Consider the following 56,885-nt stretch of genomic DNA (forward strand, 5'->3'; position numbering starts at 1 on the left):
CTTCGGTGGTGGTCATGCCTATTCGCCCTTCCAGACGGGTTCGCGCTTCTGCATGAAGGCCATGACACCTTCGAGGGTGTCGGCGCTGGTGGTGAGACGTGCAAGGGCCTTGTCGGTCAGCTCCCAGGGCAGGTCCTCGGCGGGGACGTTGCCGTCGATGATGCCGCGCGCGACGGTCTTGCTGGCCTGCACGGCGAGCGGAGCGCCCTTCGCGACGTCGGCGGCGAGAGCGAGAGCGGTGTCGAGGACCTCGGCCTGCGGGACGACCCGGTTGACGAGGCCCCAGCGCAGCGCGTCGGCGGACGACATCGGCTTGCCCGTCAGGACGAGTTCCATCGCGACGGCGCGGGGGATGGCCTGGCCGATGCGGAAGACACCACCGGCACCGGCGATCAGGCCGCGGTGCACCTCGGGCAGACCGAATTCGGCGCTCTCGGAGGCAACGACGAGATCGCTCGCGAGGGCGAGTTCGGTGCCACCGCCGAGGGCGGTGCCGTTGACCGCGGCGATGACGGGCTTGGAGATGTGGTGCTTGACGACACCGGCGAAGCCCCAGTGCGCGGTCTCGGGCGGGGTGACGCCGTCCGGTCCCTTGGTGCCGAGGGCCTTGAGGTCGGCGCCGCCGCAGAAGACGGCGTCGCCGGAGCCGGTGAGCACCACGACGCGCACGTCGCGGTCCTCTTCGGCGCGGTCCCAGGCCTCACCGAGTGCCTGGTGCACGTCGGCGTTGATGCTGTTGGCCGCCTTGGGACGGTTGATGGTGACGAGCAGGACGTGCTCGCGCTTCTCGACGAGAACGACGGGTTCGCTCACGACTGGGACTCCTCGGGGGACAGGTGCTCGATGCGGGTGACGGTGAGAGTGCCGCCGTTGTCGGTGACGTGGACGGTCTCGCCGACGATGTCGGCACCGGCGGCGAGGACCGCGGCGCCGGTGGCGTCGGTCTGGCCGGAGACACGCCGGCCGTCGGGGGTGAGGCCGACGAGGAAACCGACCGACGGGTTGCCGTCGCGACCGAATTCGGCCGTGGCGGTGACGATCTGGACCTCGCCGCTGTAATCGGTGGCGGTCTCCGGCGCGGACGGCTCGAGCAGCACGTGCTCGGGGTCGCCGACGTAGCCGTCGGTGTGCGGTGCGCAGCCGAGGACCACGACGTGCTGGTAGGTCAGGTAGCCGCCGTTGCCGTGCACGAGGGCGAGCTCGCCGTCCTGGCGCAGCCGCTTGGCCACCGACACCACCGAGTGCAGCGTGTAGCTGTTGAGCGGGCCGCCGAAGAAGGAGTGGCCGCCGGTCACCGACGGGACGGTGTCGCGGGGGAGGCCGAGCTGCTCGATGAGCAGCTTCGGGACCACGGGGAAGCAGCTGTAGGCGTCGATGATGTCGAAGTCGGCGGGACGCAGGTCGGTCGCCGACAGCGTGCGCCGCAGCGCATCGTCGAGTGCGGCGGAGCGTCCGAAGTCGCCGCGGGCGAGCACGTCCGAGGGCTCGGTCGCGCCGGCGCCGCCCCACACGTAGAGCAGGTGGTCGTCGGGGACGCCGAGTTCGCGGGCCACGGCGAGCGAGGTGACGACCACGGCAGCGGCCTGGTCGACGAACGGCATCGCGTTGACCAGCAGCGGGTACGGATCGGTGACGAGGCGGTTCTTACCGGCGATGGTGCGGATGTCGTCGGCGGTACGGCGCTCGGGGTTCCAGGACGCCGGGTTCTCGGCGGCGAACTCGGAGAAGGCGGCGTACAGCGTCGCCGACCAGTCGAGCGACTTCTCGCGCGAGTGCCCGAGATCGTGGCTGAGCCGGTTCTCGAACAGCGGGTAGACCCGCGTGGGGACGATCATCCCGGCGCGCTGCATCGCCGGGCTGCCGAGGTCCTCGTTGCTGATCGGCGCGGGGCCGCCCGGGGCGGTGGTCCATCCGAGCGTGACCGGATCCGTTCCGGCCTTGTACGAGTTGGTCGCCGAGGCCTGCGCCTCGCCGCCGACGAGCAGCGCGACGGTGCTGGTGCCCGCGGCGATGTCGTGGCCGATGCGATCGAGCAGGGCCGCCGGCCAATGGCCGCCGATCGGCGTGGTCGACGTGTGCTCGGGCGTCGCGCCGAGACGTTCGGCGAGCAGGCCCGGCAGGTCGTCGTAGTTCCAGCTCGCGGTCTTGATCGCGTGGATGGTGTCGATCCGCGTGGCGAGATCGGCGCCGGAGTCGGCGATCGCGGCGAGGGTGGCCTCGTGGATGAGGTCGAGCGGTTCACGCGGGTCGGCGGGCGCACCGGCACGGCCGGAGCGCAGGTCGCCGACGCCGATCACGACGGGAACCCGAGTGGGGTCGGTCATGGCGTTCCTTCGGTCTGCTCTGGGGGAGGAGGACGCCGTCAGCTTAATACGGACGATTTCAGTCTGTAAATCGAGGAGTGGTCTGGCACACTTTCCCGACGTGACCGAAGCACCCGCACCGCGCCGCCGCGGACGCCCCCGCGACGCCGACCTCGAGGACCGCGTGTTCGACGCCGTGCTCGAGGTGTACTCCGAGACGAGCTGGCGTGGCTTCACGCTCGACGCGGTCGGACGACGCGCGCGGGTGGGGCGCGCCGCCCTCTACCGCCGGTGGTCGAGCAAGGACGACCTGCTGGTCCAGGCCCTCGAAGCGCGCAGCCCGCTGCCCGTGCCGATCGACACCGGCGCGCTCCGATCCGATCTCGTCGAACTCGCCCGGCAGCTGTTGCGCGGTTACCGGACCACCCCCGGCCTGGTGAGCCTGCGCGTCGCGCTCGACGCCCGCGCCAACCCCGAACTGCTCGCCCGGCTGATCCACACCCTCAACCGCAGCCGCGTGCTCGCGGCGCGCACGATCGTGCACCGCGCCGTCGAGCGCGGCGAACTCCCCGCCGACACCTCGGCGACGCTGCTGCTCGAGATGGTCACCGGCACCGTGCTCAGTCATGCCCTGTTCGCGTTGGCCACCCCGGACCAGAGCGTCGACGACGACTACGCCGAACTCGTCGTCGACGCGACCATCCGCGCGCTGCGCCGTCCCGAGTCGTGACCGGCACGCCCTCCCGTGACCGAATCGCGATCGAATGCTGCCTGGTAACAGTGTGATTCCGGCCGTCTGCGCCGGTCGTCCGGGCTAGCCTGGAATGCGAATACTCGCAGGGGGGGCGCCAATGGGAGGCTGACGATGGATGTGCAGGCGGTAGCGGAGATCACGCGGCTCAAATACCGTTATGCGCGAGCGCTCGACACGAAGGACTGGGACGAGCTGGCGAACACCCTCACCCCCGACGCACACGCCGTCTACGGGGAGCATCTCGTTTTCGACTCACGCGACGCCTTCATTGGTTTCCTCGAGAACACGCTGGGAACGCGCTTGATCACGGAGCACACCTGTTCCCATCCCGAGATCGACATCGCCGACGACGGCCGCAGCGCCACCGGGGTGTGGTTGCTGTCCGACACCGTGATCATCCCCGAGGACGGGATGATGCTGCGCGGCTCGGCCTACTATCACGATCGGTACAGCCTCGGTGACGACGGATGCTGGCGGATCAGCCGCACCGGATATCAACGCAACTGGGAGACGGTCACATGCATGGGCGACTCGCCTTCGGTCCGGTTGACGACCAATCGATGGGCACTGCTGCAGCAACCGAAAGCGTCCTGAGCGGGGACGACGAGATGGTCTCGGAGGGTTCCGGCGATTTTCCCCGTCCGGGGGCGCTGCCCTATCTGACGGTGCCGCGGGCCCACGAGGCGATCGAGTGGTACACCCGGGTCTTCGGAGCGTCGCTGACCGCCGAGCCGGTCGTCATGGACGACGGTCGCGTCGGGCACGCCGAACTGCGGTTCCCCAGCGGAATGATCTATCTCGCAGACGAATTCCCCGAACTCGGACTCACGGCGCCGCAGGAGGGGGCGGTCTCGGTGAGCCTGATGCTCGAGGTGGCCGACACCGACACGGTGCTCACCCGCGCCCGTCTGGCCGGCGGTTCGGTCGAGAGGTGGATCAACGAGGCCCACGGTCATCGCAACGCCACCCTGCTCGACCCCTTCGGGCATCGCTGGATGCTCGTCGGCCCGCTGACCGGCAAGCTGCCGCCACCTCGGGAGTGAGCTCCCGGATCGGTACCATGCGGCGATGAGTGAGATCGCGCGTCGCAGTGAGTTTCCCGATACCCGCGGCTGGATCCGGGCCCTGCCCACCCTCACGGCGTCCGCGCCGCCGTTCGCACCGGCCGCGACGCCGCAGGAGACCTTCCTCCGCTGGCTCACCGAGGCGACCGAGGCCGGCGTCGCCGAGCCGCACGCCGCGACCCTGTCGACCGTCGACCCGTCCGGAACGCCCGACGCGCGCATGCTGCTGATCAAGGACGTCACCGACGACGGCTGGTGGTTCTCCGGCGACGACCGTTCCCCGAAGGGCCGCCAGCTCGACGCGACACCGGCCGCCGCGCTCACCGTGTACTGGCGCGAACTCGGCCGGCAGGTACGCGTGCGCGGGCCCGTCCTGGCCGGCCCACCCGAGGTGTGTGCCCGCGACTTCCGGGAACGGTCGGTCTTCGCCCGTGCCGTCGCCTCCACGGGACACCAGAGCGAGGCCCTCACCGATTCCGCCGAGTACGACGACCTCGTACGGGAACGCCTGACCGCGCTCGAACACGATCCGGACCTCGTCTCACCGCACTGGACGGCGTGGTGCGTCGCCGCCGAGGCCGTGGAGTTCTGGCAGGCGGATCCCGGCCGGCGGCACCTGCGGTATCGCTACCGGCGTGCGGGGGACCGGTGGGTCACCGAGGAACTTCATCCATGACGTGTCGCGTGGCAGGGACGAGTCGCCCGCGACCGGTAGGCTCCCGCCCGTGAACGAGTCCTTCATCCGCACACGCGTCGCCAACGGAGTCGGCGAAGTGCAACTCGACCGTCCCGGTGCGCTCAACGCGCTCGACCGGTCGATGATCCGCGACATCCGCTCGTCGCTTCTCGCCTGGCGCGACGACCCGGCCGTCACGGCCGTGCTCGTCACCAGTGCCTCCGACCGCGCGTTCTGCGCCGGTGGCGACGTCAAGCCGGTGCGCGAGCTGGCCCTCGAGGGGCGCTTCGACACCGTCCGCGAGTACTTCGCCGACGAGTACCGCCTCGACGAGCTGGTCGCCACCTACCCGAAGCCGTATCTCGCGGTCCTCGACGGCGTCACGATGGGGGGTGGCCTCGGTATCTCGGTGCACGGCGCGGTGCGCGTCACCACCGAGAAGACCACGATGGCCATGCCCGAGACGGCCATCGGGTTCGTTCCCGACATCGGGTCGAGCCACTTCCTCCCGCGCCTGCGCGGCACCACCGCGCGGTGCGATGCGGTGGGGATGTATCTCGGACTCACCGGCGCCCGCATCGATGCGGGCGACGCGCTGGCCGTCGGCCTGGCCACGCACTACGTGCCCAGCGCCCGCATCGACGACTTCGCCGACCGCATCCGCGCCGGGCAGTGGCGCGACGCCCTCGACGAGTTCGTCGAACCGGCCCCCGAATCCTCCCTGGCGCAGCGTTTCCCCGACATCGAGACGGTGTTCGGCGACGGCACGGTGCTCGACATGGCGACCCGCCTCGACAGCCTCGCCGACATCGACGCCGAGTGGGCCGAGCAGACCCGCACGGCCCTGCGGTCGTTGTCGCCGACGAGCGTGTGGGCCACGGCCGAACTGATGCGACGCGGTGCCGAGAGCACGCTCGAGGAATGCTTCGCCCACGAACTCGACGTCGCCGTGCGCGTCGCCGCGACGCCGGACTTCATCGAAGGTGTGCGCGCCGTGCTCGTCGACAAGACCCGCGACCCGCAGTGGTCGCCCGCGACGCTCGAGGACGTCGATCCGGCGGCGATCGCCGCACTGTTCGGCGACGGATAACCCGCGACCTACCGCCTCTACCGGGAGTGACGCTGCGGTACCTGCAGGTCGACGACGATGGGCTGCCCACCGAGGGTCGCGTGGATCTCGGGTTTCTCCAGCCCACCGGCGAGCAGGTACTCGCCGAGCAGGGTGAGCAGTTCGTCGTCGTCCGCCATCGGGTCGCCGTGCGAGCCGATGCCGCGCGAGTCGCGGGAGGTCAGTTCGTTCTGTGCGAGTCGCGCGGCGATACGCACCGATGCCACGCCCATCGAAGTGCGCCGCGACGGGACCGGGCCCGGTGTGGTGATCGTGCCGAGGCTCTCGGTGGCCGTCGTGGTGGTGGCGGGCCCACTCGCGGAGCCGTTCGTGCCGGTGCTGCTCACCAGGGTCGTTCCTTCCTCGGAATTGCCGGCGCCCACCCCGCCGGCCGGGTCACCTTCGAGCGATGCATCCCCCATGCTCGTGCGGTGTGTTCCGGGATCCGGCGTACTCGTCAGCGGGGTACTGCTCGGAAGAGGAGTGCTCGGCAGCGGGTAGACGAAGGTGCCCGAGCGCTTCGCGCGTCCGGATCGCCTGCCCGAATCCGCCGTCCCACCGGACGACAGGTCCTCACCGGCCGTGGCCGGTACGTCGTCGTTCATCGACACAACTCCTGATTCCACCCGAATACGTCGGATCGACGGAAGGGAAAGTATCAGTAAAATCCGCTGGACGCACTACCTGTCCGGCGTCGTCGGGACGCTCAGTCGGTCGCGGCGACCAACGGTTCGAGAGTCAGCTCCGGCAGCTCCTTGAGGATGTACTGCAGCCGCCACTTGTCGCTGACGAGAGCGAGGAGCACGCCGTCCGACCGGGTGAACACCTCGACGCCGCGCTGGCGGTTCAGCTCGTCGGCCGAGGCCGCATCGGTGCGACGCGCGAGCGAGTAGCCGAGATGCTCGATCTTCGGGTCGACGTTGTACTCGGCCTTCATCCGCGCCGCGACCACCTCGAACTGCATCGGACCCACGGCCGCCATCACCGGCGACGCGTCGCCGCGGACGTCGTTGCGGAGGATCTGCACGACGCCCTCGGAGTCGAGCTGGTCCACGGCCTTGCGGAACTGCTTGTACTTCGAGGCGCTCTCGGCCCGCAGGATCGCGAAGTGCTCGGGCGCGAACGACGGAATGGGCGGGAACTCCACCTTCTTGTCGACATAGAGGGTGTGGCCCGGTGCCAGCGCGGTCGCGTTGACCAGGCCGACGACGTCGCCGGGATAGGCGTTCTCCACCGTGGAGCGTTCGCGGCCGAAGACCGTCAGCGCGTATTTGGTGGCGAAGGGCTTGCCGGTCTGCGCGTGCGTGACCACCATGCCGCGCTCGAACACACCCGAGACGACTCGCATGAACGCGAGCCGGTCGCGGTGGGCGGTGTCCATGCCGGCCTGCACCTTGAACACGACGGCGCTGAACGGATCGTCGACCTCGCGAGCGGTCTCGTCGATCGCGAGGCGGGCCCGCGGCGGTGGTGCGAGCGTGATCAGGGTGTCGAGGATCTGCCGCACACCGAAGTTGAGCATCGCCGACGCGAAGATCACCGGGGAGGTCTGCCCGGCGAGGAACAGCTCCTGATCGTGGTCCTGGCCGTTGGCCGACAGCAGTTCGGATTCCTCGGCGGCTTCGACCCAGGTGTCGCCCTCGAGGGCGAGCGCCTCGTCGGGGGACAGATGCTCCTCGGGTGCGATCTTGGCGCCGCCGGCCGTGCGGGTGAACTTGATGTACTCGGCCGCGTCTCCGTCCTCGCCGCGGCGCAGCAGACCGCGGAAGTCGCCCGCGATACCCACGGGCCAGAACAGGGGAGTCGGCGTCAGGCCGATGCGCTCGTCGATCTCGTCGAGCAGTTCCAGCGGCGTCCGGCCGGGGCGGTCCCACTTGTTGATGACGGTGACCACGGGGATGCCCCGGTGGCGGCACACCTGGAACAGCTTCAGGGTCTGCGGCTCGAGACCCTTCGCCGCGTCGATGAGCATGACGGCGGCGTCGACGGCGGTGAGGACGCGGTAGGTGTCCTCCGAGAAGTCGGAGTGACCGGGGGTGTCGACGAGATTGACGACGTTGACGACCTCGTCGTCGGTGCCCGCGACGTCCGAGCGGGTGTAGTTGAACTGCAGAGCGGTGGAGCTGACGGAGATGCCGCGGGCCTTCTCCATCTCCATCCAGTCGGAGACCGTCGACTTGCGGCCGGCCTTGCCGTGGACCGCGCCGGCCTCGGAAATGACCTTCGCGTGCAGGGCGAGCGCCTCGGTGAGCGTCGACTTACCGGCGTCGGGGTGGGAGATGACGGCGAAGGTGCGTCTGCGCTCGGCTTCGGCTCTGACCTCCTTCGCGGACGCAGGCTTCGAGGCGCCGGTGGATTGACTGTCGGCCGAAGCGTGCGGGGTGCTCAACGGGAAAAACCTCTCGAAGGGGGCAGGGAGTAGGGGCGCTATCGCCGCCAACTCGTCCATGTTACTCGGCGATTCGGTGTCGATTTCCGCCAGATTCGATCACGTTTCCCCGAGGCCGCGCCATCCCGACCCCTCGAAGGCGCACGCTGATGTGCAACTACCGGATCTTGATCGAGGTCGTGCACCACCGGACGAGGAGCGGGTCGTGAGCAGGTTCACCGAGGAGATGTACGCGACGGCGGAGTCGGACACCGGGGCTCTGATCACCGGCGAACCGGATACGCCGCTGCGGCAGAGCTGGGGACGGATCCACCGTCAGGCCCGCCGCATGGCCGGCGCACTGGCTGCGGCGGGTATCGGACCCGGCGACGCGGTGGGCGTCCTCGCAGGCCAACCGGTGGACATCGCACCGGTCTGCCAGGCCGTGTGGATGCGCGGCGGAAGCGTGACGATGCTGCACCAGCCCACCCCGCGCACCGACCTGCAGATGTGGTCGCACGACACCGAGGTGGTGCTGCAGATGATCGACGCCCGGGCCGTCGTGCTCGGCGCACCCTTCGAGATCGCGGAGCCGCTGTTGCGCGAACGCGGCATCTCCGTCGTCACCGTGGAGCGGATGCGGGAGGGGAAGCCCGTCGATCCCGTCGACACGGCGGAGTCCGACATCGTGCTGCAGCAACTGACGTCCGGGTCCACCGGCTCGCCGAAGGCGGTGCGGATCACGCACGGCAACTTCTACGCCAACGCGACGGCGATGATGGACCGCGTCAAGTTCTCGCTCGACGACGACGTCATGATCAGCTGGCTGCCGCTGTTCCACGACATGGGCATGGTGGCCTTCCTCAGCGTCCCCATGCAGGTGGGCGCCGAGGTCGTGTCGGTCACGCCGCTGGACTTCCTGCGCTCGCCGATCCTGTGGGCGGAGCTGATCAGCAAGTACCACGGAACGCTCACCGCAGCACCGAATTTCGCGTACTCCTTGTTGGCCCGGAAGTTGTCGCAGGCGCCGGACGGCGCGCTCGACCTGTCGTCGATGCGCTGGATGTGGAACGGCGCCGAGCCGGTCGATCCCGACACGATGGAGGCCCTCGCGGAGGCCGGGGAGCGCTTCGGTCTCGACCCGTCCGCCCTCGCGCCCTCCTACGGGATGGCCGAGACCACGCTCGCGGTGTCGGTCCCCGATCCGGGACGCGGGATGGTGCTCGACGTGGTGGACCCCGACCTGCTCGAGGCCGGCGGGATGGCCGTGCCGACCAACCGCACCCACGCGCGCCGCATGCCCACCCTCGGCCGTCTCGTGGCCGGTCTCGAGGGCCGGGTCGTCGGCCGTGACGGACAGGTGCTGCCGCCCCGCGGCGTGGGCATCATCCAGTTGCGCGGCGAGGCCGTCACGCACGGCTATCTCACCGTGGACGGGCCCGTACCCGCGCAGGACGCCGACGGCTGGCTCGACACCGGCGACGCGGGTTACTTCACCGAGGAAGGGCTCGTCGTGGTGTGCGGCCGGGTGAAGGACGTCATCATCATGGGCGGCCGCAACATCTATCCCACCGACATCGAACGAGCGGCGGGGACCGTCGACGGCGTGCGTCCCGGCAACGCCGTCGCCATCCGGCTCGACGCGGGGGACAAGCGGGAATCGTTCGCGGTGGCGGTGGAGACCAAACTCTTCGACCATCCGGACGAGGTGCGCCGCATCGAACACGACGTCGTGCACGCGGTGGTCGCCGAGGTGGGCGTGCGGCCCCGCACGGTCGCGGTGCTCGGCCCCGGCAGCATCCCGAAGACCTCCTCGGGCAAGCTGCGTCGCGGCACCTCGCTGGCGTTGCTGACGCGAGCCTGACCTCACGCACGCCTCCTCGGCGGAGGCGGGTGGTCAGTGGATGCGGTTCTGGGCGCCTTCGAGACCGAGCTTCAGCAGCAGTTCGACGGCGTCGGCGCCTTCCTCGCACCACACGTCGAGTTCCTTGCGTTCGGTGGCCGAGAACGGCTTGAGCACGAAGTCGGCGGGATCCTGGCGGCCGGGCGGGCGGCCGATGCCCATCCGGACCCGCAGGTAGTCCTTGGTGCCGAGCGCCGACGAGGTGGACCGCAGGCCGTTGTGCCCGTTCTCACCACCGCCAAGCTTGAGCCGGATCGTCCCGAAGTCCAGGTCGAGTTCATCGTGCACGACGATCACGTTCGCGGGATCGACCGAGAAGAACTTGGCAAGGGAGGCGACCGGGCCGCCGGACAGGTTCATGTAGGTGCGCGGCTTCGCGATGATCACCTGCCGCCCGTCGAGCCGGGCCTGCACGATGTCGGCGTTGCTGCGCTTGTGCGCGGAGAACTTGCCGCCGACGCGTCCGGCCAGCACGTCGACCACCATGAATCCGATGTTGTGCCGGGTGTTCTCGTACTTCGGGCCGGGGTTGCCGAGACCGACCACGAGCGCGGCGTCGTCGCCCACGAACTGATCCTTCCGTGCATTCGAACGACGTGCGGCGCGCCACCCCGAAGGGATGACGCGCCGCACGAGTGACTTCACAGGGAGCCGGTGATGGCTCAGGCCTCCTCGGAGGTCTCTTCGGCGGTCTCTTCGCCCTCGGCGCCTTCCATGGCGTCGGCGGAGGGAGCCTCGACGATGTTCACGAGCAGCAGCTCGGGATCGTCCTGCAGGGTCGCGCCGGCGGGCAGCTCGACGCCACCGGCCAGGATCTGGGTGCCGGCCTCGGCGCCCTCGATCGAGACGGTGATCTCCTCGGGGATGTTCAGGGCGTCGGCCTCGAGCTTGATGGTGTTGACCTCGTTGACCACCAGCGTGCCGGAGCCGGCCTCACCGGCGAGGACGACGGGCACCTCGACGGTGACCTTCTCGCCCTTCTTCACGACGAGCAGGTCGGCGTGCTCGATGTAGCGGCGGATGGGGTGGACGACGACCGACTTGGTCAGCGCGAGCTGGTCCTCGCCGTCGATGTCGAGGGTGAGGATGGCGTTGGTGCCGTGGTTACGCAGCACGGCTGCGAACTCGAGGTCGGGGAGGGCGAGGTGCCGGGGCTCGGTGCCGTGGCCGTAGAGGACGGCGGGGACCTGGCCGGCGCGACGGGCGCGGCGTGCGGCACCCTTGCCGAACTCGGTGCGGACGCTGGCTACGAGACGATTCTCGTCGGACATGATGTGACGGCTCCTACGCTGGTGGCACTTCGTGGTCGGGTGTTCTCGAACGAACGGATCCGACACGTGCGACCGGGGAGCACATTGCTTCCGTCGCAGCCGCGTCGATCACGGTGATCCAGCGATATTGCGGTTCACCCTCGCCGAGACAACTCGAACCACTTTACCGGACGACGTCGAGCGGGGACAAACAGCCCTGTCGTCGGCCCGCGCGAGCTTCACGAGCGGGCGATGTCGTGCACCGAGGCGAGGAACCTGTCGACGTCGGCGGGGGAGACGAAGTAGTGGGGCGACGCCCGCACCACCGACTGCAGGTCGCGCGAGGTCATGTCCAGCAACGTCGAGCTGCGGTTGCTGACCGTGACCGTCACCGACCGCTCGGCCAGGGCGTCGCGGACCTCCTGCGGGTCGCGGCCGTCCACGGTGAACGAGACGATGCCGCTGCGCTGCTCGCCGAGATCGGTGACGGTCACGCCGTCGATGCCGGCGAGCCCGTCGCGCACGTGCCCGGCCCGGTAGGCCACCGCCTCGGACACGGCGTCGACACCCAGGTCGAGGAGGTAGTCCACGGCAGCGCCGAGCCCGAGCCTGGCCGCCACCCCGGCCTCCCACATCTCGAAGCGGGTGGCGTCCGGGGCGAGTTCGTAGCTGTCGGCCGAGGTCCACGAGGCACTGTGCAGGTCGAGCACGGCCGGTTCGAGTTCGGTCACCAGTCGTGGGCGCACGTAGAGGAACCCGGTGCCGCGCGGACCGCGGAGCCACTTGCGCCCGGTGCCCGACAGCGCGTCGACGTCGAGTTCGGGCACGCTCACCGGCAGCTGCCCCACCGACTGGCACGCGTCGAGCAGCACGAGCGCCCCGACCGCGTGCGCGGCGTCGGCGATCTCCCGGACGGGGTTGACCAGCCCGCCGTTGGTGGGGGCGTGCACGACGGACACGAGCCGCACCCGTTCGTCGAGCATCCCCTCGAGTGCCTCGACGTCGATGCGACCGGACGGATCGGACGGAACGACCTCGACGGTGGCGCCGGTCGCCCGCGCGCGCTGCAGCGCGGCGATCGCGTTCGCGGCGTATTCGGCCTGCGAGATCAGGATGCGGTCGCCGGGTCGCAGCGGCACGGCGTAGAAGAAGGACGTCCATGCCCGCGAGGCCCCGTCGGACAGTGCGACGGAGGTCTCCGGCACGTCGAACAGGCGACCGAGCGAGGTCTTCACGGCCGTCAGGTCGTCGAGCCGCTCGTCGGCCGCCACGTACCCGCCGACCTCGGCCTCTCGGCGCAGGTGCGCGAGCATCGTCTCGAGCACCGGCGTCGGCGGCAGCGACGAGCCGGCGCTGTCGAGGAAGACCCGGTCGAAGCATCCCGGTGTGTCGCGTCGGGCCGCCTGAAGGTCCAGCACGGACCCCTCACCTCCTCGGTCGTCCGTATCGTCGGGGTCGAGCCTGCCCGGTGGAGTGGGTTCGCGCACGCACCGGTGCGTTATCCGCGCGTCGTGTCCCCGACCGGGTTAGTCTCGACCGCAGACCTGGCGCACCGGCCGAGGGGGTGGACGAATGGCAATGGCAGTCGATGCCGCAGCCTTCCGTGCCCGTAAGGAAATCGGCTCCCGAGCAGCAGCGGAGGACCACGTCCGCAGCAGGGCGTTCCGGCTGGGAATCCCCAGGTTGATCGGGGTCGAACTCGAATGGCTCACCGCGCGGGCCGACGGCACCGAATCGCGTCCCGAACTCACGACGCTCGTCGAGGCCCTCGGGCCGCACGCGCCGCGCGCGGTGGCCCCGTCGTCGTCCGCCCGTCCGCTGCCGTCGGGCAGCGCGGTCAGCGTCGAGCCGGGTGGTCAGGTCGAACTGTCGAGCGTGCCGTGCATCTCGGCACGGCAGGTGTGCGATCGGCTCACGGCCGACCTCCGCATGCTCCGTGCGTTGCTGGCCCGCCGGTCGGTGATCATGCTCGACCGCGCCGCTGATGAGGTGCGGCCTCCCCACCGTCTGCTGCGCACCCCGCGCTACGGGGCGATGGAACTCCGCTACGACCGGATCGGCCCGATGGGCCGGTTGATGATGAACAGCACTGCGTCCGTTCAGGTTTCCGTCGACGCGGGACGCGACGAGCGGGAGATCGTGCAGCGCTGGGAGTTGCTCCACGCCATCGGCCCGGCGATGATCGCGGCCTTCGCGTGCTCGCCCCGGCTGCGAGGTGCTCCGGAGGGCGACTGGGCATCGCAGCGGATGCGCACGTGGCTCGAACTCGATCCCGCCCTCGGCCACGTCGACCATCCCGCCGACTACCCCGCATGGGTGCTCGACGCACCGCTGACCTGCGTGCGTTCGGAAATGCCCGAATGGTACGCACCGCCCGGCGCCACCTTCGCGGCGTGGCTCGCGGGCGAGCTCGACGCCGACATCCGCCGCCGACCCACCGTCGACGACCTCGACTACCACATGACGACGCTGTTCCCGCCCGTTCGTCCGTGCGGGCATCTCGAGGTGCGCTATCTCGACGCGCAGCCGGCCGAGTCGTGGCAGGTGCCCGTCGCGGCTCTCGAGGCGTTGCTGTCGGCGCCCGAGGTCTCCGCGGAGGCGTGCGCGATCGCCGCGCCGGTGCGCGACCAGTGGGCCGAGGCGGCCCGCGTCGGCCTCGTCTCACTCGAATTACGTGCTGCCGCAGCAGGTCTGCTCTCGCTCGCGGCGGAGTCCTCCCGCGACATGCGGTTCACCGCGGCGCTCGACGCGGCCGCAGCACGGTGCCTGCGCGGATTGGCGCCGGGTGAGGAGGTGCGGTGACACCTGCTCGTGTTGCGCTCAGGCGTCACCTCGAGCGGGCGCGTGCCCGCACCGAGGTGCTCACCTCCGTGCCGGAACAGGATCTCACCGCACAACATTCGCCGCTGATGAGCCCGCTGGTGTGGGATCTCGCGCACATCGCCAACCAGGAGGAGCGCTGGCTCGTGCGGGTCGCGGGCAGGCGCCCTGCGGTCCGCGGCGACATCGACGATCTCTACGACGCGTTCCGGCATCCCCGCGCGACCCGCACGGGGCTGCCGCTGCTCGACCCCGAGGCCGCCCGCGGCTACGCGCGTGCCGTCCGTGATCTCACCTGGGACGTGCTCGAGCACAGTGCATTCGACGACGAGCTGACCCGCGAGGGTTTCGTCTTCGCGATGGTCGCGCAGCACGAACAGCAGCACGACGAGACGATGCTCGCGACACACCAACTGCGACAGGGTCCGCCGCTGCTCGACGCGCCGGAAGCGCCGCGCACCGGAACCGTCCGCGACACCGAACGCGTCCGGATCCCCGCCGGCGCATTCGAGATGGGGACGTCCACCGATCCGTGGGCCCTCGACAACGAACGCCCGGCGCATGTCGTGGAGGTGCCGGAGTTCGAACTCGACGCCGTGCCCGTCACCAACCGTCGGTACCTCGAGTTCATCGAGGACGGTGGCTACGAGCGGCCCGAACTGTGGAGCGAGGTGGGCCGGCAGCACCGCCTCGACGCCGGTCTCGAGGCCCCGCAGTTCTGGAGTCGCGACGAAACCGGATGGAGCCGAACGGCCTTCGGTCGTACCGCGCCGCTGAACCCGGACGAGCCGGTCGTGCACGTGTGCTTCCACGAGGCCGAGGCGTTCGCCCGCTGGGTCGGTGGGCGTCTTCCGACCGAGGCCGAATGGGAGAAGGCGGCGCGCTGGGATCCGGCCACCGGACGCAGCCGCCGATTCCCCTGGGGCGACGAGGATCCCGGTCCCGGACACGCCAATCTCGGTCAGCGTCATCTCGGTCCCGCCGTGGTCGGCGCGTATCCGGAGGGGGCGTCGCCGCTCGGGGTGCATCAGCTGATCGGCGACGTGTGGGAGTGGACGTCCACGCCGTTCACCGGCTATCCGGGCTTCCGTGCGTTCCCCTACCGCGAGTACTCGGAGGTCTTCTTCGGCGACGGACACCGGGTGCTGCGCGGAGGATCGTTCGGGACCGACGAGGTCGCGTGCCGCGGAACCTTCCGCAACTGGGACCTGCCCGTCCGTCGTCAGATCTTCGCCGGGTTCCGCGTCGCATACGGGACGGGCGATGTGTAGACACCTGGCGTACATCGGGCCGGAGACGAACGTCGCCGCACTGCTGTCCACCGGAACCAATTCGCTGCTCCGCCAGTCGTGGTCGCCCACCGACATGCGTGGGGGAGGCACGATCAACGCCGACGGTTTCGGTGTCGGATGGTGGAGTGCCGAGGGCACCTTCGGGCGTTACCGGTCGGCGTTGCCGATCTGGTCCGATCCCTTCCTCGGTGAGGGTCTGACGTCGATACGGTCGCGCACCGTCGTCGCCGCGACCCGCTCGGCCACCGAGGGGATGCCCGTCGAACGGTCGGCAGCCGCGCCCTTCTCCGACGACCGGTGGGCGTTCAGTCTCAACGGTGTCGTCCGGGGCTGGCCGGGATCACTCGTCACCCTCGCCGCCGCACTGCCCGTCGCCGAACTGCTGCGGCTCGAATCGCCGACCGACGCCGCCACGCTGTGGCTCCTGCTGCAGTCGCGGCTGCGCTCGGCCGACCCCGAACCGGCGCTGATCTCACTCGTCCACGACGTGCTCGAACTCGCACCGGACTCGCGGCTGAACATGTTGCTGTGCAACGAGTCCGGGATCTGGGCGACCGCCTGGTACCACTCGCTGTGGACGTTCGTCGACGAGCAGGTCGCGATCGTGGCATCCGAACCGTTCGACGACGACAGCCGCTGGAAACCCGTACCCGACCGGCATCTCGTCGCCGCGATGCCGGGCAAACTCATCGTCTCACCACTGGAGGTCGGCTCACCGTGATCGTCGACGTGCACCTGCGCCCCGAGGACCTCGACGCCAAACTGCGCGAGGACGCACGGCGCGGACTCACGTCCGATCCCAAGTACCTGTTGCCGACCTGGCTGTACGACGCGCGGGGCAGCGAACTGTTCGACGAGATCACGCGACTGCCCGAGTACTATCCGACGCGCACCGAATTCGCACTGCTGCGACAGCACGCCGCCGACTTCGCCGACGCCGCCCGCCCCGAGATGCTCGTCGAACTCGGCTCCGGGTCGTCCGAGAAGACGCACGTGCTGCTCGACGCCCTCGAGCCGTATCTCCACACCTACGTACCGCAGGACGTCTCCGAACCGGCGTTGCGGTCGGCCGTCGCCCGCTTGGCGGCGGAGTATCCGAACCTGACGGTGCACGGGGTGGTCGGCGACTTCACCGATTCGCTCGCGCATCTCCCTGCCGGCGGGAAGCGCGCGATCGCGTTCCTCGGCGGCACGATCGGCAACCTCGTCCCGAGCGAACGCGCACAGTTCCTCGCCGGGACCGCCGCGATCCTCCACCCCGGCGAGTGGCTGCTGCTCGGGGCGGGGCTCGTCATCGACCGCGACACCCTGATCGCCGCCTACGACGACGCGGCCGGCGTGACGGCGGAGTTCGACCGGAACGTCCTGCGGGTGCTCAACGCCCGGCTCGGCGCCGACTTCGATCCCGCCCGGTTCGTACACCGCGCCGTCTGGGACCCGGAGAACGAGTGGATCGAGATGCGCCTCGAGGCGACCGAGGCGATGGACGTGACGATCCCGGGCCTCGATCTGCAGATCTCCTTCGCGGAGGGTGAGCAGATCCGGACCGAGATCTCCGCGAAGTTCCGTCTCGTCGGTATCTCGCAGGAACTCGCCGATGCGGGATTCGTCGTCCGGCACGAATGGGTGGATCCGGACGGACGGTTCGTCCTGCTCGCCGCCTCCCGGGAGTAGTCCTCGAAAGGCGGCCGACGAGCCGATTCGACTTCCGCCGCGCCCACACGGGACGCTGGAGGACATGGCGTCCTCCCGTCCCGTCCTGACGACCCCGGTCCTGTTGCTCATGGCCGTGGCGACGGGTCTGTGCGTGGGTGGCAACTACTTCAACCAGCCGCTGCTCGACTCCATCGCCGAAGCACTGGACACCTCCCGATCGGCCGCCGCCTCCACCGTGACGGTCGCGCAGGTCGCCTACGCTCTCGGCCTGCTGTTCCTCGTGCCGCTCGGCGACATGTTCCCGCAGCGGCGGCTGGCGGTGATGCTCATGCTGGCCGCGGCGGCGGGGCAGGGGCTGAGCGGATTCGCGCCGAACATCGGGGTGCTCGTGGTGGGCACCGCTGTCGCCGGTCTGTTCTCGGTGGCCGCGCAGGTGCTGGTGCCGTTCGCGGCGACCCTCGCGACGCCGGAATCGAGGGGTCGCGCGGTCGGCACCGTGATGAGCGGGCTGCTCGTCGGGATCCTCGTGGCCCGGAGCGTCGCGGGCATCCTCGCCGAACTCGGCGACAGCTGGACGACGGTCTACCGGGTGAGCGCGGTCGCGATGGTGATCGTGGCGCTCGCGTTGTGGCGGGTGCTGCCGGCGACGCCACCGGTGGTCCGTCAGGGTTACGGCAGCACGCTGCGATCCCTCGGGACGTTGATCGTCACGCATCCTCGCCTGCGCACCCGGACGCTGCTCGGCGGGCTGGGTTTCGCGTCGGTGGGCGCGCTGTTCTCGACGATGGCGTTCCTGCTGTCCGACCCGCCCTTCGGCCTCGACGACCTGCAGATCGGTCTCGTGGGGCTGGCCGGGGTGGCCGGTGCGTTCGCCGCGACCGCGGCGGGCCGGCTCGTCGACCGCGGCTACGGACCGCCGACGACGGCGGTGGGAGTGTTCACGCTGATCGCGTCGTGGGCGGCGCTCGCGGCGGGTGCGAGCTCGCTGGTGTGGTTCGTCGTCGGGATGCTCGTCGTCGACCTCGCGCTCAACCTCGTGCACATCACCAACCAGAACATCGTGTACGCCCTCGACCCCGAGGCCCGCTCGCGCGTCAATTCCGTCTACATGACGGGCTACTTCATCGGTGCGGCTTCCGGTTCGGCGCTCGGCACGATGGCGTGGAGCGCCGGCGGGTGGACCGCGGTGTGTGTGCTCGGTGTCGGATTGGCGGCGCTCGCGGGCGTCGTGTGGGCGCTCGATCTTCGGCTCGCCGCCCGGATGCGTGCGCGTTCGGCTACAGCGACCGGCGGACCGGCAGCAGCCTGAGATCGCGCGCCCGGCCGATCGCTTCCACCCGCGTGTGCACGCCGAGCTTGCGGTAGATGCTGCGCAACTGGGTCTTGATCGTGTTGTGCGAGACGAACAACTTCTTCGCGATGTCGGCGTGCGTCGATCCCAGCGCCAGCAACTCCAGCACGTTCGTCTCCCGCCGGGACAGTTCGACATGGGTGACCGGTTCGGTGAAGACGGACCCGATCGCCTCGTCCGGGACGGTGAGACCGCCGAGCTCCGCGAGACGCCCGGCGACACCCTCGGCCAGAGTGGTGAAGGCGCGGCGGTTGCCGAGGGCCTCGGCGAGCGTGCAGGCCCGCTGCCAGCTGCGGACCGCGGCGTCCTTCTCGTCGAGATCGAGGTGGGCGCTCGCCTCGACGAGCAACGCCTCGACATGTGCGCGCGGGAAGCCGCACTCCGTCCACGGAACACGCTTGAGCTTCTTGAGCGCGACCTCCGGATGACCGGTGAACAGTTCGACACGCGCGTTCGTCACCACGAGCATCGGATGGTTCTGTGGCGACTCCTCGGCGAGGGCGCGCGCGAGGTTGCCGTTGCCGAGCGCCAGCTGCAGGTCGATCTCGGCAGCCCCGAGCAGGATGCGCGAGAACGCGCCGCGGTCGAACAGATCGTGGTGCGAGGCGATGAGCCGGTGCAGTTCGGTGAGTCCGTCGTAGGCGTTGCCCGCCGCCAGGTTGTAGTAGGCCCGGCAGTAGGCGACGAATCCCCAGAGTTCCTCCGAGACCCGCGGGACACCGAGCTCGTCGAGATATCCGACGGCACGGTCGAGCTCGAGCGAGTCGAGGTGGACGAGCGCGGACGCCACGCGGCCACCCACCTTGACCATCTCGCCCCAGCGACCCTCGGTGGGCTCGGCGTTGCTCTCGATGCGCAGCCATTCCCGGGCGCGCGGATTGTCGCCCGTCACCGCCCAGTTCAGCGCCGAGCTGCCCGCGGCGTTCTGGATGACGAAGGCGATGTTCGCGGCGTACGCACCGCGGTAGGCGCGGCGGAAGACGGTGGTGGACTCGGTCAGATGTCCGGCGAGCTGGAGCGTGATCGCCCACTGGACGCGCAGCAGCGGCAGCTGCGGACCGAGATCGTCGGGCCGGTGTTCGAGGATCGAATGGACGAGCGGACGCAACAGCAGCGTCAACCGCGCGGCCTCACCGAATTCGCCCGAGACCCGCAGGGTCAGGGTCTGCACCGTCGCGACGTAGACGGCCTGCGCGGCGCCGGGTGTCTTCCCGAGCTCGGTGAGTTCGTCGGGATCCGCGGGCAGGGAGGCGTGCAGGATCGAATGTTCGTCGAGCATCTGTGTGAACAGCGCGCGACCGGCCTGGACCGACGGATGGTCGCCGAGCTCCTGGTCGGGGATCTGCCGGAGGACCTTGACGAGAACATCGAAGGAGCTGTCGACCATGCGCGCCCAGGATTCCTCGACGATTGCCACGGCGGTCTCCCAGTCGCCGGCCTCGACAGCATAGATCGACGCCTCGGCGGGCCTGCCGGCGTCGCGGTGGGCCTGGGCGAGTTCGACGAGCAGGGCGTCGACACGTCCGGGATGTTCCCGGCGGGAGATGTCGAGCACGCAGGAGCGGACGGCGTCGGGCCACCGCCAGGTCCGGGGATCCTGGAAGGGCGAATCGATCACGAGGCCGGCCGCGGCGAGCGTCGCGAGTGCGGCCTCGGGGTCCGCCGCGCCCGTCAGTTCGGCCGCCCGCTCGGCGGTGACGCTGTGGGCCGCAGCGACGGAGAACGCGAACTCGCGGTGCGCGTCGTCGAGTTCGTCGAGCCGGTTCTCCACATACGTCCGCACGAGGCGGGCCGATGCGGGAGTCGGCAGTCCCCGGGAGTCGATCAGACGCTGGGGCCGGCTCCGGGCGACGGCCGTGGCCGCAGAGACGAGGGTCGGCACACCACCGAGCGCACGGCACACGGCCTCGCACTCGCTGTCGGAGCGCTCCGGTCCGGCGTCGCGCAGCAGTGTCGTCGTCTCCTCGACGGTGAACGCGAGATCGGCGGCCGGGACGTACGTGGAGTCGATCCCGCGGAGGACGACCTCGGTCATGTCGGTGCTGTTTCCCGGCAGGCAGACGATCGCATCGAGCCGGGGGCACCGGTCGAGCAGCCGAAGGGTTGCTTCGAGTACGTCGGCCGAGTTCTGCGGCGACACACAGGCGAGCACGAGCAGGCAGGGCGACCCCAGATCGCGGAAGGTACGGACCACGCGCTCGAACGGGGAATCGTCGGGACCGTCGCCGGCGACCTCGACGGCCGGGTGATCGGCGAGGACCGCGAGCACATGCTCGGGCAGGTCGCCGTCGCCGGACGCGGAGAGTTCGGGAACCCAGACGATCGTGTGGTCGGGTGCGCCGCCCCGATGGAGCCATCCCGCGACGAGTGTCCGCTTGCCGAAGCCCGGGGGAGCGTCGATCACCGTCAGCGTGGAGCACCGGTCGAGACACGCGAACAGTCGGGGTCGCGCCAGAGCCGAGGACAAGGAACGCCACGCGGGTGCACCGACGCGAGGGGAGTCGGAAACACTCACGCGCACTCCTTCGGACAGGCTTCGGCCGGATCCGCGCAGGCGAGAATGCCCGAGCAGTGCCCCCCGACGGCCCTTGGTCGATCACAGACTACCCGGTCCGTTGTCGTGAGGTGGGGTAACGACACCTACTGTGACGTGCGGTAACGACCGCAGCCCCGCACCGGACCGTCGAGCGGACTCGACGGAGCGGGACGGGGCTGCGGTGGTGTGAGCCGGCGACTAGCTGCCGGATGCGCTCAGACGTGCCTTCTCGAGTGCGGCGAGGGTGCGCAGGATCGTGGCCTTCTGCTTCTCCAGATCGCTGCGGCGGGCGCGAGCAGCGAGGCCGCTCTGCTCGGCGACGAGCGCGAGCTGCGCGTCGATCGCGGAGAGCTGATCGAGCAACGCGAGGGCCCGGGTCTGGATCTCCTCGACGTCCACGGCACCCGTCCGGACCGGAGCCGCGGACTTCGCCGGCTTGGACGAAGAGGACGAGCTCCGGGCCGCGGAGGCCGGACGCGTCGACGTCTGCGCGGAGGAACCGGTGTGGCCCTCCGTGATCGCGGCGGCGCGGGGACGCAGTGCCTTGCGCACGAGTGCCGGGTCGGGCTGCTCGGCGAGGCGGATGTCGTTGAGGGCGCGGCGCGCCTCGCGAGCGGCGAGGCGGTGCTCGTACTCCTCCTCGTCGTCGGACTGCAGGGTGCCGCCGATGGGCCGCAGGCCGTACATGCCCATGAACTTGCGGGCCTCGTCGATGACGGCTTCGTGCTTACGGCATGTGGCACAGCGAGGTTCGTTGCGGAAGACCTCGACCGAGTCGGTGTCACCACACCAGACGCACGCACCCGGCGACCATCGTCGGACCGTTCGGATTGTCGCGTTTTCCATAGGGGCTTCGAGAGTTTGCGCGTCGGTCACGAGGTGCCACTTTAGGTGAAAGCCGAGTTACGCAGGGGAGGGGGGTCTCGTACGACCTGCGACGATTCGTGCGGCGTGACGAAGATCATCCCCGTCCCGGCGCGTCCTTCAAACCATTGCGCCACACAGCATTTCCATACCACCCGGTCTGCCGCATCACGTTGCGGTGGCAGCGGTGAGCCAGCGCACCAACGGCCGGAACTCACGCCACGCCGAACGCACCTCCTCGAGGGTGCGCGGACTGTCGATCCACGGCGGGGAGATCTCCGTCCGGCCGGCCCACAGGGACCGGTGACGCATGAGTTCGATGCGGGGATGATCGGCGTCCACGCCCCGCGGCCGGGACTTCAGCCGGTCGCCACCGATCTCGTATCCCGCGCGCTCCAGCCTGCGCACGATCCTCCGGAGCTCGGGGCCGCGACGGCCGTGGTCGACCCCGGCCCGGTAACCGGCGATCTGATCGGACGAACCGTGGAACAGGCCGGCGGCGACCCGCAACCCGGCGGCGTTTATCTCGACGTAGTAGCCGACGCTCTGCGCGACGGAGACGAATCCGCCCTGATGGGTCTTGTACGGCAGCTTGTCCTTGCTGAACCGCACGTCACGGTACGGGCGGAATGCCTTGCCCTCCCCGAACTCCTCCTCGAGTTCCGCGAGCAGGGCAAGCATCGGGCCGCGCACGCAGTCGTCGTAGACGGCCTTGTGCGCGGCCCAGAATGCTTTGCTGTTGTCGGCCTCGAGATCGTCGTAGAAGTCGAGGGCCGCGACGGGAAATCCGGTGAACACCCGGACAAGTCTGCCCCGTCGTCGAGCGGTGGGTCAGGCGACCCCGTTGAACAGCGAGGTGACCGAGCCGTTCTCGAAGACCTCGCGGATCGTCTGCGCGAGCAGCGGAGCGATCGACAGCACGGTGAGGCAGTCGAACTGCTTCTCCGGCGGGATCGGCAGCGTGTTGGTGACGATGACCTCCTTGGCGCCGCACGAAGCGAGGCGCTCGGCGGCCGGGTCGGAGAGCACACCGTGGGTGGCGGCGATGATGACGTCGCCCGCGCCGGCCTCCTTCAGGATCTTCACGGCACCGGCGATGGTGCCGCCGGTGTCGATCATGTCGTCGATCAGGATGCAGGTGCGACCGTCGACGTCACCGACCACGCGGTTCGACTTGACCTGGTTGGGCACCAGCGGGTCGCGGGTCTTGTGGATGAACGCCAGCGGCGCGCCACCGAGGGTGTCGGCCCACTTCTCGGCGACACGCACACGACCGGAGTCGGGGGAGACCACGGCGATGTTCTCGACGCCGTACTTGCCGCGGATGTACTCGGCGAGCTGGCCCTGGGCGTGCATGTGGTCGACCGGACCGTCGAAGAAGCCCTGGATCTGATCGGTGTGCAGGTCGACCGTGATGATGCGGTCGGCGCCGGCGGTCTTGAGCAGATCGGCGATCAGGCGGGCGGAGATGGGCTCGCGGCCGCGGTGCTTCTTGTCCTGACGGGCGTAGGGGTAGAACGGCAGGATCGCGGTGATGCGCTTGGCCGAACCACGCTTGAGCGCGTCGATCATGATGAGCTGCTCCATGACCCACTGGTTCAGCGGGAACGGATGGCTCTGCAGCACGAAGGCATCCGAACCGCGCACCGACTCCTCGAAACGCACGAACGTCTCACCGTTCGCGAAGTCCCGTGCCGTCTGCGGGGTGAGGGGGACGCCCAGTTCCTTCGCGACCTGCTCCGCCAGCTCGGGATGGGCCCGGCCGGAGAAGAGCATCAAGTTCTTCTGGTTGTCGATCCAATTGGTCACTGGTTCTGGCCGTCCTTCTGGCGATCGTGGTCGTGCGGCTGCTGTGCTCTCGATGCTGCCTCGGCAGCGGGGGTACCGGCGCGATTTCGCTGGACCCACCCTTCAATATTGCGCTGTGGCGTACCCGACACCGCCAGCGCCCCCGGAGGAACGTCGCGACGGAGTACTGTTCCGGCGCCCGTGTAGGCGCCGTCGCCCACCGTGAGGGGAGCGACGAACATGGTGTCCGACCCGGTCCGGACGTGCGATCCGACGACCGTGCGGTACTTCTTCACCCCGTCGTAGTTGACGAAGACGCTCGACGCTCCGATGTTGGAGTGCTCGCCGATCTCCGCGTCGCCGACATAGGTGAGGTGGGGGACCTTCGAATGCGCCCCGATCTGCGCGTTCTTCGTCTCGACGAAGGCACCGAGCTTGCCGCACGCGCCGAGTTCGGTGCCGGGGCGCAGGTAGGTGAACGGGCCGACAGTGGCCTCCGCGCCGATCACGGCGTCGGAGCCGTGGGTGCGCACCACGGTGGCGCCGGCGCCGACCTGCACGTCGGTCAGCGTCGTGTCGGGGCCGACCTCCGCGTCGTCGGCGATCACCGTGCGGCCGCGCAACTGCACACCCGGGTGGATGGTGACGTCGGTGCCGAGCACGACGTCGACGTCGATCCACGTCGAGGCCGGGTCGATCACCGTGACACCCTCGCGCATCCAGTGCTCGAGCAGGCGCCGGTTGAGTTCGGTGGTCAGTGCGGCGAGCTGGACGCGGTCGTTGACGCCGGAGACCTGCACCGCGTCGTCGGTGTGGAGTCCGCGGACGGTGTGGCCCTCGTCGCGGGCGATCTTCACGACGTCGGTCAGGTACAGCTCGCCCTGCGAGTTGTCGGCACTCAGCTTGCCGAGCGCGGATCGCAGCGCGGCCGCGTCGAAGGCGTACACGCCCGTATTGATCTCCTGGATCGCGCGCTGCGTCGGCGAGGCGTCCTTCTCCTCGACGATCCCGGCGACGTCGCCGTCCGTGGTGCGCACGATGCGTCCGTAGCCGGTCGGCTCGGACACCGTCGTGGTGAGGACGGTGACGGCGGCAGGCTCGGTGTCGAGGTGCGCGTCGAGCAGTTCCTGCAGGGTGTCGGAGCGGAGCAGCGGGACGTCGCCGGCGGTGACGACGACCGTGCCGTCGAAGTCGTCGGGGAGGGCACCGAGGCCGCACTCCACGGCGTGGCCGGTGCCGAGCTGTTCCTCCTGGACGGTCACCCGGATCTCGCGGTCGAGACCCGCGGCGACGGCGCTCACCTCGGCGGAGACCTCCTCGCGGCGGTGCCCGACGACGGTGACGAGATGGGCGGGTTCGAGTGCGGCGGCGGTGTACAGGGAGTGCGCGAGCATCGTGCGTCCACCGAGGGTGTGCAACACCTTCGGTGTCTTCGACCGCATCCTTGTTCCTGCTCCGGCTGCCAGCACGACGATCGCGGTCTGCACCTGCATGTAGCTCCCTCGACACGTTTCTGCACGCCGGTCCGTGCGTGCACCGGGAAAGCGCTGAGGCTCCCCGGGACGGTTCCCGCTCCGCCGCCAGGACTCGAACCTGAACTATCTGAACCAAAATCAGAGGTGCTGCCGATTACACCACGGCGGACTGCCACACCTCCGCGGCGGAACCGGCGGACGTGCGCCCCCGATCCTCGCACGAGACGGCGTCGACGTCGAACCTGGGGTGGCGCGATCGGGAATGGATAGGCTGTCGAACGTTCGAGTACGTCCCGCCGCCGAAGGAGGACCTGTGTCGCAGGCGTCGCAGAAGCGAACCGAGCGCACTCCGCGGATCCGGATGACGGGCACGCAGCGTCGGGAACAGCTCATCGAGATCGGTCGCGCCCTGTTCGCCGAGCGCGGCTACGAGGGCACCTCCATAGAGGAGATAGCCCAGCGGGCGCAGGTCTCCAAGCCGGTCGTCTACGAGCACTTCGGCGGTAAGGAAGGCCTCTACGCGGTGGTCGTGGACCGCGAGATGACCGTGCTGATGTCGATGGTCACCGAGAGCCTCACCCGCAACCGGTCGAGGATCCGCGTCGAGCGGGCCGCGCTCGCTCTGCTCACCTACATAGAGGAGCGCACCGACGGCTTCCGCATCCTCGTGCGCGACTCGCCGATGTCCGCCGAGGAAGGCACCTATTCGAGTCTGCTCAACGAGGCGATGCGTCAGGTGGGGGAGCTGTTGACCGGCGACTTCTCCCGGCGGGGCCTCAACCCCGAATTCGCTCCGCTCTACGCCCAGGCTCTCGTCGGCATGGTCGCCACCACCGCGACGTGGTGGCTCGACCGCCGCACCCCGTCGAAGGAGGACGTCGCGGCCCACCTCGTGAACCTGTGCTGGAACGGCCTCATCGGTCTGGAAGCGGACCCGAAGCTCGGGGAACCCCCGGTTTCCGAATAGTCCTCTCGTTTTCGGGACCGTCTGCTCTCTACTTTCAGGTAAGTGGCGTTATCGTTGGGATACCCGTGAGAAGGCAGGCTGTGGTGGGACGACAAGTACGCGCAGAGGTGACACGCGAATCGGTGCTGCAGGGCGCAGCGACGATCTTCGTGCGCGACGGGTACGCGGACGCGAACCTGGGCGACATCATCGAGGAGGCCGGCGTCACCAAGGGTGCGCTGTACTTCCACTTCGGTTCGAAGGAAGAACTGGCGCGCGGGGTGATCGACTCCGGCTATCTCCGCTTCGAGGCCGCCGCCGAGTCCAAGATGGACCGCCGTTCCCCGGCGCTCGAGACACTGATCGACCTGTCGGTCCTGCACGTCGACATGTCCGAGACCGATTCCGTGGTGCGGGCGATGTTCCGGCTGCTGGTCGAGATCGGCGACTACCAGGGCACCGAGCACCGGCCCTACGAGATCTGGCAGAACAACCTGCAGGAACTCGCGACCCGGGCCGCCGACGAGGGCGACCTCGTCGAGGACGTCGACGTCCACGCGGTCTCCCTGCTGCTGCTCGAACAGGCGATGGGCGCCCGGATCATGGCGAACGCACTCAAGGCGACCGAACGGCTCGCAGAGCAGACCGGCGCGATGTGGCGGATGATCCTGCCCGCGCTGGTGCCGGCGAACAAGCTCGAATACTTCCGGCAGTTCGTGGAGCGCCGTCTGCGGCTGCAGTCGTGACCTTCGGGCCGTTCTCCGCCGAGGAGGCCCCCGCAGCGCTGGCGGGTCTGCTCGACCGGTTCGGGCCCGCCACCGCCGTGACGGTCGGTGTCGTGCCGCCGTTGCTGACCATCGCCCAGGCCGCCGACGTCCTCGGCTGCTCACGCCGACACGTCGCCCGCCTCGTCGACACCGGCGCGCTCGCCGCCGACTTCCACGGCCTGCACCGGCGGGTCTCGCGCGCCGATGTCCTCGAACTCGCGAAGCAGCAGGCGGAGGTGGTCACGACGGTCCTCGACGGACTCGCCGACCTCACACGACGCGAAGGACTGTACGACCCGTTCTGACGACACGGTACGGTCCGTTCCGACGATTCGACGAAGGGTGACGATGCCGGTTCGAGTGGTGCTCGGTGCGACGGTCCTCGCCCGCCCCCGCCTGCGCGATGTGGCACTCGCCCTCGCCGAAGACGGCCTCTACCAACCCTTCTGGAGCGACGGGATCATCGCGGAGGTGGATCGCCGACTGCCGCAGGAACTGCTGCGTCCCGCCCGCGACTTCCTCTTCGCCGAACTCGACCGAGCCTTCCCCGACGCCCGGGTCGTCTGGCCCACGGCCGTGCTCCGCGAGGTGCCGCACGTGACAGGGCCGAGGGAGGCGCACGTGACGTCGGTGGCGCTGCTGTGCCACGCCGACGCCGTCGTCACCGCCGACCCCGAGCTCACCGGAGCGCTGGAACGATCGGGCATCGAAGCGTGGACCCCCGACGCCTTCGTCACCTTCGCCCTCGACGCCGATCCCGCCCGCACCCGCGCGGCACTGCTGAGAATGGTGCGCCGCCGCTGGCTCGCCGACGACGACACCCGGCGCGAGGCGGGCGACGACGAACTGCTCGCCGGGCTGGCGGGGTGGGCCGCCCGCGAACTCGGTGCCAACAGTGCCGACCTCCTCACGCCCCCGGCGCGGTAGCGCCCTTCGCGCCCCGGCGCGGTGACGATCCTCGCGCCCCGGCGCGGTGACGCCCGAGGGAACAGCGGAATAGACTCGACAAGGTTCTCGTCCCACACTCAGGAGCGCCTTCCTTGTCTGCTGTGCCCCCGGCCGCTGTCCCACTGTCCGGATTGGCGCGGATCGCGCTGGCCGACGACCGACTGCGCAGGATCGGCGAGCTCGCCGGTTCCGCCGAACAGGAGATCGTCGCCCCACCCGCCGCGCGGCCGTTCGTCGCCGCGGCGCTGGCCGAGAAGACGCCTCTGCTCGTGGTCACCGCCACCGGACGCGAGGCCGACGATCTCACCGCCGAACTCACCGAGATGCTCGGCGAGGGCGTCACGCAGTTCCCCTCGTGGGAGACCCTGCCGCACGAGCGCCTGTCGCCGAGCGCCGACACGGTCGGCCGCCGTCTGCACGTCCTGCGCCGGCTCGCCCGTCCCGACGATCGTGATCTCGGCCCCGAACTGAGGGTCGTCGTCGCCACCGTGCGGTCGCTGGTGCAGCCGATGGCGCCCGGACTCGGCGAGATCGACCCCGTCACGCTGCGGGTCGGCACCGAACACGACTTCGAGGAACTCGTCGAGCGCCTCGTCGAACTGGCGTACACCCGCGTCGACATGGTCGGCAAGCGCGGTGAGTTCGCGGTGCGCGGCGGCATCCTCGACGTCTTCCCGCCCACCGCCGACCATCCGGTCCGCGTCGAGTTCTGGGGCGACGAGGTCACCGAACTTCGCTGCTTCTCCGTCGCCGACCAGCGTTCGATCTCCGAGGTCGACGTGCCGGTGCTCGTCGCGCCGCCGTGCCGCGAACTGCTGCTCACCGACGAGGTCAAGGCCCGCGCCGCGCAGCTCGCCGAGGACAACCCGGCCGATGCGGCGCTCGTCGAGATGCTCGACAAGATGGCCGGCGGCATCCCCGTCGAGGGCATGGAAGCGTTGCTGCCGGTGCTGCAGCCCGGCGAGTTGCAGTTGCTCACCGACGTTCTGCCCGCCGGGGCGCACGTGCTGATCTGCGACCCGGAGAAGGTCCGTACCCGTGCGAGCGATCTCGCCCGCACCGGGCAGGAGTTCCTCGAGGCGTCGTGGACGGCCGCCTCGATCGGTGGTGCGGCGCCGCTCGACACCTCGAACCTCAACGGGGTGGACGGCCGGAAGCTCGATCTCGGCGCGTCGGCCTACCGGTCGCTGCGTCAGGTGCGCGAGGCCGCGCAGGCCGCGGGCAGACCGTGGTGGACGCTCAGCCCGCTCGCCTCCGGTGCCGACACCGAACTCGTCCTCGACGTGCAGCCGGCCCCCGAGGTCCGCGGCTCCGAGGACCTGCTGTCGATGCTGTTCGTGAACCTGCGTGCCCACGTCACCGCCGGTGGCCGTGCGGTGATCGTCGTCGCCGGTGCGGGCACCGGACAGCGCATCCTCGAGCGGCTGAAGGAGAACGAGGTCCCCGCCGCGAAGCTCGAACCGGGCACCGAACCGGTGCGCGGGCAGGTCGGCGTCATGCGCGGCTGCCTGCACGAGGGCGTCGTCCTCCCCGGCAACGACGACAACGTGGTGCCGGGACTGGTGATCGTCACCGAGGCCGACCTCACCGGCAACCGCGTCGTCACCGAGGGCCGCAAGACCCCCGTCAAGCGCCGCAACCAGGTTGATCCGCTCGCCCTGAACGCCGGCGACTTCGTCGTCCACGACCAGCACGGCATCGGCAAGTTCGTCGAGATGGTCGAGCGCACGGTCGGTGGTGCCCGCCGCGAATATCTCGTCATCGAGTACGCGCCCGGCAAGCGGGGCCAGCCCGGCGACAAGCTGTTCGTGCCGATGGAACAGCTCGACCAGCTCTCCCGGTACGTCGGAGGTGAGCTGCCGTCCGTCAGCAAGCTCGGCGGATCCGACTGGGCCAACACCAAGCGCAAGGCGCGCAAGGCGGTTCGCGAGATCGCCGGCGAGCTCGTACGGCTGTACGCGGCGCGGCAGGCATCACCCGGCCACGCGTTCGCGCCCGACTCGCCGTGGCAGAAGGAGATGGAGGACGCCTTCCCCTTCACCGAGACGCAGGACCAGCTCACGGTGATCTCCGAGGTCAAGACCGACATGGAGAAGCCGGTGCCGATGGACCGCGTCGTGATCGGCGACGTGGGGTACGGCAAGACCGAGATCGCGGTGCGCGCGGCGTTCAAGGCCGTGCAGGACGGCAAGCAGGTCGCGGTGCTCGTCCCCACGACCCTGCTCGCGCAGCAGCACCTGCAGACCTTCACCGAGCGGATGGCGGCCTTCCCCGTCACGGTGAAGGGACTGAGCCGGTTCACCGACGCGTCCGAGTCGCGCGCCGTCACCGAGGGCATGGCCGACGGTACCGTCGACATCGTCGTCGGTACCCACCGCTTGCTCCAAACCGGGATCCGCTGGAAGGACCTCGGTCTCGTGATCGTCGACGAGGAGCAGCGTTTCGGCGTCGAGCACAAGGAACACATCAAGGCGCTGCGCACGCACGTCGACGTGCTCACGATGTCGGCCACACCGATCCCGCGAACCCTCGAGATGAGCATGGCCGGGATCCGCGAGATGTCGACCATCCTCACCCCGCCCGAGGAACGGCACCCGATCCTCACCTATGTGGGTGCGTACAACGACAAGCAGGTCGCCGCGGCGATCCGCCGAGAGCTGCTGCGCGACGGCCAGGTCTTCTACGTCCACAACCGGGTGAGCTCGATCGACAAGGCCGCCAAGCGACTCCGCGATCTCGTCCCCGAGGCGCGGATCGCGGTCGCGCACGGGCAGATGAACGAGGAGACGCTCGAGAAGACGGTGCAGGGGTTCTGGCAGCGCGAGTTCGACGTGCTGGTGTGCACGACGATCGTCGAGACCGGCCTCGACATCTCGAACGCCAACACGCTCATCGTCGAACGTGCGGATTCGCTCGGCCTGTCGCAGCTGCACCAGTTGCGCGGCCGTGTCGGGCGTTCGCGTGAGCGCGGTTACGCGTACTTCCTGTATCCGGCGGAGAAGCCGCTGACGGAGACCGCCTACGACCGGCTCGCCACGATCTCGCAGAACTCCGATCTCGGCGCGGGTATGGCCGTGGCCATGAAGGACCTCGAGATCCGTGGCGCCGGTAACGTTCTCGGCGCCGAGCAGTCCGGTCACGTCGCCGGCGTGGGCTTCGACCTGTATGTGCGGCTCGTCGGCGAGGCCGTCGAGGCGTACCGGGCCGCGGCCGACGGCCGGACGGTCACCACCGACGAAGCGCCCAAGGAGGTGCGGATCGACCTTCCCGTCGACGCGCACATCCCGGCCGACTATGTCGCATCCGACCGGCTGCGCCTCGAGGCGTACCGCAAGCTCGCCGCCGCGAACGACGACGCCGCGATCGCCACGGTCGTCGACGAACTCGTCGACCGTTACGGTCCGCTGCCCGAGGAGGTGCAGCGGCTCGTGTCCGTCGGCCGGTTGCGGTTGCTGTGCCGCGAGTACGGCCTCGAGGAGGTCGCGGTCACCGGCACCCAGATCCGGATCTCACCGATGGAGCTGCCCGACTCGAAGCAGATGCGGCTCAAGCGGTTGTACCCGGGAGCGCAGTACCGCGCGACGAGCGGTCTCGTGCAGCTGCCGATCCCGCGGACCGGCGGGGTCGGATCGGATCGGGTGCGCGACGTGGCGCTGCTGCAGTACATCGCCGACTTCCTGCTCGCCCTCGACGGCAAGCCGCAGGGCTCGGTGGATCTGAACAGCGCGGCGACGGTGAATGCATGACCGACTACACCGCTCTCGCCGAGGCGGCGGCCGTGATGGACAGACTGTGGTCGTTCGGGGGATGGGAGGTCACCCAGACCCACGAGAGTCTGCGCCGCTATCTGATCGAGGAGACCTACGAGGTTCTCGACGCCGTCGAGTCGGGTGATCCGGACGAGCTCCGCGAGGAACTCGGCGACCTGCTGCTGCAGGTGCTGTTCCACTCCCGGATCGCCGAGGCGAACGGGCAGTTCACGGTCGACGACGTGGCGGCGACCCTCGTCGCCAAGCTCGCCGCGCGCAGCCCGCACCTGACCAACGGTCACACCGGTCCGCTCGACGTCGCGGAACAGGAAGCGGCGTGGGAGATCGCGAAGAAGGCGGAGAAGGCACGGGCGTCGTGCCTCGACGGGATCGCGATGGCGCAGCCCGCACTGTCCCTGGCCGACAAGGTGATCGAACGTGCGATGCGGGCGGGTTTCCCGGCGGACCTGGTACCCGACGCCTTGCGCGTCGTCCGGATCACCGGCACGGGCGACACGGAGTCGACGCTCCGATCGGAGATCCTCGCGTTCGCCGGATCGATCCGGGCGGCGGAGAAGGCCGCGCACACCGACGGTGTTCCGCACGGTGGGCTCGACGAGGATGCGTGGCGTCGCTACTGGACTCCGATGGACCGGCCCCGCGGGGGACCCGCAGACGAACACCGCGGGGGACCCGCCGACGAGCACCGCGGGGGATCCGCAGACGAACACCGCGGTTGAGTGTGGCTCACCCTGCCCGCCGGACCCCGTGCCGGCTGTCGGGTGGGAGATACCAGCGGCCCTCGAACTCCGGAAACTGTGCCCGTACCTCCGGGAGGAGGTCGGGCACAGTGAGCAGGATGCAGTCGGGGGACGCGTCGCGCAGGGCGTTCGGGTCGACGATCGGGACGTCCGTTCCCGGCATGCGCCGTCCGGCCTTCGCCGGTGAGCCGTCGGCGACGGCCTCCATGACGGAGCGGTCGACACCCGCACGAGCGAACAGTGCCACGGCCCGGGAGGCCGCGCCGTAGGCGAACACCCGTCGGTGTTCGGTGGCCGACTTGCGCAGCCAGGAGACGAGTTCGTCCACCTGGCGGTCGGCCTGCCGTTGCAGGGTGCGGAGTGTCGCAGCGCTCGTGATGCCGGTCGCCCGTTCGGCGGCGAGGATCCGGCGTGCACTCAGTCCCGCATTCGTCCACGGATCCCGTTCGGCAGCGACCAGCACGGTGCCGCCGTAGAGGTCGAAGGTCCAGGCCTCGGAGATGTGCAGTCCCACGTCCTCGAGCAGTCGCCGCAGTGCGGTCAGCGAGTAGTACGCGAAATGACCGTGCCGCAGGGCGTTCCACTGGCCCTGCGACACGATGGCGGAGAGGGTGTGGAACTGGAGCAGCAGCACACCGTCGGGGGAGAGCGCCGCCGCGCGTTTGAGGAATGCCGCGCGCTGATCGGCTTCGTGCATGATGCCGAAGCTGTCGAGGACCAGGGACGCGGCGGCCCCGGGGAAGGCGGGCCGGAAACCGCGTTCGATCAGCAGGGGGAGCCAGGTGCCGCCGTGCGGACTGCCGAACTCGATCACCGTGCGGCCCTTCAGCCTGCCCGCCCGCTCGACGACCTCGACGGCCTCGCGGGCCTGCTCGCGCAGCGCCTCCGGCTCGATGCCGCGGGGCTCGTCCGGGACGGTGTCGTCGTCCGCCAGCTGCGCCAGTCCGCAGCCGGTGCACAGAACCATCGCCAGTTCGTGGGCTGATTCGGCGGGTGAAGGAGGCGAGTCCCCGGGTGGAAAGAAATCGGCGGGCGGGACCGCTCCGAGATCGAGGACTCGCTCGAGGCGATCGTGGCCGCACGCGCGGCACCTGTTCATTCGCGGGACACGCCCGCCGGCCGTGGCCGCAGCGTCGGGTCGAGGCGTCCCGCATCGGACAGCCGCCGCAGATGTGCCAGACGCGTGAAGCGCTGGGTGAAGTCCTCCTTCGTGAGGCCGTCGGCGACGAAGTGCCGGAACAGTTCGGCAGCGCCTGCGTCGACACTCCACGACGGAACGAAGGCCGGCATGGCGCGGCGGATGGCCGAGAAGTCCACACGATACGACCGTGGGTCGGGACCGGTCTCGCCGGTGATGGAGACGAACGACCCGGGTACCGCGCGGGTGACGGACTCGGCGATGTCGCGTACGCGGACGTTGTTGGATTCGGTGCCGACATTGAAGGCGGCGCAGTGCACGTCGCTCTCCGGTGCGGTGAGGGCACACGCGAACGCGAGGGCGATGTCCTTCGCGTGGACGAGGGGACGCCACGGGGTGCCGTCCGACAGCACGCGCACCTCGCCGGTGAGCACCGCGGTGCCGACGAGATTGTTCACGACGATGTCCGCGCGGAGCCGTGGCGAGTATCCGAAGGCCGTGGCGTTGCGGAGGAAGACGGGACAGAAGCTCGAATCGGCCAGGGCCGCCACGTCGTCCTCGACCCGGACCTTGCTCACGGCGTAGGGCGTGAGCGGCCGGAGCGGAGCACTCTCGTCCACGAGATCGTCGCCCGCGCTTCCGTACACCGAACAGGTCGACGCGTAGAGGAACCGGCGCACACCGGCCTCCTTCGCGCACCTGGCGAGGTGGACGGATCCGAGATAGTTGATGTCGTAGGTGATCTCGGGTGCGAACGCACCGAGCGGGTCGTTCGACAACGCCGCCAGGTGGACGACGGCGTCGAACCCGGTGAGGTGTTCGGTTCCCACATCGCGGATGTCGACGGTCATGCCGGGCGGATCCTGCGGTGCCGTGCCGAGAGTGCATTCCGCGAACAGTCCCGTGTCGAGACCGACGACCTCGTGACCGCGGGCGAGCAGTTCGGGCACCATGACGGATCCGAGATATCCCTTGTGCCCTGTGACGAGTACGCGCATGTCAATCTCTCCCGGGATCGTCGGCGGTCATGAGGCTCACGAGGTCACCGCCGGTGTCTCCCACACCGTCCACGGATGGATACCGCGTGCGAAGTTGTCGTCGAGTTCGGCGCGTTCCTTGAAGGTGTCGGCCGGCTTCCAGAACCCGAAGTGGCGGTAGCCGAACAGTTTCCCCTGGCCTGCGAGCGGTCCGCACACGTCGGCGACGAGGTCGCCGCCGGGTGGCAACAGGTCGAAGATCGCCTGGTTCAGGACGAAGTATCCGCCGTTCTCCCAGATTGGGAAGTTGCTGACCGGGGTGATCTCCTTGATCTCGCCGTTCTCCGCGACGTCGACGCAGTGGAAGGACGACTGCGGGGGCACGACGAGCATGGAGGCCGTGGCGCCGGACGTGTGGAACGCCTCGATCATGTCGTCGAGCGGGGCATCGGTCAGTACGTCCGCGTAGTTCGCGAGGAAGTACTCGTCGCCGTCGAGATATCGGCGGACGCGGCGCAGGCGTTCGCCGATCGCCGATTCGAGTCCGGTGTCGACGAAGGTGATCTTCCAGTCGCTGATGTCGGTGCTGAGGCAGTCGACCCGGTTGCCGTGCAGGACGAAGTCGTTGGACTGTTCCTCGTGGTAGTCGAGGAAGAACTCCTTGATCTTGGATGCGCCGTAGCCGAGGCAGAGGATGAACTCCTTGTGCCCGAAGTGCGCGTAGTAGCGCATGATGTGCCACAGGATGGGGCGCGGACCGACCATCTGCATGGGCTTGGGGATCTGGTCGTTGCGATCGTTGCGCATGCGCATGCCGTAACCGCCGCAGAACAGTACAACCTTCATGATGTGGTCCTCCAGGACAGTTCGGGTTCACCGATGGCCGTGTGGATGGTGGGGAGGGGGAAGACGAGACGTCCGCCCCAGTCCGCGATGTAGGCGAGCTGGCGGGTCAGTTCGGGTTCGAGGTTCCAGGGCAGTGCGAGGACGATGTCCGGCCGATCCTGGGCGATCCGCTCGACGGGCTCGATGGGGATCCGGGTCCCCGGGGTGAAGCGTCCGTGCTTGTACGGATTCCGGTCGACGGTGTAGGACAACAGGTCCGGTCGGATTCCGCAGTAGTTCAGCAGGGTGTTGCCCTTGCCGGGTGCACCGTAGCCGACCACCGACAGACCGTCCTCGCGGCACTGCAGGAGGAAGCGCAACAGCTCCAGGCGGGAGGTACGCGCGAGCGGTTCGAGCCGGAAGTAACCGGTGGGATCGTGCAGTCCTGCGCGCCTTTCGATCTCGAGGACCTCTGCGACGCGCGGCGTCCGGTTCTGCGCGACCTGCTCGGGTCGTGCCCATACGCGGATCGAACCACCGTGGGTGTCGAGCAGTTCGACGTCGACGACCCGGAGTCCTCCCGACGCGAGGGCCCGGGCGGCCGACAGCACTGTGTAGTACTGGAAGTGCTCGTGGTAGATCGTGTCGAACTGGCCGAGCGCCACCAGGTTCAGGGCGTGGTGGACCTCGATGCTGAGCCAGCCGTCGTCGGCCATGAGCAGACGCAGTGCCCGCGTGAATCCGACGAGATCGGGTACGTGGGCGTAGACGTTGTTGGCGACGACGAGGTCCGCGGGTCCGTGTTCCGACCGGATGCTTTCTGCGAGTTCGACATCGAGGAATCCGGTGTGGGTCGGCACACCGGCGGCCCTGGCCGCCTCCCCGACGTTGACCGACGGTTCGATGCCGAGGCACCTGATGCCGGCATCCACCGCGTGACGGAGCAGGTAACCGTCGTTGCTCGCCACCTCGACGAGGGTCGAATCGGGCCGTAACCGCCCGCTTCCGAGCGCGTCGTGCACGAAGCGCCGGGCGTGGTCGACCCACGACTGCGAGTACGAGGAGTAGTACGCGTACTCGGTGAAGGTGTCCTCCGGCGTGATCAGCGCGGGTATCTGCAGCAGCAGGCAGTCCTCGCACAGGCGCAGGTGGAGCGGGTAGGTGCATTCCGGGAGGTCGAGCTGCTCGGCCGTGAGGAATCGTTCGCACGGGGGAGTGGCTCCGAGGTCCAGGATGCTGGTCAGGCGGTCCGAATTGCACAGTCGGCACTTCATGCGGGTGCCCCCTCGCTGGAAGAAGCGTGTCCGGGCCGGCGCCCGAACTCGATGCCCCCAATAAACCATACTCAAAGAAGGGAAACAAGCCGAAAAAAGACTTTAGTTTGGTTTTCGTGTTTGCTGGAAACCTGCCGTCTCACCCCCTAATCTCATATCCGTCCTATTCGTTGTGCCGGTGTCGGGCAGTGCACGCGAAGGAGGGGGGAAATTGGACATGTATGGAGGTCTGCCCGATGTCGTTTCAAGTAGTGGATCGTCAAGAAACCCTCGTTGCCGGTATTCCGGTTCGTAGTCCCCGCCGAGCTCTCGGCCAACTCCGTGATCGACACCTCGAAGACGCGTGGACGGCGCTGCTGAACGGAGAGACGTACGGTCCGTTCGCCGCCACCTACACCGACCATGCCGAGGACATCGACTCGTACTACACGCAGACCGTGGGGTTCTGCTGCTCGTCGGTCGACGATGCTCCGGAAGGCTATGTGATATCCCGTGTTCCGGCCGGCACCTACGCGAAGTTCTCCGCCGTGGGGAGCCGGTTCACGGACGTCTTCGACGATCTGTGGCGCCAGATCTGGGAAGCAGAAGCGGAAGGGATGATCACCCGCGCCTTCACAGGCGATTTCGAGACCTATCCTCACGCCTTCGGAATCGAACTCTACGTCGCGATCGTCGACCAGAGGCAGGAGGAGGAACGATGACGTTCACCGTGGTGAAGGCGGAGTCCTGTCTCGTCGGTGGGCTCGTCGTCCCGGGGGCGGAGCCGGGAGTTTTCGGCGAATCGGGCGATCTGACCGATTTCACCCTGGAACGGTTGCGGCTGCAGAAGATTCGCGATCTCGTGGCGGTGTTCACCTGCCAACCCCGCGCCGGCTGGTCCGCGGTCTTCGGATACCGCCTGGACGATCCGGACGATCTGGAGATCGGCGACTCGATGATCCGGGTCGGCGAGCGGTACGCCGCGCGTTTCGTCCCCGACGGCCCGTCGCCCGATCTCTACAAGGATCTCTGGCGGCAGGTGGAGATGGCCGAGAAGGAAGGCGCGATCACGCGCGCCTACACCCAGGAGGTGGCGGTCATCCCGGAACGTGGCGAACCCGAGTTGTACATCTCCGTGATCTGAGCATGCCCCGGTTCGCCGAGCGCGACCTCGTCGGGGGGCGTTCGGCGGATCGCGGGCGGAAAGGGCCGCCCGTGGATCCCCAGCCGCTCTTCATGCGCCGCACGCTCGACTTCTGGGACGAGGACTCGGGATATCACTTCGTCGCCGCCACGCCGCAGGGCGAGCCGGACCTGTGGGTGCAGTTCCTCGACGGCGCCCGCGCCGCCTACCGCCGTTTCGGCGCCGAGGGCGCTCTCGAATACGAATCGATCCGTGACGGGACGTCCACGTCGTTGTTCTTCGCCGCCGTGACGACGGACGGTGTCGTCCAAGGAGGCTCCCGCGCCCAGGGGCCGTACGGCAGCGGACGCGAGTCGCACGCCTTCCGGGAATGGACCGATCCCGGCATCCGGGCGAGGATCGCGCGGATACTCGACGCCTACGTCCCCCACGGCCTCATCGAGGTGAAGAGCACGTGGGTGGGCTCCGGTGCGGTGCGCCGGCACGAACTCAGCGCGGGAGTGGCGCGCACGCTGACCTATTCGATGGAACTGCTCGGCACGCGCTACCTCGTGGCCACCTCGGCGAGCACAGCGGTGGCCCGCTGGCAGGAGGTGGGAGCGGAGATCGTCGACGAGATCCCGCCCTGCCCCTATCCGGACGACCGCTACCGGACACACCTGATCGTGTGGGACGTCGAGCGGTGCAGGTCGGAGCGGCGGAGCCGCGAACTCGAGAAGCTCCTCGCCTCCGATGCGGCGCCCGGTTTCACGTATATGTCCTCCCTGCTTCCCCTACGCTCGCTGGAAAGGGGTGACCTGAAGGAATCGGGTGGGGAGATGTGATGCCCTCGGAGGACATACCGTGCGCGGCGTTGCTGCTCGCCGAGGACCTCGAAGCGGACATGGACGTCCTGGATCGGCTGCGTCGCGACGGCGTGGACCTACGGGATCGACTGGACGACCAACGAGCAGGCCTCGCCGCTCTCGGTGACGACCTCCCGGACGAGGCCCCGCGATGGGCCTACTATCCCTGGAGCCGCATCGCGGTGAGAATTCTCGGCCCGGCCGGATTCGACCGACTCCGGCTCGACCGCAATCGCAACAAGATCACCGCGGACGAGCAGGCACGCCTGCGGTCCGCGAAGGTGGGCGTCGTCGGACTGAGCGTCGGCTACGCCGTCGCCTACACCCTCGCCCTCGAGGGGGCCTGCGGCGCACTGCGTCTCGCCGATTTCGATGAGCTCGAACTGTCCAACATGAACCGATTGCCCGTATCGGTCACGGACCTCGGCGTGAACAAGGCCGTGATCGCGGCACGTCGGATCGCCGAACTCGACCCCTACCTGCCTGTCGAGGTGTGGACCGACGGCGTCACCCCCGACACGGTGGGGGCGTTCTGCCGGGGCCTCGACGTGGTGGTCGACGAATGCGATTCGCTCGACGTGAAGCTGCTGATCCGGACGGAAGCGGCGCGGCGACGGCTCCCCGTCGTGATGCACACCAGCGATCGAGGACTGCTCGACGTCGAACGGTTCGATCTCGACGGCGACCTGTTGCCCTTCCACGGTCTGCTCGGCGACATCGACCCCGAAACGCTGCAGACCCTCTCCACCCGCGACAAGGTCCCGTACGTGCTGCGTCTGCTCGACCCGGAGGAGATCTCCGCGCGCATGGCGGCCTCCATGCTCGAGGTCGGTGAATCCCTGGAGACCTGGCCGCAACTCGGAGCCGACGTCGGCCTCGGCGGCGTGACCGTGTCCGCGGCGGTGCGCGGGATCGTCCTCGGTCACCCGATCGCGTCGGGACGGGGCCGGGTCGATCTCGACCGGCACCTCGACGCGCTCGACGTACCCTCCGTGCACCCCGAGGCACCCGTGCCTTCTGCGGCCCCTGAGGTGTCTGCGGGCGCCTCTCCGGACGGGGAGACGCCGCAGGATCCACTGGAGGCCGTGATCGACGCCGCGATCCGGGCACCCTCCGGCGGCAACGCCCAACCGTGGTCGATCGTCGTCGAACCGGACCGTTTGACGTTCGCGCTGGCACCCGAACCGGAACCCGTCCTGATGGACCTGCACCGGCGCGGGAGTCTCGTCGCGCTCGGCGCGGCCCTGCACAACGCCCGGGTGGCCGCGGCGAACCACAAGATCCTGGGTCCCGCCACGGTGCTCGACCCTCCCGGCGAACCGGAGCCGGGCGTCCCGCTGGCGCACCTGGAGCTGGGGAGCGACACCGATCCGGATCTCGCGGCGTACCACTCGGGCATGCTCGCGCGCGAGACCAACCGCTCACCCGGGGATCCCCACACCGTCACGGACGACGAGCTCGGGGCGATACACGCGGCCGCCCGGCTCGTCGGCGGACGTATCGAGGTCGTCACGGGGAGCGACGACATCGCCGGCCTTGCGGAGATCCTCGCGGAGTCGGATCGGGTGCGGTATCTCGACGGCCGGCTCCGCAGGGAGATGGTTGCCGAGCTGAGGTGGCCGGACGACCCCGATCCCGACAGCGGGATCGAAGTGGACTCGCTCGGGCTCGACACCGCGGAGGCGGCGATGCTCGATGTGGTCCTGCGCGACGACGCCCTCGACCTGCTCGAGGAATGGGGACTCGGAAGGGGACTCGGCAGGATGACCCGCGACCGCGTGCTCGGCAGTGCCGGGCTCGTCGCGGTGTTCACCGAGGGCCGGTCGCCCGCGGACTACATCCGGGGCGGTGCGGTGGTCGAGAGCGTCTGGATCGCGGCGCAGGAGATCGGTCTGGCCGTCCAGCCCGTGTCGCCGGTCTTCCTGTACGCCGATACGCGGAGCGATCTCGAGCACCTGAGCCCGAAGCATGTCGACGATCTCGACGTGCTCCGGCAGGAGCTGGCTGCCGTCCTGGAGGTTCCCGCGGGCGGAGGTCTCGCCCTGCTGCTGCGCTTCGGCCGGGCCTCGGTGGCGACGATGCGCAGCCGGCGCCGTAACGACCGCGTGCGCCACGCCGGCGACGTCGACGGACTCATCCCAGCTCGAGGCTGACGACGGAGGTCTCATGCCCGGTACGAGAAGAACGCTCGAAAGCCTGGTCACCAGGATCGCCGCTCGGTTGATGCCCGCGGACGCCGCGTCGCACCTCGAGGTGGTGCGTCTCGTGCTCCGGGATCTCGTCGAGGAGCTCGGGGTCGACACCTGCTTCCTGAGGTACAACGACCACGAGATCGGGGCGACGATCCTGCTCGCCGAGTGGCCGCCCCGCGAGAACGTGCCCGACCCCGATCCGATCGGTGTCGTCTACTTCCGCGATGCGGATCCCGTCTTCGCCGCTGTCGAGAATCTGAAGGAACCACTCCTGGCGGGTGCCGGTGGGGCGTCGTATCCGGTCGTGGAGTCGCCCGACTACACCGAGAGGGTCTTCGCCGCGTCGGGATGGTCGGAGGTATCCATGGTGGCCGTGCCGCTCGTATCCGGGCAGGTCACGACCGGCGTGCTGGGGTTCGTGAACGAGGGTGGCCGGCCGTGGAGCGAGGACGAGGTCAACGCGTTGACGTTGATTGCGGTCCTGCTCGCGCAGGTCCAGGCACGTGTCCGCGCGGAAGAGGACCTGCGGCGCGCCGCCTACGAGGACGCACTGACCGGACTCGCGAGCCGGCGCGCTCTGTTCGAATATCTCGACAAACGGCTCGAGTCGGGCGCCGAGGGGCCCGTCGCGGTGTTGTTCCTCGACCTCGACCGTCTCAAGGCGTTGAACGACTTCCTCGGGCACGATGCCGCCGACTCGTATCTATGCAGGATCGCGGCTCGTCTCGCGAAGGGCAGCCGACCCGACGACCTCGTCGCCCGGCTCGGCGGCGACGAGTTCGTCGTGGTGCTGGCCGGCCCGTCGTCGACGGAGGAGGCGATGGAACGGGCCGAGGTGTACCAGGACGCCGTGGGAGCGTCCGTCGCGCTCGGCAATCGGACGGTCGGTCGCGGTGTCAGCGTGGGTGTCGCGCTCGGGACGCCGGGGGAGCTGAGTTCGGCGACCCTGCTCAGTCGCGCCGATCAGGCGATGATGGTGGCCAAGCGGCAGGGCGGCAACGGTGTGGGTGTGTTCACCGAGGACATGAACGAGAAGGGTAAGCGCCGCACCATCATCGAGATGAACCTCCGGACGTCGATCGACGACGAACACCTGACGCTGGAGTATCAGCCCGAGATCGACCTGCGGACGGGGACGATCCTCGGCGTCGAAGCGCTCGTCCGATGGAACAGGTCGCCGCTGGGGGTGCTCCAGCCGGGAGAATTCGTCGAGGTCGCCGAGGCCACCAATCTCGCCGGAGAACTGGGGGAGTGGGTCGTCACGCGGGCCTGTGCGCAACTCGCGGAGTGGAAACGGAAGATTCCCGACCTGCGGATCACGATGAGCGTCAACGTCTCTCCCGTCCAGCTGGTGTCGATGGATTTCGACGCCACGGTGAGATCGGTCCTCCACCGCCACGGCCTGGTGGGGTCGGAGTTGTGCCTCGAGATCACCGAGAACGTGGTCGTCGGAGACCTCCAGCGCACGAAGGACACCCTCCGCCGGCTCGAGCGGCTGGGGGTCTGGGTCGCGATCGACGATTTCGGGACCGGGTACAGCTCGCTCGGGCATCTCAAGGCCCTTCCCGTCGACACACTCAAGATCGACAAGGGTTTCGTGCAGAATCTCGAGCACAGCGAGGAAGACCGTGTCATCGTCGATTCCATCGTGGGTCTGGCCTCGTCGTTCGGTCTGCAGGTGGTCGCCGAGGGTGTCGAGACCGTCGGTGCGGTGAGGCAGTTGCTGGCTCTGGGTTGCACACGGGCGCAAGGATTCCTGTTGAGCAGGCCGACCACGCCGGACCGGCTCCGATGGATGCTCCAGGCCGGGAGTGTGCGGTTGCCGTGGAACACGGACACGTGGGCGGCGACGAAGACCGTGAAGGGCCGATTGCCCCACTGAAGATGCTAGAAGTCTGTTATTGCGTGAAAAACAATCTCAAGGTACGGTTTGGGAGTCGGGGTAACCGTGACTCCGGACTGGGGTGACCTTGAATGTGCAAGCGTGAGAACGACTTCGCGACGGTTCTCGACACGGATTCCGACCGTGACGCACCGACGACGAAGGCCGGGTCAGGACCGAACGGGGCACGGAAGATCGGATCGACCATCGTGCTCCCCGTGGGCTCGCAGGTCGCGTCCGTTCCTCCACCGGTGCGCCGGCCGAGAACCGAGCGCCGCTACAGATCGGTGGTGATCGGCTTCGACCTGTTCGTGCTCGTGATCGCCCACGTGGTCGTCACGGTCGGATACCACTCCTTCGACCAGATCGACTCGTGGCGCACCCCCGTCCTCATCGGCGCCTCGATGACGGCGGCGATCGTCTCCCTCGGAATCCAGAAGGCCTGGGACGAAAGAATTCTCGGCACCGGCACGGAGGAGTACCGGAGGGTCGTCCGCGGATACGTCTTCGCCGTCGCCGCCCTGGCCGTCGCCGGATACGGATGGGGCACCTCGGCCGGTCAGTCCTGGACGTTCGGCTCGCTCCTGATCGCTCTCGTGCTCACCCTGCTGGGGCGGACGCTGCTCCGCCGTCACCTCTCGAAGGCCCGCACCGAGGGTCGATGTCTGCATTCGGTGCTCGTGGCCGGAGACGTGGAGGAGGTGCACGAGCTGGTCTCCCGGGCCGACTGCCTCCGACGCGCCGGATGGCGGGTCGACGGCATCTGCCTCGCCGTCGACCGCGGCGCCGACTCCCTGCCGGTGGCCATCGACGACATCCCCGTCCTCGGCACCGACGAGATCGTCCTGGCCGTCGCCGAGCAGCACAACTTCGAGGCCGTCGCACTCCTGCCCTCCGGTCGGTGGCCGCACGCGCGGACACGCAGACTCAGCTGGGACCTCGAGAAGATCGGTGCCGAGTTCCTCATCGCCCCCGTGCTCATGGACGTCGTCGGCCCGCGCCTGCACATCTCCCCGCTCGAGGGGCTGCCCCTGTTGCAGATGAGCGCCCCCAGCTACAGCGGCCCGGCCTGGATCGTGAAGAACGTCTTCGATCGGGTCCTCGCGGTGCTGATCCTGATGGTGATCGCGCCGGCACTGCTCGCCGTCGCGGTCGCGATCAAGGTCGGCAGCAGAGGACCGATCCTCTTCCGTCAGCAACGGGTGGGACGCGGCGGAACCCCGTTCACGATGTACAAGTTCCGCAGCATGGTCGTCGGGGCCGACGAGCACAAGGACGACATCGCCGACCACGACATCGGGGCCGGGGTGCTGTTCAAGGTCCGCGAGGACCCGCGGGTCACGAAGGTCGGCCGGTTCATCCGGCGGTACTCGCTCGACGAACTGCCGCAGCTGTTCAACGTGGTCAAGGGCGACATGTCGCTCGTCGGCCCGAGACCACCGCTCGAATGCGAGGTCGCCCGGTACGGAGAGGACGGCGCGGCGCGGCGGTTGTTCGTCAAACCTGGGCTGACGGGACTGTGGCAGGTCAGCGGACGCAGCAATCTGTCCTGGGACGAATCGGTACGGGCCGATCTGCGGTACGTCGAGAACTGGACCTTCATGCTCGACCTGTCCATCCTGCGTCGCACGATTCGAGCCGTTCTCAGCGGCGACGGCGCATATTGAGAAGGACCGCGTAGAGACAACCGCGTAGAGACAACCGCGTAGAGACAACCGCGTAGAGACAACGGTGGAGTCCGACCCCTCGCGGATTCCACCCTCCGAGGCCGGCGCCGACGATCAGGCGGGATCGTCGGCGCCGGTGCGTCTACATGGGGTTTTCGTCCCGTATGGAATATGGAGGGGTGCCGTCCGATCGAGAACCCCGACGCTGGCTGTGGCCGGTGGTCCTGCTCAGTGCGCTCGTCGCCGTCGTCTTCGTGGCGGTCGAGTCCGCGCTGCACTCACCCCGGCGGCCTTCCGTCGAGATCCCCGACGGTGTTCCGCCGGCACCCGGCCTGCCCGTTCCGCCCATCGACGTGAACGGCCCCGGCCGCACAGCGGCGCAGCTCGCCGACTGGGCCGAATCACAGTCCCGCGAGTTGGGCATCCCCACCACTGCCCTCGAGGCGTACGGGCACGCGGCGGCCGTCCTGACGGTCAGCACCCCCGGGTGCGGCCTGTCGTGGACGACCCTCGCCGGCATCGGCAACGTGGAGAGCAGTCATGGCCGGTTCGGCGGTGCCTCCCTCGGGCCCGACGGCGGCGTCTCCCCGCCCATTCGGGGTGTCCCGCTCGACGGCACCCGGGGCAACGCCGAGATCCGCGACACCGACGGTGGCCGCCTCGACGGCGACCCGGTGCTCGACCGGGCGGTCGGGCCGATGCAGTTCATCCCCGAGACCTGGGAACGGTGGGGTGTCGACGCGAACGGCGACGGCATCGCCGACCCCGACAACATCGACGATGCGGCCCTGACCGCGGGTCGCTATCTGTGCGACCGCGGGGGCGACCTGACCACCGCGGAGGGCTGGACGAACGCCCTGATGGCCTACAACCGCTCCACCGAATACCTGATGCTCGTCCGCGACCGTGCCGCCGCCTACGGCGTGGGAGTGCGGCCGTAGACCACACCGCGCCGGGCCTCGAGCGCGCCTGTGCCTCACGCGCAGGTCGCGACCGTTAGGCTGTCCCCAGCGTGCAGACACCGCAGCGTGACAGTCCATCGAAGGAGAATCAGCCAGTGGCCATCATTGAGCAGGTAGGAGCCCGCGAAATCCTCGACTCCCGTGGCAACCCCACGGTCGAGGTCGAGGTGCTGCTCGAGGACGGAAGTTTCGCCCGCGCTGCAGTGCCGTCGGGCGCCTCCACCGGCGAGCACGAGGCCGTCGAGCTGCGTGACGGCGGCGAGCGTTACCTCGGCAAGGGTGTCGAGAAGGCCGTCGAGGCCGTCCTCGCCGAGATCGGCCCGGCCATCATCGGCCTCGACGCCACCGAGCAGCGCACCGTCGACCAGGCACTCCTCGACGCCGACGGCACCCCCGACAAGGGCCGCCTCGGCGCGAACGCCCTGCTCGGCGCGTCGCTCGCCGTCGCGAAGGCCGGCGCGGAGTCGTCCGGACTCGAGCTGTTCCGCTACATCGGCGGCCCGAACGCCCACATCCTCCCCGTGCCGATGATGAACATCCTCAACGGTGGCGCCCACGCCGACACGGGCGTCGACGTCCAGGAGTTCATGGTCGCCCCGATCGGCGCCCCGACCTTCAAGGAATCCCTCCGCTGGGGTGCCGAGGTCTACCACTCCCTCAAGTCCGTGCTCAAGAGCAAGGGCCTGGCCACCGGTCTCGGCGACGAGGGCGGCTTCGCCCCCGACGTCGCGGGCACCAAGGCCGCGCTCGACCTGATCAGCGAGGCCATCGGCAAGACCGGCCTGAAGCTGGGCAGCGATGTCGCGCTCGCACTGGACGTCGCGGCCACCGAGTTCTACACCGAGGGCACCGGCTACAAGTTCGAGGGCAAGAACCGCACGGCCGCCGAGATGGGCTCCTTCTACGCGGAGCTGCTCGGCCAGTACCCGCTGGTCTCCATCGAGGATCCGCTCAGCGAGGACGACTGGGAGGGCTGGGTCGCGCTCACCGAGGAGATCGGCGACCGGATCCAGCTCGTCGGCGACGACCTGTTCGTCACCAACCCGGAGCGTCTCGAGGACGGCATCGTCAAGGGCGCCGCGAACGCGCTGCTCGTGAAGGTCAACCAGATCGGCACCCTCACCGAGACCCTCGACGCCGTCGACCTCGCGCACCGCAACGGCTACAAGACGATGATGAGCCACCGGTCCGGCGAGACCGAGGACACCACCATCGCCGATCTCGCCGTCGCCGTCGGCAGCGGACAGATCAAGACCGGCGCGCCCGCCCGCTCCGAGCGTGTCGCGAAGTACAACCAGCTGCTGCGCATCGAGGAGTCCCTCGGTGACGTCGCTCGCTACGCCGGCGAGCTCGCCTTCCCGCGGTTCTCCGTCGAGGGCTGATCGCCGGCATGAGTCAGCGCGGTAGATCCCGTCCCGGAGCGAGGCGCACCCGCACCGAGGGTGTGTCGGGCGTCCGGCGTCCGGGCCGGGTCCGGCCCACGGGATCTACCGCCCCGGCCGAACACGCGGCCGAGAACGCGGGTGCGCGGCCCGCCGGCCGCGAGGACCCCGTTCATTCGTCGCCCGGTCGCGGCCGGCCCGGTGGTTCGGGGCGAGCCCGCCCCACCAGGGTCGGCGCGCCCCGCGACTCCCGACGTACCCGCACCGAACGCACCGTCCTGGGCCTGTCCACCGGCCGCGCCGTGGTGCTCGCCCTCGTCGTGTGCGGTCTCGCCCTCACCCTCGCCGTGCCGCTGCGCACCTATGTGAGCCAGCGTTCCGAAGCCGAGCAGCTCGCCGCCGAACGCGTGCAGCTCGAACAGGAGATCGCGGCGCTCGAGGAACAGAAGGCCCGCATGGAGGATCCGGCCTGGGTCCGCGCCCAGGCCCGCGAGCGACTGCGGTTCGTCGTCCCCGGCGACATTCCCTACCAGGTACAACTCCCGGGCGATGCCCCGCCCGAACGCGAGGAGCGCGAACCGGAGCGGCCGACGACCGGCGCCTGGTACAGCGACCTGTGGTTGTCGGTCTCAGAACCGGCACCCGAACCCGAGCCCGAACCCGTGCCGCAGCAGATGCCTGTGGCACCCCCAGAACCAGGAGATGTTCCCGGGTGACCGATCACGTCACGCAAGAAGACCTCGACGCCGTCGCCGCCCAGCTCGGGCGCGAACCCCGCGGTGTCCTGGCCATCGCCTACCGTTGCCCCGACGGTGCGCCCGGAGTGGTGAAGACCGCGCCCAAGCTGCCCGACGGCACGCCCTTCCCGACGCTCTACTACCTCACCGACCCGCGCCTCACGGCCGAGGCGAGCCGGCAGGAATCCGCCGGGGTCATGAAGGAGATGACCGAGCGTCTCGGCACCGACGAGGAGCTGGCGGCGGCCTACCTGCGCGCCCACGAGTCGTACCTGGCCGAACGCGACGCGATCGAGTCGCTCGGCACCGACTTCACCGGCGGCGGCATGCCCGAACGCGTCAAGTGCCTGCACGTGCTGATCGCGCACTCCCTGGCGAAGGGGCCGGGCGTCAACCCGCTCGGCGACGAATCCGTCGCACTCGCCGCCGATGCCGGCCTGCGTGGCACGGCGATCCCCGCCGACTGGCCCACCTACGCCGAGCTGCGCGGAGAAGAGCAGTGAGGGTCGCGGGAATCGACTGCGGCACCAACTCCATCCGCCTGCTGATCGCCGACATCGCGGAGGACGGCAGCCTCACCGACGTCACCCGCCTCATGAAGGTCGTGCGGCTCGGGCAGGGTGTCGACGCCACCGGTCGTCTCGCACCCGAGGCGATCGAACGCACGCGGGTCGCGCTGGTGGAGTACGCCGACCTGATCCGCGAGACCGGCGCCACCGCCGTCCGCATGGTCGCCACCTCGGCCACGCGCGACGCGAGCAACCGCGAGGACTTCTTCGCGATGACCCGCGAGGTGCTCGGTGCCGTCATCCCCGGCGCCGAGGCCGAGGTCATCACCGGCGACGAGGAGGCGCGCCTGTCCTTCGCCGGTGCTGTCGGCGAACTCGACTCCGCGCGCGGGCCTTTCGTCGTCGTCGATCTCGGCGGTGGGTCCACCGAGGTCGTGCTCGGCGACGCCGACGGCGTGCACGCCGCCTATTCCACCGACATCGGCTGCGTCCGGCTGACCGAGCGGTGCCTGCACGACGATCCGCCGACCGCCGAGCAGGTCGCTGCGGCACGGGAGGTCGCGGCGGACAAGATCCGCGAAGCGCTCGAGCAGGTGCCGGTCGAGCAGGCGCACACCTGGGTGGGTGTCGCGGGCACCATGACCACCCTCGCCGCGCTCGCCCTCGAACTCGACGAGTACGACTCCGAGAAGATCCACCTGTCGTCGGTGCCGTTCGACCGCCTGCGCGAGGTGTGCGACGGTCTCGTCGCCGCGACCCGCGAGAAGCGCGCGGCGCTCGGCCCGATGCATCCCGGCCGCGTCGACGTCATCGGCGGCGGCTCGATCATCACCACGGTCCTCGCCGAGGAACTCGGCCGCCGAGCCGGCATCACCGAGCTGGTCGTGAGCGAGCACGACATCCTCGACGGCATCGCCCTGTCCGTCGCCCGCTAGTTCTCCGATCGGTGTGGGGTCCGTCCCGTTTCGGGGCTCGATCCACACGGAGCGGAGAATGTGTGGTTGACTGTGTGTCAGGTCGAAGTTTTTGTTCGCGTCTAGTCCACGCTCGCAAATCCTTGTTGCGGGCGGTTGGTTCTTCTTTCGGAAGTCACCGCATGTGATGGCGGCCTCGCTCCACCGAACACTCGGTCGAGTTCGAGTACACGAAAGAAGGAGACAGACATGGCACAGGGAATCGTAAAGTGGTTCAACGCCGACAAGGGATTCGGCTTCATCGCCCCCGAGGACGGCAGCGCTGACGTGTTCGCGCACTACTCGGAGATCCAGTCGGGCGGCTACCGCAGCCTCGACGAGAACCAGCGCGTGAGCTTCGAGATCGGCCAGGGCGCCAAGGGCCCCCAGGCCACCGGTATCACCGTGATCTGATTCGATCTCCCGTCCCCGCAGGGGATATGAGACGACATCGGGCCCGCCTCGTTATTCGAGGCGGGCCCGATGCATGTCCACAGGTCGCTCAGAGTGCTCCGCAATCCGACGACGGTGCAGCACCGGCGAAGCGGCCGTCGAGGAAGTCCAGCGCACCCGGCAGGCCGATCACGGCGGCGGTGATGTGATCCGGGCTCGGCACGAGTTCGGTCCGCACCGGCACCCCGGCGTCGCAGTACCTACGCAGGGTCGTGGAGATCGCATCGAGGGGGATCAGCACGTCGGTCGGTGAATGCCACTCGTACACCGGGGCATTCGGTACCGTCGGAACCTTCTCGACGCTGTTCTCCATCAGCACCTCCTGCACGGTCGGGCTGTCGAGCAGGGCGAGACCCACCGCGGCGTCGGCGACGTCGGCCATGCTGCGACCGGCACCGGCGAGCAGGATCTCGTTGGTGCACGCGTTGGCGATACGGTCGCGCAGTTCCTGTCCCACACCGTTGAGCTGCTCGGTGATCGGCATACGGTCCGGGTACTCACGTTCGAGGCCGAGGGCGGCCGCCATCGCCAGTCCGAAGGCAGGGTGTGCGGATTGGCCGAGTTCCCTGGCCATCTCGCCGATGTCCATCGGGACGCCGCCGTAGGCGGAGCCGACGATCGGGATCTCGGGCGCGTAGGTCGGGGCGAGTGCCGCCGCCATCGCCGTCGCCATCCCGCCGCCGGAGTAGCCGGCGATGCCGACCGGGCTGTCGGCGAGCTCGAGCGGGGCGTAGCGTTGCGCGGCCCGGATGCCGTCGAGGGTGATCTGCCCGCCGACCTTCGCGGCACCGTAGGCGCTGTTCGGTCCGAGATGGTCGGGAACGGCCAGCGACCAGCCGCGCTGGATCGCGATGAGCAGACCGGGGGATTCCCGGATCCCTCGCAGCGGGTTCGGCGCGTACAGCGCGGTCGACGGCGCGCACTCGAGACCGAGCGCGTTGATGATCGCCTGGTACGAGACGAGCGGACGACCCGGCGCCCCACCCTGAGGGGACAGCACGGTCGTCACGGCGGAGATCGGTTCGCCGGCGGAGTTCGTCGACCGGAACTTCAGCTGGACGGCGTCGGTGCCGGGGAATCCGAGCGGCGGCGGAACGACGCGTGCGGCGAGGACGTCACCGGGCTGCCGGTCGGCGATGTCGTCGGGGGTGCTGTAGAAGGAGTCGTTCACGGACGCGGGGTAGACGATGCCCTCGGCCTGTGCGGAGGGCGCGGCCACCAGACTCGGCGTCGCGGCCAGGGCTACGACGGCCACCGCGGTGGCGAGTCGCCCGATCAGTGGTCGTGCGGTCGTGAAGCGCATCCATGGTCCTTCTCTTCGAGCCCGGTCCACCACCCGGCTGTCCGCTTTGTACTTGTCTCCCCGCAGGATGTCGGCCGGAAATCGAGGTGCGTTACAGCCCGGGCGAGGAGCACACTCGAAGTCGGATCCGAGGAGGTCGAGGGGCAATGAGGATCGAACCTTACACGGCCGAACGACGAAGCGACGTACTCGATCTCTCCCTCCGGGCGTGGCGTCCCGTCCTCGGGCTGTACCGGCCTTCGTCTACGAGGGGACAGGATACGAACGCCGTCCCGTCGCACGGTACTTCGAGAACCTCGCGCCCCGGCGCGGTGGTGGACAGTCGTGAACGCTAATGTGATCCCCACGCCCCTATAGCCCAATTGGCAGAGGCAGCGGACTTAAAATCCGCCAAGTGTGGGTTCGAGTCCCACTGGGGGCACAGGGCCGGGGTCGTCCCCGATGCATCCGCTACCTCTCTCGCCATCCGCTACAGCAATTGCCGTAGCGGATAGCGAATCTTGTAGCGGATGTACTGGTGGCGAACAGTTCGGCCGGTGACTATCCCGAGGGCAACCTCCGTTGCGCCTCGTGTCGTGACCGGTGCAGGACCTCCATGAGCTCGTGTTCGAGCGCCACGAACTCGCTCGACGCGCACGCCTCCAGGGTTCGGGGTCGGGGCAGGTGCACGCGTACCTCGTGCCGGACCCGCGCCGGTCGCGGACCGAGGACGACGACCCGATCGGACAACAACACCGCCTCGCGCACGTTGTGCGTCACCATCAGCACTGTCCACCGGTGCTGCTGCCACACCTGTTGCAGCCACAGCTGCATCTCGGTGCGGGTGAGCGAATCCAGGGCGCCGAACGGCTCGTCGAGCAGGAGCACGTCGCGCCCCTGCAGCACCGTGCGTGCGAGCGACGCGCGTTGACGCATACCGCCCGACAGTTGGTGCGGGGCAGCGTCCTCGAAGCCTGCCAGGCCGAAGGTCGGCAGCAGTTCGCGGGCGCGGGCGCGAGCGTCGGATCGTTGCACACCCTGCACCTCGATACCGAGGGTGCAGTTGTCGAGTACCGTCCGCCACGGGAACAGCAGATCCTTCTGCGGCATCAGCGCGACCCGCCCGGGTGCCGCGGGGGAGTCGCCGACGAGAACCTCTCCGGCGTCGGGCTGTTCGAGTCCCGCGACGATCGAGAACAGCGTCGACTTGCCGCACCCGCTCGGCCCGATGAGGGACACGAACTCGCCGGGCTCCACAGCACAGTCGATGCCGTCGATCACCGCCCGGTCGCCGTACGACTTGTGGACCGAGGCCACCGTCACCGCATTCATCTCTCACCCCTCGTGAGCGCCCACGGCGCGACCACCCGTTCGACGACGAACGTCAGCGCGTACAACAGGAGTGACAGAGCAGCGGTCACCACTACGGCAGCGAGCACGAGATCGGTGCGGAACGAGTTCTTCTGCGTGCTCATGTAGATGCCCAGACCGGATGTCGCGCCGACGTATTCCGCGAACACCGCACCCACTACGGCGTAGGTGATGCCGATCCGCAGGGCGGTGAAGAAGCGGGGGAGCGCGGACGGCAGGCGCACGTAACGGAACTGCTGCCACCGCGACGCGCCCATACTGCGCAGCAACGCGCCCGCCTCCCGGTCGGCCGCCGCGAACCCTTCGAGCAGCCCGATCGCGACGGGGAAGAACGTCACCAGCGCGATGACGAGGATCTTCGGCAGCAGTCCGAAACCGAACCAGATGATCATCAACGGCGCGATCGCGATGATCGGCAGGGTCTGCGACACCACGAACAACGGCACGAGTGCCCGCCGCAACCACGGCGAGAAGTCCACGACGATCGCGAGGGCCCACGCCAGTGCCAGCGACACGGCGAACCCGACGAGCGTGACCTGCAGTGTGGACCAGGCGTGCCCGGCGATGTCGACGCGATGCGCCCATCCCTGTGTGAGGACGCGCGCGGGAGAGGGCAGCACCTGCGGTCGGATACCGCTCACCACGACGTATGTCTGCCAGATCCCGACCAGCACCCCGGCGACGAGCAGGGAGGGTAGGAATCGACGTGCGTGGCCGGTGTCAGCGGTCTTCGAGGTAGTCATCGGTGACATAGGTCGACCAGTCCGGCTCGGTGGTCAACGGGCTGCCGTCGGGGCCGGACAGCACGCCGTTCTCGTAGAGGAATCGGGCGTAGCCCGACCATTTCCCGGCGTCGAGGACCCCGACGGCGCCGGCGGCGTCGCGCATGTAGTCGGCGGCGAGCATGCGCTGGCTCTCGTAGACGAGTTCCTCGTCGGGGAAGGCCCCGGGATTCGCCTCGATCAGCGCCCGTGCCCCGCGATCGGGGTCGTCGGCTGCGATCCGGTAGCCCTGGTGCAGAGCCTGCACGAAAGCGCGCGCCTGCTCCGGGTTCTCCGACATCCAGTCCTCGTTGCCGTCGACGACGATCGCGTACGCATCGGGGAAGCCGTGGTCGGTGAAGCCGAAGTACCGCATGGGCAGTCCGCGGTGTTCGGCCTCGAGACCCTCCCACGCCAGGTACGACACGGTGAAGTCGGCGGTCGACGAGTAGACCGCCTCGTACGACGACGTCCCGAGCGTCACGCTCTCGAACTCACCGCGACCACCATCGTTGCGGATCACCTCGGCGAGCATCTCGTCCTCGCCGGGGTTCGCGAAGCCCGCGAAGGTCTTGCCGTCGAGATCCGCGGGCCGCGTGATCTCGGCGTTGTCGGCCCGCACGGCGATTCCCGTCGCCCAGTGCTGCAGCGGTGCGAGGACCGCGACGGTCCGGGAACCCGCAGCTCTGGCGATGGTCGACGTGGCGTGCGTGGAGATCCCGAACTCGGCGCTACCGGCGTCGACGAGGGTGTCGGGCGTCGCGTTGTTGTACGGCAGGATCTCGACGTCGAGACCCGCCTCGGCGAACAGGCCCTCCTGCTGCGCCACGTACAGGCCGGTGTGGTTGGTGTTGGGCGTCCAGTCCAACGCGAATCGGATGGTGTCGCTCCCGGAATCGGACGAGCACCCGACGACCGCGGAGAGTGCGGCGACGAGGGTGATCAGTCCGGCGAGAGTCCGCCGCGCGTTCACTGCGCCGGCAGGGGACGGATCGATGTGGGGGCAGGCACGGTCATATCGGGACATCCCTTCGTCAGCATTACCTGATCAGGTTCGACGGGTGTGATCTCAGCCCCGCTCGTGCGGAGCACCCCGTGTCACGGGCGACCCTAGCACCATGCCCTCCGGGATCACCGGGGCGGCCGCAGAACGGAAGATGTGACCCGAAGTTACGGAAATGCCCAGGTCGGGACGTCACCCTCACATTTCACCCGTAACGGAAGGGTCGAAGGTCCCGACTATTCGAGTGATCGTCCCTGTCACCTCCCCCCCGACGACAGGGGCCATCGGTCTGCGCACGTCTCCCCCTGGCGTGGACGATGAAGGGCCCGTCGGTGAACTCCGACGGGCCCTTTCTTCTGTCGTTTCCGTGGACCCGACTCCCGCAGCGGTGTTCAATACGCACGAACCGATCGGGGGATGGGGAATGCGCGCAATGATGGGTGCCGCACTGGCTGCGGCAGTGATGGGAAGTGTGCTCACGGCGCCGGTGGTGTCGGCGGAGACGAGCGGACGCACCGAAATGCCGTATGACTCGTCGGCGCCGCTGGCCGGCGAGGTGCTCGGGTCCGTGGTGTCGATACCCGCACCGCTACCGCCGGTGGCCGGACCGCGACCTGCCGCGTGCGACCGGCTGTCGTATCTGCGGTGGCGTTCGGCAGACGGACCGGAGAATTCGGCCGACGCCGACCGGATCCTCGTCGCCCAACCGGGAATCTTCGAGGGAGCGGGTGCATTCGAGAGCGTCGCGCGCAACACCGTCGTCGCGGCCGCGACTCGCGGTGCCCACATCGAGTTCTGGGCACTCGACCGGCGATCGAACTGCCTCGAGGACCACACCGGTACCCGGGCGGCATTGCGGACGGGTTCGCTCGACACCGCGACCGACTACTACTTCCACGGTGCCGAAGTGGACGGGCGACGATTCGCCGGCCACGCGAGCGGCGCCGACGTCGCATGGCTCTCGCATGTCGGTCTCGAACAGACGCTGCGCGACCAGTACGACCTGCTGCGTCACGAACTTCCCGACCCGGCGCTGCGGAAGCGGAAGGTGTTGTGCGGCGGGCATTCTCTCGGCGGTTTCATCACCGGCTACTTCGCGGAATGGGACTTCGACGGAGATCCCGCCACCACCGACGACGCAGGTTACAACCAGTGCGGCGGGTACTTCGCGCTCGATACGGTGATTGAGGCGGGCGCGCCGTTCCCGGGGCGGGGTGCCCTCCCGGATCTGCCCGACACGGTCTCGGCACCGCTCGATGCGATCTCCGGCTCCATCTCGACGGCATCGCCGGTGCTGGCACTTCCTGCGGTCATCAATCCCGAGACGACGAATCTGCTCGCACTCACGGGACTCGCCGCGCGATTGGACCCGGACAGCACCGACGGCATCGTCCCGCGCATGCCCGACAACCCGAACGTCGACTGGACGTTGCGCACTCTGTTGTCGGGGGACTACGCGATGTTCGCGACGGGCGACCCGGATGTGCGGACGTTGAACGCGACCAACGAGGCGGTGCTCGGTGCGATCCTCGACGACAATTCGCAACCGCTGGGATTCCTGCAGGCGAGCGTCGGATTCATCACCGGTGCGCCCGTGCGCGACAAGCTGTTTCCTGTTCCCGGCACGCCGGAGGTGCTCGGGTCGGGATTCTTCGGCGACGCGCCCAAGGCGTCGCCGGCGGTGTTCGCGGATCCGGGAGTCGTCTACCGGTGGCTCGACTACGACGAGGTGGGTACGGCGGCGTCGTCATCCGACGAGGCGCGGTACACCGATCGGGGGAGCGAGGTGACGTCGATCGCGGAGCTGGCGCGGAATCTGTCGGAGCCCCCACTGGATTTCACCGAGTGGTACTTCCCGTCGAAGCTTCCGTTCGACCTGGCGTCGGCAACCCGCTTCGAAGGTCATCTCCACCGCGACGGGGTCACCCGCAATCCTGTGGTGACGCTGGTGGCGAGCGGCGGGATCTCGTTGCCGGAGACGGACCATCCGAACGAACGCAGGTGGGTGCTGCCCGGATACAACCACATCGATGTACTCACTGCGGCCGCCGATCAGAACGACGGGCGGCCCGAGCAGGTGTCGCAGGCACTGGCCGACTTCGCGGCCGGGTGATGCGGATCAGGCGCCGCGCGCGGAGAAGATCGAGGAGTAGTCGTGGGGGGCGGTCACCTCTGCGACAGCGGCCACGTGCTCGATCTCGGCCTCGGCGTCGGGAGAGGTGGGGGCGAGAAAAAGAGGGTTGTCGAATTCTTTGTGCTGGCTCATGGCCATCCTTTCGGGGTGCGGCCGGGTAGACCCCGGCCGGGGGCAGTGCGAAGAAGAGGGGCCGCGGTACACGCGGCGGGGAACTCTCACGTCCGGTTCGGAACCTTCGGGCACCGAGGTGCGAGGTCGCTCATCATGTGCGAGCCGAACGATGACTCCACCCTACACCAGAAGGTTCCCGGAACGTTTGACCGGCGAGTCGCGTGGGAAGACACTCGGCATGGCTACCTACAGAGTGATCGACCCGACCGGGAACGTCGTGGATACCAAGGAGATCGAGAGCGCGGACGATGCGCACGCCTGGTTCGTCGACCAGCGCGCCGACAACAGCGAACTCGGCTGGCGCATGGAGGCGCAGAACGAGCAGGACGGTACCTGGCACTTCTTCGACGACACCGAAGGCACCTCGAAGTAGAAGTAGTCCTTGCAGCACCCCGTGAGAGCGGGGTGCTGCAAGCACCGGTCGGATACGGTGCGCAGCATCCGAACAGCGCGGTGCGGAGCGCCCGAACAGCGCGGTGCCGGTAGTCGTAACTACCGGCACCGCGCAGTTCAGGGGCTACTTCTTGAAAGCGTCCTTGACGTTCTCTACGGCATCCGAAACCTTGTCGCCTGCCTGCTTCAGACCGCTGGAGGTCTGGTCGCCGCGGCCCTCGGCTTCGAGATCACGATCGCCGGTCGCCTGACCGGTGTTCTCCTTGATCTTGCCGCCTGCTTCTTCTGCCTTGTGCTTTGCCTTGTCGACGAAGTCGGCCATGGGATCCTCCCGTGTCATCGAACGTTGCCCTGACGGAGTACCCGACCCGAACAGCCTGAAACCGAACACGACCGGCTCGTCCGTGTCAGACTTCGACACAGACAGCCAGGAGGAGACCGATGTCGCATCCCACCAGCTCCGGTCCCG

55 protein-coding genes, 2 tRNA genes and 1 riboswitch (2 of these 58 cut by a window edge) are annotated in these 56,885 nt (G+C 68.9%); of the genes, 33 read left to right on the plus strand and 24 right to left on the minus strand.

Features of this window, described 5'->3' with window-relative positions; all coding sequences use genetic code 11:
• The 3 genes in view from U9J23_RS05400 to U9J23_RS05410 are tightly spaced (at most 2 nt apart) and all read right to left on the minus strand, a layout consistent with a single transcriptional unit that may run on beyond the window.
• Positions 1–16 carry the 5' portion of an acyl-CoA dehydrogenase family protein gene (locus U9J23_RS05400; protein WP_059381644.1) on the minus strand. 1,139 nt of this gene lie to the left of the window's left edge, so only the first 16 of its 1,155 coding nucleotides appear in the window; it begins with the start codon at positions 14–16; its stop codon lies beyond the left edge, outside the window.
• A 2-nt stretch (positions 17–18) separates the two neighbouring features.
• Entirely contained in the window at positions 19–813 is a 795-nt protein-coding gene (locus U9J23_RS05405) for an enoyl-CoA hydratase/isomerase family protein (RefSeq protein ID WP_059381643.1), read from the minus strand.
• A complete protein-coding gene (locus U9J23_RS05410) occupies positions 810–2,324 on the minus strand; it encodes an acetyl-CoA acetyltransferase (protein ID WP_085468956.1) in 1,515 nt (504 codons plus the stop codon). Before U9J23_RS05410 ends, U9J23_RS05405 begins: the two co-directional genes overlap by 4 nt.
• A 100-nt stretch (positions 2,325–2,424) precedes the next feature.
• Here U9J23_RS05410 and U9J23_RS05415 point away from each other — a divergent pair, with 100 nt between their 5' ends.
• The 5 genes from U9J23_RS05415 to U9J23_RS05435 all read left to right on the plus strand — a co-directional run bounded on the left by U9J23_RS05415 (position 2,425) and on the right by U9J23_RS05435 (position 5,887).
• A complete protein-coding gene (locus tag U9J23_RS05415; RefSeq protein WP_059381641.1) occupies positions 2,425–3,033 on the plus strand; it encodes a TetR/AcrR family transcriptional regulator in 609 nt (202 codons plus the stop codon).
• 135 nt (positions 3,034–3,168) lie between these two features.
• Complete coding sequence (locus U9J23_RS05420) at positions 3,169–3,651, plus strand: nuclear transport factor 2 family protein (protein WP_024103220.1); 483 nt, start codon at positions 3,169–3,171, stop codon at positions 3,649–3,651.
• A 14-nt stretch (positions 3,652–3,665) separates the two neighbouring features.
• The gene (locus tag U9J23_RS05425) at positions 3,666–4,100 is read left to right on the plus strand and encodes a VOC family protein (protein WP_024103221.1); all 435 of its coding nucleotides are present in this window, start codon (positions 3,666–3,668) and stop codon (positions 4,098–4,100) included.
• A 25-nt stretch (positions 4,101–4,125) separates the two neighbouring features.
• Entirely contained in the window at positions 4,126–4,797 is a 672-nt protein-coding gene (locus tag U9J23_RS05430) for a pyridoxine/pyridoxamine 5'-phosphate oxidase (RefSeq protein WP_085468955.1), read from the plus strand.
• A 49-nt stretch (positions 4,798–4,846) separates the two neighbouring features.
• Positions 4,847–5,887: an enoyl-CoA hydratase/isomerase family protein gene (locus U9J23_RS05435; protein WP_059381638.1), complete on the plus strand. Its 1,041-nt coding sequence runs from the start codon at positions 4,847–4,849 to the stop codon at positions 5,885–5,887.
• A 17-nt stretch (positions 5,888–5,904) separates the two neighbouring features.
• On the opposite strand, the gene U9J23_RS05440 is transcribed toward U9J23_RS05435, so the two are convergent.
• On the minus strand, positions 5,905–6,510 hold the full coding sequence (locus U9J23_RS05440) for a hypothetical protein (RefSeq protein WP_442802268.1): 606 nt from the start codon (positions 6,508–6,510) through the stop codon (positions 5,905–5,907).
• Positions 6,511–6,611: 101 nt separating this feature from the next.
• Entirely contained in the window at positions 6,612–8,294 is a 1,683-nt protein-coding gene (locus tag U9J23_RS05445; protein WP_059381636.1) for a peptide chain release factor 3, read from the minus strand.
• A gap of 205 nt (positions 8,295–8,499) precedes the next feature.
• On the opposite strand from U9J23_RS05445, the gene U9J23_RS05450 reads away from it, so the two are divergent.
• The gene (locus U9J23_RS05450; protein WP_272267722.1) at positions 8,500–10,137 is read left to right on the plus strand and encodes a fatty acyl-AMP ligase; all 1,638 of its coding nucleotides are present in this window, start codon (positions 8,500–8,502) and stop codon (positions 10,135–10,137) included.
• A 33-nt stretch (positions 10,138–10,170) separates the two neighbouring features.
• Here the strand turns inward: U9J23_RS05450 and pth are convergent, their stop codons facing one another.
• The 3 genes from pth to U9J23_RS05465 all read right to left on the minus strand — a co-directional run bounded on the left by pth (position 10,171) and on the right by U9J23_RS05465 (position 12,844).
• Positions 10,171–10,743, minus strand: coding sequence for an aminoacyl-tRNA hydrolase (gene pth / locus U9J23_RS05455; protein ID WP_059381761.1), 573 nt, complete (start codon positions 10,741–10,743; stop codon positions 10,171–10,173).
• Positions 10,744–10,838: 95 nt separating this feature from the next.
• Positions 10,839–11,447, minus strand: coding sequence for a 50S ribosomal protein L25/general stress protein Ctc (locus U9J23_RS05460; RefSeq protein WP_272267725.1), 609 nt, complete (start codon positions 11,445–11,447; stop codon positions 10,839–10,841).
• Positions 11,448–11,665: 218 nt separating this feature from the next.
• On the minus strand, positions 11,666–12,844 hold the full coding sequence (locus tag U9J23_RS05465) for an aminotransferase class V-fold PLP-dependent enzyme (RefSeq protein ID WP_145708430.1): 1,179 nt from the start codon (positions 12,842–12,844) through the stop codon (positions 11,666–11,668).
• A 154-nt stretch (positions 12,845–12,998) separates the two neighbouring features.
• Here U9J23_RS05465 and egtA point away from each other — a divergent pair, with 154 nt between their 5' ends.
• The 5 genes from egtA (at position 12,999) to U9J23_RS05490 (ending at position 18,503) form a co-directional block, all read left to right on the plus strand.
• Complete coding sequence (gene egtA / locus U9J23_RS05470; protein ID WP_326601769.1) at positions 12,999–14,228, plus strand: ergothioneine biosynthesis glutamate--cysteine ligase EgtA; 1,230 nt, start codon at positions 12,999–13,001, stop codon at positions 14,226–14,228.
• The gene (gene egtB, locus U9J23_RS05475) at positions 14,225–15,517 is read left to right on the plus strand and encodes an ergothioneine biosynthesis protein EgtB (RefSeq protein ID WP_059381631.1); all 1,293 of its coding nucleotides are present in this window, start codon (positions 14,225–14,227) and stop codon (positions 15,515–15,517) included. Before egtA ends, egtB begins: the two co-directional genes overlap by 4 nt.
• A complete protein-coding gene (gene egtC, locus U9J23_RS05480; protein WP_059381630.1) occupies positions 15,510–16,259 on the plus strand; it encodes an ergothioneine biosynthesis protein EgtC in 750 nt (249 codons plus the stop codon). The genes egtB and egtC overlap by 8 nt, the downstream gene beginning before the upstream one ends.
• On the plus strand, positions 16,256–17,212 hold the full coding sequence (gene egtD / locus U9J23_RS05485) for an L-histidine N(alpha)-methyltransferase (protein ID WP_059381629.1): 957 nt from the start codon (positions 16,256–16,258) through the stop codon (positions 17,210–17,212). Before egtC ends, egtD begins: the two co-directional genes overlap by 4 nt.
• Positions 17,213–17,276: 64 nt before the next feature.
• Positions 17,277–18,503 carry an MFS transporter gene (locus U9J23_RS05490; RefSeq protein ID WP_085468949.1) on the plus strand — a complete coding sequence of 409 codons (1,227 nt, stop codon included), beginning with the start codon at positions 17,277–17,279 and terminating at the stop codon, positions 18,501–18,503.
• On the opposite strand, the gene U9J23_RS05495 is transcribed toward U9J23_RS05490, so the two are convergent.
• From U9J23_RS05495 to U9J23_RS05520, 6 genes are all read right to left on the minus strand, one after another.
• A complete protein-coding gene (locus tag U9J23_RS05495) occupies positions 18,472–21,060 on the minus strand; it encodes a helix-turn-helix transcriptional regulator (protein WP_283480198.1) in 2,589 nt (862 codons plus the stop codon). The two genes, U9J23_RS05490 and U9J23_RS05495, sit on opposite strands and share 32 nt — an antisense overlap.
• Before the next feature lie 219 nt (positions 21,061–21,279).
• On the minus strand, positions 21,280–21,957 hold the full coding sequence (locus U9J23_RS05500) for a hypothetical protein (RefSeq protein ID WP_059381627.1): 678 nt from the start codon (positions 21,955–21,957) through the stop codon (positions 21,280–21,282).
• Positions 21,958–22,113: 156 nt separating this feature from the next.
• The gene (locus U9J23_RS05505; protein ID WP_059381626.1) at positions 22,114–22,743 is read right to left on the minus strand and encodes a DUF2461 domain-containing protein; all 630 of its coding nucleotides are present in this window, start codon (positions 22,741–22,743) and stop codon (positions 22,114–22,116) included.
• Between the two features lie 33 nt (positions 22,744–22,776).
• The gene (locus tag U9J23_RS05510) at positions 22,777–23,754 is read right to left on the minus strand and encodes a ribose-phosphate diphosphokinase (protein ID WP_016691467.1); all 978 of its coding nucleotides are present in this window, start codon (positions 23,752–23,754) and stop codon (positions 22,777–22,779) included.
• The gene (gene glmU / locus U9J23_RS05515; RefSeq protein ID WP_059381625.1) at positions 23,751–25,226 is read right to left on the minus strand and encodes a bifunctional UDP-N-acetylglucosamine diphosphorylase/glucosamine-1-phosphate N-acetyltransferase GlmU; all 1,476 of its coding nucleotides are present in this window, start codon (positions 25,224–25,226) and stop codon (positions 23,751–23,753) included. The genes U9J23_RS05510 and glmU overlap by 4 nt, the downstream gene beginning before the upstream one ends.
• 79 nt (positions 25,227–25,305) lie before the next feature.
• Positions 25,306–25,377 (minus strand) — tRNA-Gln (locus tag U9J23_RS05520).
• Between the two features lie 192 nt (positions 25,378–25,569).
• Here U9J23_RS05520 and U9J23_RS05525 point away from each other — a divergent pair.
• The 6 genes from U9J23_RS05525 to U9J23_RS05550 all read left to right on the plus strand — a co-directional run bounded on the left by U9J23_RS05525 (position 25,570) and on the right by U9J23_RS05550 (position 32,358).
• Positions 25,570–26,175, plus strand: coding sequence for a TetR/AcrR family transcriptional regulator (locus U9J23_RS05525; RefSeq protein WP_172415033.1), 606 nt, complete (start codon positions 25,570–25,572; stop codon positions 26,173–26,175).
• 83 nt (positions 26,176–26,258) lie between these two features.
• The gene (locus tag U9J23_RS05530; RefSeq protein ID WP_059381624.1) at positions 26,259–26,900 is read left to right on the plus strand and encodes a ScbR family autoregulator-binding transcription factor; all 642 of its coding nucleotides are present in this window, start codon (positions 26,259–26,261) and stop codon (positions 26,898–26,900) included.
• The gene (locus U9J23_RS05535) at positions 26,897–27,226 is read left to right on the plus strand and encodes a helix-turn-helix domain-containing protein (RefSeq protein ID WP_059381623.1); all 330 of its coding nucleotides are present in this window, start codon (positions 26,897–26,899) and stop codon (positions 27,224–27,226) included. Before U9J23_RS05530 ends, U9J23_RS05535 begins: the two co-directional genes overlap by 4 nt.
• 43 nt (positions 27,227–27,269) lie before the next feature.
• Positions 27,270–27,848: a PIN domain-containing protein gene (locus U9J23_RS05540; protein ID WP_085469013.1), complete on the plus strand. Its 579-nt coding sequence runs from the start codon at positions 27,270–27,272 to the stop codon at positions 27,846–27,848.
• 113 nt (positions 27,849–27,961) lie between these two features.
• Positions 27,962–31,615, plus strand: coding sequence for a transcription-repair coupling factor (gene mfd / locus U9J23_RS05545; protein ID WP_186455389.1), 3,654 nt, complete (start codon positions 27,962–27,964; stop codon positions 31,613–31,615).
• Positions 31,612–32,358 carry a MazG family protein gene (locus U9J23_RS05550; protein WP_059381620.1) on the plus strand — a complete coding sequence of 249 codons (747 nt, stop codon included), beginning with the start codon at positions 31,612–31,614 and terminating at the stop codon, positions 32,356–32,358. Before mfd ends, U9J23_RS05550 begins: the two co-directional genes overlap by 4 nt.
• Positions 32,359–32,365: 7 nt before the next feature.
• Here U9J23_RS05550 and U9J23_RS05555 read toward each other — a convergent pair whose 3' ends face one another.
• Genes U9J23_RS05555 through U9J23_RS05570 form a run of 4 tightly spaced genes read right to left on the minus strand, consistent with a single transcriptional unit; the run spans position 32,366 to position 36,593 of the window.
• Entirely contained in the window at positions 32,366–33,478 is a 1,113-nt protein-coding gene (locus tag U9J23_RS05555) for a class I SAM-dependent methyltransferase (protein WP_085468945.1), read from the minus strand.
• The gene (locus U9J23_RS05560) at positions 33,475–34,515 is read right to left on the minus strand and encodes an NAD-dependent epimerase/dehydratase family protein (protein WP_229582389.1); all 1,041 of its coding nucleotides are present in this window, start codon (positions 34,513–34,515) and stop codon (positions 33,475–33,477) included. The genes U9J23_RS05555 and U9J23_RS05560 overlap by 4 nt, the downstream gene beginning before the upstream one ends.
• A gap of 36 nt (positions 34,516–34,551) precedes the next feature.
• A complete protein-coding gene (locus tag U9J23_RS05565; protein WP_094980863.1) occupies positions 34,552–35,340 on the minus strand; it encodes a glucose-1-phosphate cytidylyltransferase in 789 nt (262 codons plus the stop codon).
• Positions 35,337–36,593 (minus strand): class I SAM-dependent methyltransferase, encoded by a 1,257-nt coding sequence (locus tag U9J23_RS05570; protein WP_106200477.1) that lies wholly within the window; start codon positions 36,591–36,593, stop codon positions 35,337–35,339. The genes U9J23_RS05565 and U9J23_RS05570 overlap by 4 nt, the downstream gene beginning before the upstream one ends.
• A gap of 236 nt (positions 36,594–36,829) precedes the next feature.
• On the opposite strand from U9J23_RS05570, the gene U9J23_RS05575 reads away from it, so the two are divergent.
• The 12 genes from U9J23_RS05575 to U9J23_RS05630 all read left to right on the plus strand — a co-directional run bounded on the left by U9J23_RS05575 (position 36,830) and on the right by U9J23_RS05630 (position 49,259).
• Positions 36,830–37,294, plus strand: a complete 465-nt coding sequence (locus tag U9J23_RS05575) for a GyrI-like domain-containing protein (protein WP_106201579.1) — start codon at positions 36,830–36,832, stop codon at positions 37,292–37,294.
• Positions 37,291–37,716: a hypothetical protein gene (locus tag U9J23_RS05580; RefSeq protein ID WP_106200476.1), complete on the plus strand. Its 426-nt coding sequence runs from the start codon at positions 37,291–37,293 to the stop codon at positions 37,714–37,716. Before U9J23_RS05575 ends, U9J23_RS05580 begins: the two co-directional genes overlap by 4 nt.
• A 71-nt stretch (positions 37,717–37,787) precedes the next feature.
• The gene (locus U9J23_RS05585; RefSeq protein WP_085469012.1) at positions 37,788–38,540 is read left to right on the plus strand and encodes a hypothetical protein; all 753 of its coding nucleotides are present in this window, start codon (positions 37,788–37,790) and stop codon (positions 38,538–38,540) included.
• Positions 38,540–40,714, plus strand: a complete 2,175-nt coding sequence (locus U9J23_RS05590) for an Rv1355c family protein (protein ID WP_272267750.1) — start codon at positions 38,540–38,542, stop codon at positions 40,712–40,714. The genes U9J23_RS05585 and U9J23_RS05590 overlap by 1 nt, the downstream gene beginning before the upstream one ends.
• A 13-nt stretch (positions 40,715–40,727) precedes the next feature.
• Positions 40,728–42,635: a putative bifunctional diguanylate cyclase/phosphodiesterase gene (locus U9J23_RS05595; protein WP_326601784.1), complete on the plus strand. Its 1,908-nt coding sequence runs from the start codon at positions 40,728–40,730 to the stop codon at positions 42,633–42,635.
• A 92-nt stretch (positions 42,636–42,727) separates the two neighbouring features.
• The gene (locus U9J23_RS05600; protein WP_326601786.1) at positions 42,728–44,302 is read left to right on the plus strand and encodes a sugar transferase; all 1,575 of its coding nucleotides are present in this window, start codon (positions 42,728–42,730) and stop codon (positions 44,300–44,302) included.
• Positions 44,303–44,520: 218 nt separating this feature from the next.
• A complete protein-coding gene (locus U9J23_RS05605) occupies positions 44,521–45,243 on the plus strand; it encodes a lytic transglycosylase domain-containing protein (protein WP_326602848.1) in 723 nt (240 codons plus the stop codon).
• A gap of 116 nt (positions 45,244–45,359) precedes the next feature.
• On the plus strand, positions 45,360–46,646 hold the full coding sequence (gene eno / locus U9J23_RS05610) for a phosphopyruvate hydratase (RefSeq protein ID WP_106200472.1): 1,287 nt from the start codon (positions 45,360–45,362) through the stop codon (positions 46,644–46,646).
• An 8-nt stretch (positions 46,647–46,654) separates the two neighbouring features.
• The gene (locus U9J23_RS05615; protein WP_059381602.1) at positions 46,655–47,362 is read left to right on the plus strand and encodes an FtsB family cell division protein; all 708 of its coding nucleotides are present in this window, start codon (positions 46,655–46,657) and stop codon (positions 47,360–47,362) included.
• The gene (locus tag U9J23_RS05620) at positions 47,359–47,886 is read left to right on the plus strand and encodes a DUF501 domain-containing protein (RefSeq protein WP_059381601.1); all 528 of its coding nucleotides are present in this window, start codon (positions 47,359–47,361) and stop codon (positions 47,884–47,886) included. The genes U9J23_RS05615 and U9J23_RS05620 overlap by 4 nt, the downstream gene beginning before the upstream one ends.
• On the plus strand, positions 47,883–48,827 hold the full coding sequence (locus tag U9J23_RS05625) for a Ppx/GppA phosphatase family protein (protein ID WP_059381600.1): 945 nt from the start codon (positions 47,883–47,885) through the stop codon (positions 48,825–48,827). Before U9J23_RS05620 ends, U9J23_RS05625 begins: the two co-directional genes overlap by 4 nt.
• Before the next feature lie 228 nt (positions 48,828–49,055).
• Positions 49,056–49,259, plus strand: a complete 204-nt coding sequence (locus U9J23_RS05630; protein WP_059381599.1) for a cold-shock protein — start codon at positions 49,056–49,058, stop codon at positions 49,257–49,259.
• Between the two features lie 88 nt (positions 49,260–49,347).
• Here U9J23_RS05630 and U9J23_RS05635 read toward each other — a convergent pair whose 3' ends face one another.
• Positions 49,348–50,601: a lipase family protein gene (locus U9J23_RS05635; RefSeq protein ID WP_059381598.1), complete on the minus strand. Its 1,254-nt coding sequence runs from the start codon at positions 50,599–50,601 to the stop codon at positions 49,348–49,350.
• Between the two features lie 347 nt (positions 50,602–50,948).
• Between U9J23_RS05635 and U9J23_RS05640 the strand changes: the two genes are divergently transcribed.
• A tRNA-Leu gene (locus U9J23_RS05640) sits at positions 50,949–51,022 on the plus strand.
• A gap of 119 nt (positions 51,023–51,141) precedes the next feature.
• Here the strand turns inward: U9J23_RS05640 and U9J23_RS05645 are convergent.
• From U9J23_RS05645 to U9J23_RS05655, 3 genes are read right to left on the minus strand one after another with little or no spacing between them, the layout of a single operon-like run.
• Positions 51,142–51,912, minus strand: a complete 771-nt coding sequence (locus U9J23_RS05645) for an ABC transporter ATP-binding protein (protein WP_059381597.1) — start codon at positions 51,910–51,912, stop codon at positions 51,142–51,144.
• Positions 51,909–52,694 carry an ABC transporter permease gene (locus U9J23_RS05650; RefSeq protein WP_059381596.1) on the minus strand — a complete coding sequence of 262 codons (786 nt, stop codon included), beginning with the start codon at positions 52,692–52,694 and terminating at the stop codon, positions 51,909–51,911. The genes U9J23_RS05645 and U9J23_RS05650 overlap by 4 nt, the downstream gene beginning before the upstream one ends.
• Entirely contained in the window at positions 52,672–53,685 is a 1,014-nt protein-coding gene (locus tag U9J23_RS05655; protein ID WP_059381595.1) for an ABC transporter substrate-binding protein, read from the minus strand. Before U9J23_RS05655 ends, U9J23_RS05650 begins: the two co-directional genes overlap by 23 nt.
• Positions 53,686–53,721: 36 nt before the next feature.
• Positions 53,722–53,818: riboswitch (TPP riboswitch) on the minus strand.
• A gap of 321 nt (positions 53,819–54,139) precedes the next feature.
• On the opposite strand from U9J23_RS05655, the gene U9J23_RS05660 reads away from it, so the two are divergent.
• Positions 54,140–55,828, plus strand: coding sequence for a hypothetical protein (locus U9J23_RS05660; protein ID WP_326601794.1), 1,689 nt, complete (start codon positions 54,140–54,142; stop codon positions 55,826–55,828).
• 6 nt (positions 55,829–55,834) lie between these two features.
• On the opposite strand, the gene U9J23_RS05665 is transcribed toward U9J23_RS05660, so the two are convergent.
• A complete protein-coding gene (locus U9J23_RS05665) occupies positions 55,835–55,981 on the minus strand; it encodes a hypothetical protein (protein ID WP_167388352.1) in 147 nt (48 codons plus the stop codon).
• A gap of 220 nt (positions 55,982–56,201) precedes the next feature.
• Here U9J23_RS05665 and U9J23_RS05670 point away from each other — a divergent pair, with 220 nt between their 5' ends.
• Positions 56,202–56,396 carry a hypothetical protein gene (locus U9J23_RS05670; RefSeq protein WP_059381617.1) on the plus strand — a complete coding sequence of 65 codons (195 nt, stop codon included), beginning with the start codon at positions 56,202–56,204 and terminating at the stop codon, positions 56,394–56,396.
• Between the two features lie 144 nt (positions 56,397–56,540).
• On the opposite strand, the gene U9J23_RS05675 is transcribed toward U9J23_RS05670, so the two are convergent.
• Complete coding sequence (locus tag U9J23_RS05675; RefSeq protein ID WP_026060957.1) at positions 56,541–56,738, minus strand: CsbD family protein; 198 nt, start codon at positions 56,736–56,738, stop codon at positions 56,541–56,543.
• Positions 56,739–56,857: 119 nt separating this feature from the next.
• On the opposite strand from U9J23_RS05675, the gene U9J23_RS05680 reads away from it, so the two are divergent.
• Positions 56,858–56,885, plus strand: the 5' end (the start) of a protein-coding gene (locus U9J23_RS05680) for a hypothetical protein (protein ID WP_167388353.1). 149 nt of this gene lie beyond the right edge of the window; 28 of the gene's 177 nt are visible here — the first part of the coding sequence; it begins with the start codon at positions 56,858–56,860; its stop codon lies off the right edge, out of view.

Origin of the sequence: Rhodococcus sp. PD04 (assembly GCF_035918275.1) — a bacterium.
Lineage (GTDB): Bacteria > Actinomycetota > Actinomycetes > Mycobacteriales > Mycobacteriaceae > Rhodococcus > Rhodococcus rhodochrous.

Bases quoted from the DNA above. Each gene is read 5' to 3' on its own strand.
- U9J23_RS05410 (WP_085468956.1), bottom strand. From the start codon at position 2,324: ATGACCGACCCCACTCGGGTTCCCGTCGTGATCGGCGTCGGCGACCTG.
- U9J23_RS05600 (WP_326601786.1), top strand. From the start codon at position 42,728: ATGTGCAAGCGTGAGAACGACTTCGCGACGGTTCTCGACACGGATTCC.
- U9J23_RS05575 (WP_106201579.1), top strand. From the start codon at position 36,830: ATGTCGTTTCAAGTAGTGGATCGTCAAGAAACCCTCGTTGCCGGTATT.
- U9J23_RS05615 (WP_059381602.1), top strand. From the start codon at position 46,655: ATGAGTCAGCGCGGTAGATCCCGTCCCGGAGCGAGGCGCACCCGCACC.
- U9J23_RS05660 (WP_326601794.1), top strand. From the start codon at position 54,140: ATGCGCGCAATGATGGGTGCCGCACTGGCTGCGGCAGTGATGGGAAGT.
- U9J23_RS05555 (WP_085468945.1), bottom strand. From the start codon at position 33,478: ATGAACAGGTGCCGCGCGTGCGGCCACGATCGCCTCGAGCGAGTCCTC.
- U9J23_RS05590 (WP_272267750.1), top strand. From the start codon at position 38,540: ATGCCCTCGGAGGACATACCGTGCGCGGCGTTGCTGCTCGCCGAGGAC.
- U9J23_RS05675 (WP_026060957.1), bottom strand. From the start codon at position 56,738: ATGGCCGACTTCGTCGACAAGGCAAAGCACAAGGCAGAAGAAGCAGGC.
- U9J23_RS05490 (WP_085468949.1), top strand. From the start codon at position 17,277: ATGGCGTCCTCCCGTCCCGTCCTGACGACCCCGGTCCTGTTGCTCATG.
- U9J23_RS05460 (WP_272267725.1), bottom strand. From the start codon at position 11,447: ATGTCCGACGAGAATCGTCTCGTAGCCAGCGTCCGCACCGAGTTCGGC.
- U9J23_RS05580 (WP_106200476.1), top strand. From the start codon at position 37,291: ATGACGTTCACCGTGGTGAAGGCGGAGTCCTGTCTCGTCGGTGGGCTC.
- U9J23_RS05420 (WP_024103220.1), top strand. From the start codon at position 3,169: ATGGATGTGCAGGCGGTAGCGGAGATCACGCGGCTCAAATACCGTTAT.
- U9J23_RS05560 (WP_229582389.1), bottom strand. From the start codon at position 34,515: ATGCGCGTACTCGTCACAGGGCACAAGGGATATCTCGGATCCGTCATG.
- U9J23_RS05430 (WP_085468955.1), top strand. From the start codon at position 4,126: ATGAGTGAGATCGCGCGTCGCAGTGAGTTTCCCGATACCCGCGGCTGG.
- U9J23_RS05635 (WP_059381598.1), bottom strand. From the start codon at position 50,601: ATGCGCTTCACGACCGCACGACCACTGATCGGGCGACTCGCCACCGCG.
- U9J23_RS05525 (WP_172415033.1), top strand. From the start codon at position 25,570: ATGACGGGCACGCAGCGTCGGGAACAGCTCATCGAGATCGGTCGCGCC.
- glmU (WP_059381625.1), bottom strand. From the start codon at position 25,226: ATGCAGGTGCAGACCGCGATCGTCGTGCTGGCAGCCGGAGCAGGAACA.
- U9J23_RS05540 (WP_085469013.1), top strand. From the start codon at position 27,270: ATGCCGGTTCGAGTGGTGCTCGGTGCGACGGTCCTCGCCCGCCCCCGC.
- U9J23_RS05665 (WP_167388352.1), bottom strand. From the start codon at position 55,981: ATGAGCCAGCACAAAGAATTCGACAACCCTCTTTTTCTCGCCCCCACC.
- U9J23_RS05570 (WP_106200477.1), bottom strand. From the start codon at position 36,593: ATGAAGTGCCGACTGTGCAATTCGGACCGCCTGACCAGCATCCTGGAC.
- U9J23_RS05630 (WP_059381599.1), top strand. From the start codon at position 49,056: ATGGCACAGGGAATCGTAAAGTGGTTCAACGCCGACAAGGGATTCGGC.
- U9J23_RS05425 (WP_024103221.1), top strand. From the start codon at position 3,666: ATGGTCTCGGAGGGTTCCGGCGATTTTCCCCGTCCGGGGGCGCTGCCC.
- egtC (WP_059381630.1), top strand. From the start codon at position 15,510: ATGTGTAGACACCTGGCGTACATCGGGCCGGAGACGAACGTCGCCGCA.
- U9J23_RS05650 (WP_059381596.1), bottom strand. From the start codon at position 52,694: ATGACTACCTCGAAGACCGCTGACACCGGCCACGCACGTCGATTCCTA.
- U9J23_RS05670 (WP_059381617.1), top strand. From the start codon at position 56,202: ATGGCTACCTACAGAGTGATCGACCCGACCGGGAACGTCGTGGATACC.
- egtA (WP_326601769.1), top strand. From the start codon at position 12,999: ATGGCAATGGCAGTCGATGCCGCAGCCTTCCGTGCCCGTAAGGAAATC.
- U9J23_RS05440 (WP_442802268.1), bottom strand. From the start codon at position 6,510: ATGAACGACGACGTACCGGCCACGGCCGGTGAGGACCTGTCGTCCGGT.
- U9J23_RS05595 (WP_326601784.1), top strand. From the start codon at position 40,728: ATGCCCGGTACGAGAAGAACGCTCGAAAGCCTGGTCACCAGGATCGCC.
- U9J23_RS05645 (WP_059381597.1), bottom strand. From the start codon at position 51,912: ATGAATGCGGTGACGGTGGCCTCGGTCCACAAGTCGTACGGCGACCGG.
- U9J23_RS05565 (WP_094980863.1), bottom strand. From the start codon at position 35,340: ATGAAGGTTGTACTGTTCTGCGGCGGTTACGGCATGCGCATGCGCAAC.
- U9J23_RS05550 (WP_059381620.1), top strand. From the start codon at position 31,612: ATGACCGACTACACCGCTCTCGCCGAGGCGGCGGCCGTGATGGACAGA.